General features: G+C 68.1%; 63 protein-coding genes and 1 tRNA gene (2 of these 64 only partly in view). 34 read left to right on the forward strand and 30 right to left on the reverse strand.

Features of this window, described 5'->3' with window-relative positions:
- Positions 1–351 carry the 3' portion of a UTRA domain-containing protein gene (locus AC1RSI_RS09385; protein ID WP_008264036.1) on the forward strand. It extends 369 nt beyond the left edge of the window, so only the last 351 of its 720 coding nucleotides appear in the window; its start codon lies beyond the left edge, outside the window; it ends in the stop codon at positions 349–351.
- Here the strand turns inward: AC1RSI_RS09385 and phnX are convergent.
- Together phnX and AC1RSI_RS09395 are read right to left on the reverse strand one after the other, a co-directional pair.
- Entirely contained in the window at positions 348–1,157 is an 810-nt protein-coding gene (gene phnX / locus AC1RSI_RS09390) for a phosphonoacetaldehyde hydrolase (RefSeq protein ID WP_081836240.1), read from the reverse strand. The genes AC1RSI_RS09385 and phnX overlap by 4 nt on opposite strands.
- Positions 1,154–2,287, reverse strand: coding sequence for a TIGR03364 family FAD-dependent oxidoreductase (locus AC1RSI_RS09395; RefSeq protein ID WP_154726113.1), 1,134 nt, complete (start codon positions 2,285–2,287; stop codon positions 1,154–1,156). The genes phnX and AC1RSI_RS09395 overlap by 4 nt, the downstream gene beginning before the upstream one ends.
- Before the next feature lie 73 nt (positions 2,288–2,360).
- On the opposite strand from AC1RSI_RS09395, the gene AC1RSI_RS09400 reads away from it, so the two are divergent.
- Positions 2,361–3,674 carry a DUF5690 family protein gene (locus tag AC1RSI_RS09400; protein WP_154726114.1) on the forward strand — a complete coding sequence of 438 codons (1,314 nt, stop codon included), beginning with the start codon at positions 2,361–2,363 and terminating at the stop codon, positions 3,672–3,674.
- 17 nt (positions 3,675–3,691) lie between these two features.
- Here the strand turns inward: AC1RSI_RS09400 and AC1RSI_RS09405 are convergent, their stop codons facing one another.
- The 3 genes from AC1RSI_RS09405 to AC1RSI_RS09415 are packed head-to-tail and all read right to left on the reverse strand — an operon-like array spanning position 3,692 to position 8,361.
- Positions 3,692–4,816 (reverse strand): osmoprotectant NAGGN system M42 family peptidase, encoded by a 1,125-nt coding sequence (locus AC1RSI_RS09405; protein WP_008262271.1) that lies wholly within the window; start codon positions 4,814–4,816, stop codon positions 3,692–3,694.
- Between the two features lie 10 nt (positions 4,817–4,826).
- The gene (gene ngg, locus AC1RSI_RS09410; protein WP_035309468.1) at positions 4,827–6,596 is read right to left on the reverse strand and encodes an N-acetylglutaminylglutamine synthetase; all 1,770 of its coding nucleotides are present in this window, start codon (positions 6,594–6,596) and stop codon (positions 4,827–4,829) included.
- Positions 6,586–8,361, reverse strand: coding sequence for an N-acetylglutaminylglutamine amidotransferase (locus tag AC1RSI_RS09415; protein ID WP_035309466.1), 1,776 nt, complete (start codon positions 8,359–8,361; stop codon positions 6,586–6,588). The genes ngg and AC1RSI_RS09415 overlap by 11 nt, the downstream gene beginning before the upstream one ends.
- Before the next feature lie 64 nt (positions 8,362–8,425).
- Between AC1RSI_RS09415 and AC1RSI_RS09420 the strand changes: the two genes are divergently transcribed.
- On the forward strand, positions 8,426–8,908 hold the full coding sequence (locus AC1RSI_RS09420) for a MarR family winged helix-turn-helix transcriptional regulator (RefSeq protein ID WP_035309464.1): 483 nt from the start codon (positions 8,426–8,428) through the stop codon (positions 8,906–8,908).
- Between the two features lie 30 nt (positions 8,909–8,938).
- On the opposite strand, the gene AC1RSI_RS09425 is transcribed toward AC1RSI_RS09420, so the two are convergent.
- Complete coding sequence (locus AC1RSI_RS09425; RefSeq protein WP_154726115.1) at positions 8,939–9,781, reverse strand: hypothetical protein; 843 nt, start codon at positions 9,779–9,781, stop codon at positions 8,939–8,941.
- An 88-nt stretch (positions 9,782–9,869) separates the two neighbouring features.
- On the opposite strand from AC1RSI_RS09425, the gene AC1RSI_RS09430 reads away from it, so the two are divergent.
- Complete coding sequence (locus tag AC1RSI_RS09430; RefSeq protein WP_008260165.1) at positions 9,870–11,279, forward strand: SLC13 family permease; 1,410 nt, start codon at positions 9,870–9,872, stop codon at positions 11,277–11,279.
- A gap of 59 nt (positions 11,280–11,338) precedes the next feature.
- Here AC1RSI_RS09430 and AC1RSI_RS09435 read toward each other — a convergent pair.
- The 7 genes from AC1RSI_RS09435 to AC1RSI_RS09465 all read right to left on the reverse strand — a co-directional run bounded on the left by AC1RSI_RS09435 (position 11,339) and on the right by AC1RSI_RS09465 (position 16,742).
- Positions 11,339–11,425, reverse strand: a tRNA-Leu gene (locus AC1RSI_RS09435).
- Between the two features lie 48 nt (positions 11,426–11,473).
- Positions 11,474–12,925, reverse strand: a complete 1,452-nt coding sequence (locus AC1RSI_RS09440; protein WP_154726116.1) for a M20/M25/M40 family metallo-hydrolase — start codon at positions 12,923–12,925, stop codon at positions 11,474–11,476.
- A 43-nt stretch (positions 12,926–12,968) separates the two neighbouring features.
- Positions 12,969–13,208, reverse strand: coding sequence for a DUF3297 family protein (locus AC1RSI_RS09445; protein WP_008263719.1), 240 nt, complete (start codon positions 13,206–13,208; stop codon positions 12,969–12,971).
- A 300-nt stretch (positions 13,209–13,508) separates the two neighbouring features.
- Positions 13,509–14,414: a MotE family protein gene (locus AC1RSI_RS09450; protein WP_154726117.1), complete on the reverse strand. Its 906-nt coding sequence runs from the start codon at positions 14,412–14,414 to the stop codon at positions 13,509–13,511.
- Positions 14,415–14,431: 17 nt separating this feature from the next.
- Positions 14,432–15,022, reverse strand: a complete 591-nt coding sequence (locus tag AC1RSI_RS09455; protein ID WP_154726118.1) for a DUF6468 domain-containing protein — start codon at positions 15,020–15,022, stop codon at positions 14,432–14,434.
- Positions 15,022–16,062, reverse strand: coding sequence for a flagellar motor switch protein FliM (fliM, locus tag AC1RSI_RS09460; RefSeq protein WP_008260695.1), 1,041 nt, complete (start codon positions 16,060–16,062; stop codon positions 15,022–15,024). The genes AC1RSI_RS09455 and fliM overlap by 1 nt, the downstream gene beginning before the upstream one ends.
- Before the next feature lie 2 nt (positions 16,063–16,064).
- A complete protein-coding gene (locus tag AC1RSI_RS09465) occupies positions 16,065–16,742 on the reverse strand; it encodes a flagellar basal body-associated FliL family protein (protein WP_035309203.1) in 678 nt (225 codons plus the stop codon).
- A gap of 178 nt (positions 16,743–16,920) precedes the next feature.
- Here AC1RSI_RS09465 and flgF point away from each other — a divergent pair, with 178 nt between their 5' ends.
- The 8 genes from flgF (at position 16,921) to AC1RSI_RS09505 (ending at position 23,275) form a co-directional block, all read left to right on the forward strand.
- Complete coding sequence (gene flgF, locus AC1RSI_RS09470; protein ID WP_008262304.1) at positions 16,921–17,661, forward strand: flagellar basal-body rod protein FlgF; 741 nt, start codon at positions 16,921–16,923, stop codon at positions 17,659–17,661.
- Positions 17,662–17,675: 14 nt separating this feature from the next.
- Complete coding sequence (gene flgG, locus AC1RSI_RS09475; protein WP_008264364.1) at positions 17,676–18,464, forward strand: flagellar basal-body rod protein FlgG; 789 nt, start codon at positions 17,676–17,678, stop codon at positions 18,462–18,464.
- A 3-nt stretch (positions 18,465–18,467) separates the two neighbouring features.
- On the forward strand, positions 18,468–19,079 hold the full coding sequence (locus AC1RSI_RS09480) for a flagella basal body P-ring formation protein FlgA (protein WP_154726119.1): 612 nt from the start codon (positions 18,468–18,470) through the stop codon (positions 19,077–19,079).
- A gap of 11 nt (positions 19,080–19,090) precedes the next feature.
- The gene (gene flgH, locus AC1RSI_RS09485; RefSeq protein WP_154726120.1) at positions 19,091–19,831 is read left to right on the forward strand and encodes a flagellar basal body L-ring protein FlgH; all 741 of its coding nucleotides are present in this window, start codon (positions 19,091–19,093) and stop codon (positions 19,829–19,831) included.
- Positions 19,832–19,929: 98 nt separating this feature from the next.
- Positions 19,930–20,400 carry a hypothetical protein gene (locus tag AC1RSI_RS09490; protein ID WP_035309195.1) on the forward strand — a complete coding sequence of 157 codons (471 nt, stop codon included), beginning with the start codon at positions 19,930–19,932 and terminating at the stop codon, positions 20,398–20,400.
- Between the two features lie 50 nt (positions 20,401–20,450).
- Complete coding sequence (locus AC1RSI_RS09495) at positions 20,451–20,912, forward strand: hypothetical protein (protein ID WP_008261582.1); 462 nt, start codon at positions 20,451–20,453, stop codon at positions 20,910–20,912.
- 11 nt (positions 20,913–20,923) lie between these two features.
- Entirely contained in the window at positions 20,924–21,421 is a 498-nt protein-coding gene (locus AC1RSI_RS09500; protein ID WP_154726121.1) for a hypothetical protein, read from the forward strand.
- 63 nt (positions 21,422–21,484) lie between these two features.
- Positions 21,485–23,275, forward strand: coding sequence for a DUF885 domain-containing protein (locus AC1RSI_RS09505; RefSeq protein ID WP_154726122.1), 1,791 nt, complete (start codon positions 21,485–21,487; stop codon positions 23,273–23,275).
- A 180-nt stretch (positions 23,276–23,455) separates the two neighbouring features.
- Here AC1RSI_RS09505 and AC1RSI_RS09510 read toward each other — a convergent pair whose 3' ends face one another.
- From AC1RSI_RS09510 to cysG, 5 genes are read right to left on the reverse strand one after another with little or no spacing between them, the layout of a single operon-like run.
- Positions 23,456–24,454, reverse strand: coding sequence for a cysteine synthase A (locus AC1RSI_RS09510; protein ID WP_154726123.1), 999 nt, complete (start codon positions 24,452–24,454; stop codon positions 23,456–23,458).
- Between the two features lie 36 nt (positions 24,455–24,490).
- A complete protein-coding gene (locus AC1RSI_RS09515) occupies positions 24,491–25,570 on the reverse strand; it encodes a phosphoadenylyl-sulfate reductase (protein ID WP_154726124.1) in 1,080 nt (359 codons plus the stop codon).
- Positions 25,554–27,224, reverse strand: a complete 1,671-nt coding sequence (locus AC1RSI_RS09520; protein WP_154726125.1) for a nitrite/sulfite reductase — start codon at positions 27,222–27,224, stop codon at positions 25,554–25,556. The genes AC1RSI_RS09515 and AC1RSI_RS09520 overlap by 17 nt, the downstream gene beginning before the upstream one ends.
- Positions 27,224–27,499 (reverse strand): DUF2849 domain-containing protein, encoded by a 276-nt coding sequence (locus AC1RSI_RS09525; protein WP_035309183.1) that lies wholly within the window; start codon positions 27,497–27,499, stop codon positions 27,224–27,226. Before AC1RSI_RS09525 ends, AC1RSI_RS09520 begins: the two co-directional genes overlap by 1 nt.
- Positions 27,496–28,881: a siroheme synthase CysG gene (gene cysG, locus AC1RSI_RS09530; protein ID WP_154726126.1), complete on the reverse strand. Its 1,386-nt coding sequence runs from the start codon at positions 28,879–28,881 to the stop codon at positions 27,496–27,498. The genes AC1RSI_RS09525 and cysG overlap by 4 nt, the downstream gene beginning before the upstream one ends.
- 125 nt (positions 28,882–29,006) lie before the next feature.
- Between cysG and gcvA the strand changes: the two genes are divergently transcribed.
- The 8 genes from gcvA to AC1RSI_RS09570 all read left to right on the forward strand — a co-directional run bounded on the left by gcvA (position 29,007) and on the right by AC1RSI_RS09570 (position 33,941).
- The gene (gcvA, locus tag AC1RSI_RS09535; protein ID WP_291753881.1) at positions 29,007–29,936 is read left to right on the forward strand and encodes a transcriptional regulator GcvA; all 930 of its coding nucleotides are present in this window, start codon (positions 29,007–29,009) and stop codon (positions 29,934–29,936) included.
- A 50-nt stretch (positions 29,937–29,986) separates the two neighbouring features.
- Positions 29,987–31,288 (forward strand): adenylosuccinate lyase, encoded by a 1,302-nt coding sequence (purB, locus tag AC1RSI_RS09540; RefSeq protein WP_035308395.1) that lies wholly within the window; start codon positions 29,987–29,989, stop codon positions 31,286–31,288.
- A gap of 43 nt (positions 31,289–31,331) precedes the next feature.
- On the forward strand, positions 31,332–31,577 hold the full coding sequence (locus tag AC1RSI_RS09545; protein WP_035308397.1) for a type II toxin-antitoxin system Phd/YefM family antitoxin: 246 nt from the start codon (positions 31,332–31,334) through the stop codon (positions 31,575–31,577).
- The gene (locus AC1RSI_RS09550) at positions 31,567–31,851 is read left to right on the forward strand and encodes a type II toxin-antitoxin system RelE family toxin (RefSeq protein ID WP_035308400.1); all 285 of its coding nucleotides are present in this window, start codon (positions 31,567–31,569) and stop codon (positions 31,849–31,851) included. Before AC1RSI_RS09545 ends, AC1RSI_RS09550 begins: the two co-directional genes overlap by 11 nt.
- Before the next feature lie 8 nt (positions 31,852–31,859).
- Positions 31,860–32,363: a DNA-deoxyinosine glycosylase gene (locus AC1RSI_RS09555; RefSeq protein WP_035308402.1), complete on the forward strand. Its 504-nt coding sequence runs from the start codon at positions 31,860–31,862 to the stop codon at positions 32,361–32,363.
- A complete protein-coding gene (gene purU / locus AC1RSI_RS09560) occupies positions 32,363–33,205 on the forward strand; it encodes a formyltetrahydrofolate deformylase (RefSeq protein ID WP_035308404.1) in 843 nt (280 codons plus the stop codon). The genes AC1RSI_RS09555 and purU overlap by 1 nt, the downstream gene beginning before the upstream one ends.
- A gap of 106 nt (positions 33,206–33,311) precedes the next feature.
- Complete coding sequence (locus tag AC1RSI_RS09565; RefSeq protein WP_230307645.1) at positions 33,312–33,500, forward strand: hypothetical protein; 189 nt, start codon at positions 33,312–33,314, stop codon at positions 33,498–33,500.
- A 42-nt stretch (positions 33,501–33,542) separates the two neighbouring features.
- Entirely contained in the window at positions 33,543–33,941 is a 399-nt protein-coding gene (locus AC1RSI_RS09570) for a fasciclin domain-containing protein (RefSeq protein ID WP_367118248.1), read from the forward strand.
- Positions 33,942–34,124: 183 nt separating this feature from the next.
- Here the strand turns inward: AC1RSI_RS09570 and AC1RSI_RS09575 are convergent, their stop codons facing one another.
- A complete protein-coding gene (locus tag AC1RSI_RS09575) occupies positions 34,125–34,448 on the reverse strand; it encodes a DUF1476 domain-containing protein (RefSeq protein ID WP_196066380.1) in 324 nt (107 codons plus the stop codon).
- A 285-nt stretch (positions 34,449–34,733) separates the two neighbouring features.
- Here AC1RSI_RS09575 and purC point away from each other — a divergent pair, with 285 nt between their 5' ends.
- On the forward strand, positions 34,734–35,492 hold the full coding sequence (purC, locus tag AC1RSI_RS09580; RefSeq protein WP_008263270.1) for a phosphoribosylaminoimidazolesuccinocarboxamide synthase: 759 nt from the start codon (positions 34,734–34,736) through the stop codon (positions 35,490–35,492).
- Complete coding sequence (purS, locus tag AC1RSI_RS09585) at positions 35,492–35,728, forward strand: phosphoribosylformylglycinamidine synthase subunit PurS (RefSeq protein WP_008260221.1); 237 nt, start codon at positions 35,492–35,494, stop codon at positions 35,726–35,728. The genes purC and purS overlap by 1 nt, the downstream gene beginning before the upstream one ends.
- Positions 35,729–35,738: 10 nt before the next feature.
- On the opposite strand, the gene AC1RSI_RS09590 is transcribed toward purS, so the two are convergent.
- Positions 35,739–36,902 (reverse strand): SAM-dependent methyltransferase, encoded by a 1,164-nt coding sequence (locus AC1RSI_RS09590; RefSeq protein ID WP_154726309.1) that lies wholly within the window; start codon positions 36,900–36,902, stop codon positions 35,739–35,741.
- Between the two features lie 114 nt (positions 36,903–37,016).
- Between AC1RSI_RS09590 and AC1RSI_RS09595 the strand changes: the two genes are divergently transcribed.
- The 5 genes from AC1RSI_RS09595 to AC1RSI_RS09615 all read left to right on the forward strand — a co-directional run bounded on the left by AC1RSI_RS09595 (position 37,017) and on the right by AC1RSI_RS09615 (position 40,630).
- Complete coding sequence (locus AC1RSI_RS09595) at positions 37,017–37,496, forward strand: YbhB/YbcL family Raf kinase inhibitor-like protein (RefSeq protein WP_035308411.1); 480 nt, start codon at positions 37,017–37,019, stop codon at positions 37,494–37,496.
- A gap of 72 nt (positions 37,497–37,568) precedes the next feature.
- The gene (locus AC1RSI_RS09600; RefSeq protein WP_154726308.1) at positions 37,569–38,795 is read left to right on the forward strand and encodes an MFS transporter; all 1,227 of its coding nucleotides are present in this window, start codon (positions 37,569–37,571) and stop codon (positions 38,793–38,795) included.
- Positions 38,796–38,820: 25 nt separating this feature from the next.
- Positions 38,821–39,051 carry a hypothetical protein gene (locus AC1RSI_RS09605; protein WP_008262274.1) on the forward strand — a complete coding sequence of 77 codons (231 nt, stop codon included), beginning with the start codon at positions 38,821–38,823 and terminating at the stop codon, positions 39,049–39,051.
- A gap of 33 nt (positions 39,052–39,084) precedes the next feature.
- Entirely contained in the window at positions 39,085–39,747 is a 663-nt protein-coding gene (purQ, locus tag AC1RSI_RS09610; RefSeq protein WP_035308412.1) for a phosphoribosylformylglycinamidine synthase subunit PurQ, read from the forward strand.
- Positions 39,748–39,778: 31 nt separating this feature from the next.
- Positions 39,779–40,630, forward strand: a complete 852-nt coding sequence (locus AC1RSI_RS09615) for a hypothetical protein (RefSeq protein ID WP_230307644.1) — start codon at positions 39,779–39,781, stop codon at positions 40,628–40,630.
- Between the two features lie 16 nt (positions 40,631–40,646).
- Here AC1RSI_RS09615 and AC1RSI_RS09620 read toward each other — a convergent pair whose 3' ends face one another.
- The 3 genes from AC1RSI_RS09620 to AC1RSI_RS09630 form a co-directional block, all read right to left on the reverse strand.
- The gene (locus AC1RSI_RS09620) at positions 40,647–41,624 is read right to left on the reverse strand and encodes an aspartyl/asparaginyl beta-hydroxylase domain-containing protein (protein WP_052005008.1); all 978 of its coding nucleotides are present in this window, start codon (positions 41,622–41,624) and stop codon (positions 40,647–40,649) included.
- Positions 41,625–41,749: 125 nt separating this feature from the next.
- Positions 41,750–41,932: a hypothetical protein gene (locus AC1RSI_RS09625; RefSeq protein WP_154726307.1), complete on the reverse strand. Its 183-nt coding sequence runs from the start codon at positions 41,930–41,932 to the stop codon at positions 41,750–41,752.
- A gap of 55 nt (positions 41,933–41,987) precedes the next feature.
- Positions 41,988–42,380, reverse strand: coding sequence for a hypothetical protein (locus tag AC1RSI_RS09630; RefSeq protein WP_035308417.1), 393 nt, complete (start codon positions 42,378–42,380; stop codon positions 41,988–41,990).
- Between the two features lie 123 nt (positions 42,381–42,503).
- On the opposite strand from AC1RSI_RS09630, the gene AC1RSI_RS09635 reads away from it, so the two are divergent.
- The gene (locus AC1RSI_RS09635; protein WP_154726306.1) at positions 42,504–43,295 is read left to right on the forward strand and encodes a TspO-related membrane protein; all 792 of its coding nucleotides are present in this window, start codon (positions 42,504–42,506) and stop codon (positions 43,293–43,295) included.
- On the opposite strand, the gene AC1RSI_RS09640 is transcribed toward AC1RSI_RS09635, so the two are convergent.
- From AC1RSI_RS09640 to AC1RSI_RS09655, 4 genes are read right to left on the reverse strand one after another with little or no spacing between them, the layout of a single operon-like run.
- The gene (locus AC1RSI_RS09640; protein ID WP_154726305.1) at positions 43,292–43,543 is read right to left on the reverse strand and encodes a Tat pathway signal protein; all 252 of its coding nucleotides are present in this window, start codon (positions 43,541–43,543) and stop codon (positions 43,292–43,294) included. The genes AC1RSI_RS09635 and AC1RSI_RS09640 overlap by 4 nt on opposite strands.
- Positions 43,543–43,686: a hypothetical protein gene (locus AC1RSI_RS09645; RefSeq protein WP_154726304.1), complete on the reverse strand. Its 144-nt coding sequence runs from the start codon at positions 43,684–43,686 to the stop codon at positions 43,543–43,545. Before AC1RSI_RS09645 ends, AC1RSI_RS09640 begins: the two co-directional genes overlap by 1 nt.
- Before the next feature lie 60 nt (positions 43,687–43,746).
- Entirely contained in the window at positions 43,747–44,136 is a 390-nt protein-coding gene (locus tag AC1RSI_RS09650; protein ID WP_154726303.1) for a type II toxin-antitoxin system VapC family toxin, read from the reverse strand.
- A complete protein-coding gene (locus tag AC1RSI_RS09655; protein WP_196066379.1) occupies positions 44,136–44,396 on the reverse strand; it encodes a type II toxin-antitoxin system VapB family antitoxin in 261 nt (86 codons plus the stop codon). Before AC1RSI_RS09655 ends, AC1RSI_RS09650 begins: the two co-directional genes overlap by 1 nt.
- A gap of 67 nt (positions 44,397–44,463) precedes the next feature.
- On the opposite strand from AC1RSI_RS09655, the gene purL reads away from it, so the two are divergent.
- From purL to AC1RSI_RS09685, 6 genes are all read left to right on the forward strand, one after another.
- A complete protein-coding gene (purL, locus tag AC1RSI_RS09660; RefSeq protein ID WP_154726301.1) occupies positions 44,464–46,680 on the forward strand; it encodes a phosphoribosylformylglycinamidine synthase subunit PurL in 2,217 nt (738 codons plus the stop codon).
- The gene (locus tag AC1RSI_RS09665) at positions 46,677–47,021 is read left to right on the forward strand and encodes a DUF305 domain-containing protein (protein WP_154726300.1); all 345 of its coding nucleotides are present in this window, start codon (positions 46,677–46,679) and stop codon (positions 47,019–47,021) included. Before purL ends, AC1RSI_RS09665 begins: the two co-directional genes overlap by 4 nt.
- A 2-nt stretch (positions 47,022–47,023) precedes the next feature.
- The gene (locus tag AC1RSI_RS09670) at positions 47,024–47,527 is read left to right on the forward strand and encodes a hypothetical protein (protein WP_154726299.1); all 504 of its coding nucleotides are present in this window, start codon (positions 47,024–47,026) and stop codon (positions 47,525–47,527) included.
- A 98-nt stretch (positions 47,528–47,625) separates the two neighbouring features.
- Entirely contained in the window at positions 47,626–49,011 is a 1,386-nt protein-coding gene (locus tag AC1RSI_RS09675; protein ID WP_447941583.1) for a cytochrome P450, read from the forward strand.
- A gap of 170 nt (positions 49,012–49,181) precedes the next feature.
- Positions 49,182–50,189: a glycosyltransferase family 4 protein gene (locus tag AC1RSI_RS09680; protein ID WP_230307643.1), complete on the forward strand. Its 1,008-nt coding sequence runs from the start codon at positions 49,182–49,184 to the stop codon at positions 50,187–50,189.
- Positions 50,190–50,287: 98 nt separating this feature from the next.
- On the forward strand, positions 50,288–51,853 hold the full coding sequence (locus AC1RSI_RS09685; protein ID WP_154726296.1) for an alkaline phosphatase D family protein: 1,566 nt from the start codon (positions 50,288–50,290) through the stop codon (positions 51,851–51,853).
- 2 nt (positions 51,854–51,855) lie between these two features.
- Here the strand turns inward: AC1RSI_RS09685 and AC1RSI_RS09690 are convergent, their stop codons facing one another.
- The 3 genes in view from AC1RSI_RS09690 to vapB are tightly spaced (each overlapping or abutting the next) and all read right to left on the reverse strand, a layout consistent with a single transcriptional unit that may run on beyond the window.
- A complete protein-coding gene (locus AC1RSI_RS09690; protein ID WP_008261349.1) occupies positions 51,856–52,677 on the reverse strand; it encodes a TIGR00282 family metallophosphoesterase in 822 nt (273 codons plus the stop codon).
- Complete coding sequence (locus tag AC1RSI_RS09695; protein ID WP_154726295.1) at positions 52,674–53,093, reverse strand: type II toxin-antitoxin system VapC family toxin; 420 nt, start codon at positions 53,091–53,093, stop codon at positions 52,674–52,676. The genes AC1RSI_RS09690 and AC1RSI_RS09695 overlap by 4 nt, the downstream gene beginning before the upstream one ends.
- On the reverse strand, positions 53,090–53,140 hold the end of the coding sequence (vapB, locus tag AC1RSI_RS09700) for a type II toxin-antitoxin system VapB family antitoxin (protein WP_008264254.1). The gene runs 183 nt beyond the window's last position; 51 of the gene's 234 nt are visible here — the last part of the coding sequence; its start codon lies off the right edge, out of view; the stop codon is at positions 53,090–53,092. The genes AC1RSI_RS09695 and vapB overlap by 4 nt, the downstream gene beginning before the upstream one ends.

Here is a 53,140-nt window from a genome sequence, read left to right on the forward strand (position 1 = left end):
CCGATGTATCGCATTCGCCGACGGCGTTCAGTCGATGGCCGCGCCGTCCTGGTGGAGACCATCGTCGTCGACGCGGCCCTGGCTCCGGACCTGCTCAGCCACCCGCTGGACGGTTCGCTGACCAGCGTCCTGAAGTCCGCCTATAATATCGCCGTGGCCCGCAACCGGGTGGACATGCAGCCGTGCGCCCTGACCCGCGGCGAGGCCGAGGCGCTTCAGGTCAAGTCGGGACTGCCGGGGCTGAATGTGGTCCGCACCAGTTATGACGCCCAGGGTCGCGTGGTCGAGTTCGACCGCGAATACTGGCGCCACGACGCCCTGAAGATCAGCGTCGATATCCGGGTGCGTTAGGAAAGGCCGGCGCGCCGGGCCGCTTCGACCTCCAGGGCGGGGATCAGATCGGCCACCGTGTCGATGACCAGATCGGCGCCCGCGTCACGCAGCCGGTCGGCGGCGGCCTTCAACAGAACGGCGCGTTCATCGCCGTCCAGATCGGCCAGGGCCTGGGCGGTCAGACCGACCATATTGCCTGAGGCGGCCACGCCGATGGTGAAACAGCCGGCATTGCGCCCCTCGGCGACACCCACCTCCGCATCGTCCACCTTGACCACGCGCGACAGGGGCCAGACGCCCAGGTCGGCGCAGGCCTTGTAGATCATCAGCGGCGAGGGCCGCCCCTGCGGGGTCTCGTGCGCGCAGACCACCAGGTCGGGTGCATAGGCCTGGGCGGCGGCGCGCGGCAGGATCGCCTGCATCATCTCGCGCGTATAACCGGTGCAGGAGGCGATCTTCAGACCCTGGCCGCGCAGATGCGCCACGGCGTCCGCGGCGCCGGGGATCAGATCCGCCGTCTCCTCGGCCAGACGGATCATCGGGGCCTGGAGTTCGGCCATGACCTGATCGACAGCCTGCTGGTCCGGCGCCGCGGCGTGGGCCGCCATCCAGGCCTGGTTGATCCGGGGCTGTTCGAACAGGGCGCGGACGTGGTCGGCCTTGGCCCGGCCCATGTCGCGGCGGGCCTCCTCTTCACTGACGGGCGCGCCGAGGAAGGCGAAGGCCTCCATCAGGGCCAGCACCGGGGCGCGGCTGCCGAAATCGACCATGGTGCCGGCCCAGTCGAAAACGACCATGTCGAAGCTGTCGCGGATGGAGGTCATGGTTCGAACGTCTCCTGAAACAGGTCTGCGATCACCTCTTCGCCAAAGGCGAAGGCGGTGGAGGCGCCGTTGCCGGCGGTGATGAGGGCGAGGCGAACGCAGGGGTGCGGCGCGGCGACCAGGTCGGCGTGCGGACCGCGGGCATAGGTCCCCGTCCAGCGTTGCAGGACGGGCGGCGCGGGCCGGCCGGTGGCGGCGCGCCATTCATCCAGGATCAGTTGATCGACCGTCTCGTCGGCGAACGGATCGGGCGTAGCGGCGTCGTGATGGCTGTCGCCCACGACCAGGGCGCCGTCGGCGTCCTGCACCGCGATCAGGTGGACCCCCTCGGCCAGGGCCCGGCCCTGCTCCGCCTCCAGCCGCGTGCGCAGGGCGGCGGCCTCCGGCAAGTCGGCGTAGCCGCCGTAGCGAACCAGACCCAGGTCGGACATGACCGGCGCCGGCAAGTCGAAGCCGGGCGACGCCAGCCGCATCATCTGCAACTTGCAGCGCGCCAGGCCGGCGTCAGCCAGGCAATCCGGGAACAGGCTGACCAGATCGTCTCCGGGACAGACCACCACCCGCGCGGCCTCCACGACGCCCCGGCCCGTGACGACGCGCGGCGGCTCGACCGCCTGGACGACGGTCTGACGCAGAAACTCGACCCCGAAACGCCCCTCCAGCCACGCGGCCAGTCGCGGGATGGCCGTGCGGGAGTCCACACGCAATTCATGAGGGCTCCAGAGGGCGGCGACCGTGTCGGGTCCGGTCGTCTCCGGCGACCGGACCCGCGCCTCGTCCGGCGTCATCAGCCGACAGCCCTCGCCCATCTCGGTGGCCATGAAGGCTTCCAGCACGGCGGCGGCCTCGGGCCTGCGTACGGGCAGCCAGAGGCCGTGTTGCAGGATCGGCACACCCGCCTCGCCCGCGACCTCGTCCCAGACGGCGCGGCTGCGATGCGCGCGGCGCCACACCCGGCCGCGCGGCTGGCCGGTGACGGTGACGAACCCGAAGTTCCGGATCGAGGCGCCGTTCGCCTGGGCGTCACGGTCGATCACCACCACCGAAAGGCCGCGCCGTGCAGCGGCCAGGGCGCAGGCCAGGCCGACGATTCCCGCCCCCACCACGGCGACGTCGTACCGTCCCATCATCCCATCATCCTCGTCATTCAAGCGTCGCAGCAGTGGTCTAGACCACGCGGGTGCAACAGGATGATGTCAAACGATGAATCGGATGCGGCTCTGGCTGGCGAAGGCCAACCCCGTTGTCTTTGTGGCGTTCGCGGGCCTGGCGGGATTTTGCGCCTATTTCTCCATGTACGCCTTCCGCAAACCCTTCACGGCCGCGACCTTCGATGTCGTGGCCGGTTGGGATTTCGCCCTGGACTACAAGATCGCCCTCGTGATCGCGCAGGTGGCCGGCTACGCCCTGTCCAAGCTGATCGGGATCAAGGTGATCGCGGAGATGCGGCCCGAACGCCGAGCGGCCGCGATCATCCTGCTGATCGGCGTCTCCTGGATCGCTTTGGTTCTGTTCGCGGTCGTGCCTGCGCCATGGAATGTCGCGGCCCTGTTCCTCAACGGCCTGCCGCTCGGTCTGATCTGGGGCCTCGTGTTCGGTTTCATGGAGGGGCGACGCACCAGCGAGGTGCTGGGGGCGATCCTGTGCGCCAGCTTCATTCTGTCTTCCGGCGTCGTGAAATCGGTCGGCAAGGCCTTGATGGAGAACTGGCAGGTCAGCGAGTTCTGGATGCCGGCGGCCGTCGGGGTGGTCTTCATGCCTCTGCTGGCCGTTTCGGTGCTGGCCCTCGCCACCCTGCCCGCGCCCAGTCCCGCTGACGAAGCCGAGCGCGTGGCGCGTCGGCCGATGATGGCCAGGGAGCGCGCCGCCTTCCTGGCCGCGCACTGGCCGGTGCTGCTTCTGCTGGTCGCCGCCTATGTGATGCTGACGGCCTTCCGCGACCTGCGCGACAACTTCGCCGCCGAAATCTGGCAGGCGCTGGGCTACGGCGACGCCGCCTCGGTCTTCACCGCTAGCGAAGGGCCGGTGGCGGCCCTGTCGCTGGTGGCGATGGGCGTGTTGATCGCGGTGAAGAACAACGGCCGGGCCCTGCTGTTCATGCACGGCGTCATTCTGGCCGGGTTCGCCATCCTGGGCGCCTCGACCCTCGCCTTTCAGCAGGGCCTGCTGTCGCCGATCGTCTGGATGATCGCCGGCGGCGCGGGCCTGTACCTCGCCTATACCCCCTTCAACGCCATGCTGTTCGACCGGATGATCGCCTATTCGGGCACGGTCGCGACTGCCGGTTTCCTGATCTATGTGGCCGACTCCACCGGTTATCTGGGCAGCGTGGCGCTGCTGCTGTTCAAGAATTTCGGCGCTGTCGATCTGCCTTGGCTGCCCTTTTTCGTGGGCGCCGCCTACGCCACCAGCCTGGCCGGCCTCATATTGGTCGGAGGCGCCGCAATCCTGTTCCTGCGAGGACGTGGAGATGGATCTCCCTCTCCCAAGGGCTCGGAGAGCCAAGAGCGCCCCTGAGGGCGACGGCGGTTAAACTAGTCGTGATCTTCATCCACCGGCTGGTGGGTGAAGCCTTTGACGCCGCTCAGCGGTTTGGCGTCGCGGCCGATCTCGACGTCGCTTTCGGCATAGGCGACCAGAAGGCGCGCCAGGTCCGTCAACGCGCTTTCGTGGATGCGTTCATAGCCGTGGCTGGCGTCGATGCCGAAGGTGACCAAGGCCGTCCGGATGTCGGCGCCGGACTCCAGCGCCGAGGCCGAGTCCGAGCGGTAATAGCGAAAGACGTCCTTCTGGTGCGGGATGTCATGCTCGCGCGCCAGCTGAACCAGTTTGCGCGACAGGTGCCAGTCGAACGGGCCCGTCTGGTCGGCCATAGCGATGGTGACGCCGAACTCGGACGAGTTCTGGCCCGGCGCGGTCGTGCCGTTGTCGACGGTGACCATGGCCGCCACGTCCGGGATCAGCACGGACGAAGCACCCAGCCCCACCTCCTCCGCGATGGTGAACAGCCACCAGGTGTCGACCGTCGGGATGCGCTCTTCCCGGATCATGCATTCCAGCGCGGCCAGCAGGGTGGCGACCCCCGCCTTGTCGTCCAGATGGCGCGAGACGATGAAGCCGGTGTCCATGAACTCGGGCTGAGGGTCGATGGCGACGATGTCGCCGACGTCCACGCCAAGCGCCAGGGTGTCGTCACGCCCGTGGGTCACGGCGTCGATGCGCAGCTCGATCTGGCGCCAGCTCACGGGCTGGGTGTCCACCTCCTCGTTGAAGGTGTGGCCCGAGGCCTTCAGCGGAAGGATGGTCCCGCGCCAGGCGCCGCCCTCTGAGAAGATCGTGGCCCGCGCGCCCTCGGCGAAGCGGGACGACCAGTGACCGATGGCCACCAGCTCCAGCCGGCCATTGTCCTTCACCTGTTTGACCTGGGCGCCCAGGGTGTCGACGTGGGCGACGATGGCGCGGGCGGGCTTGGCGGTCCGGCCCGGCAGCCGGGCCCGGATGGCGCCGCGCCGGGTCAGCTCATAGTCGAGCCCGAGCCGCTCCAGCTCGCGGCACAACTGCCACACCGCCTCGTCCGTATAGCCGGTGGGGCTGGGCGTGTTCAGCAGGTCGGCGAGGCGGGACTTGAGGTAGTCTAGGTCTATCGCAGGACGGGCCAAGGGGCCTCCTTCAGACGTCGGCCCGGACCACGGCGCGCGCCGAGGTCGGGGCGGACAGGGGAAACAGCAGGTCGATGAACCGCTCGGCCGTCGGCTGGGGTTCGTGATTGGCCAGGCCGGGGCGTTCGTTGGCCTCGATGAAGGCGTAGTCGGCCTCGCGCGGCGACTTCACCATCAGGTCGACGCCGGTGACGGGGATGTCGATGGCGCGGGCGGCGGCGACGGCGGCGCGGATCAGGGTCGGGTGCACCTCCTCCGTCACATCATGGATGGTGCCGCCCAGATGCAGATTGGCCGCCTTACGCACCAGCACCTCCGCCCCCTCCGGCGCAACGTCGTCCAGCCGATAGCCGGCCTCGGCCAGCGTCCGCTCGGTCTCGCCGTCGATGGGAATGGTCGATTCCCCGCCTGTGGCGGCGGCGCGGCGACGGCTCTGATGCTCGATCAGGGCGCGCAGGGTTGAGCGACCGTCGCCGACGACGCGCGGCGGGCGACGCAGGGCGCAGGCCACGACCTTGTAGTCGATCACCACCAGGCGCAGGTCCTCGCCCTGGACCTGTTCCTCGATCAGCACCTGCGAACAGATGCGACGCGCGCGGACCAGGGCCGTCTGGACCTCGTTCATCGTCGTCAGGCCGACGGCGACGCCCTGGCCCTGCTCGCCCCGCGCGGGCTTGACCACCAGGGCGCCGAACCTGGCCAGGGCGGTGTCGATGGCGGACGGGTCGCCGGGGTCGATCCGCTCGGGCACGCGCACCCCGGCCGCCTCGACGATGCGCCGCGTCATCCGCTTGTCGTCGCAGATGCTGAGCGCCACGGCCGACGTCAGCTCCGACAGGCTCTCGCGGCACCGCACCGACCGGCCGCCCCAGTTCAGGCGGAACAGCCCGCCCTCGGCGTCGATGATCTCGGTATGGATGCCGCGCCGGCGCGCCTCGTTGACGATGATCCGGGCATAGGGGTTCAGGTCATGGTCGTCGGTCGGACCGACGAAGAGGGCCTCGTTGATCGGATTCTTGCGCTTGACCCCGAAGAAGGACACGCGGCGAAACCCCAGCTTCTCGTACAGGGCGATGGCCTGATCGTTGTCGTGCATGACCGACAGGTCCATGTGGGCCAGGCCCTGGGTCTTGAAATGCTCGGCCAGACGCCGGACCAGGGCCTCGCCGACGCCCGGCTGGGTCGCCTGGGGATCGACGGCGAGACACCACAGGGACGAACCGCATTCGGGATCGTCGAAGGCGCGGACATGATTGACCCCCGTCACGGTGCCGATCACCGCTCCGGTGGTCGTGTCCTCGGCGACGAAATAGGTCAGGGTCCGGTCATCGCGATGCGACCAGAAGAAGTCCGGCGGGACCGGCACCATCTTGCGCTTGGCGTAGATGTCGTTGACCGCCTGGGCGTCCATCTCGGACGTCAGGCGCCGGACGGTGAACCCCCTCGGCTGGCGGCGGCTGGCGCGATAGGTGGCCAGTTCCAGCCGATAGGTGTGCGACGGATCCAGAAACAGCTCCTGCGGCGCCTGGGCCAGCAAGACATGCGGATTACGGACATAGAAGGCGATGTCGCGGCGGTCCGGCCCCTCGGCGCGCAGGGCGTCGACCAGCGGCTCGGCCGTGTCGAAGGTCTGGGCGAACAGCAGCCGCCCCCAGCCGCAGTCCAGCACGGCGTTGGGGCTGGGCCCCTCCCCCGTCCGCACCGGCGGCTTCAGCCCCTCATGACGCAGCCGCTTGAGCCGGTGCGCCTTGGATCGTTCGGGGCGGATGTCAGACGCCATGCTGTTGCATCCACATCTCGAGCACGGCGACCTGCCACAGTTCGGACCCGCGCAGCGGCGTGATGTGCTCGGTCGGATTGGCGAAGAGGATGTCCAGATAGGCCTTGTCGAACAGGCCCCGGTCGCGCGCCGCCGAATTGGTCAGGGCCTCGCGCACCATCTCCAGATAGGGGCCCTGGATGTATTTCAGCGCGGGGACGGGGAAATAGCCCTTCTTGCGGTCGATCACCTCGGACGGGATCACCAGACGCGCCGCCTCCTTCAGCACCCCCTTGCCGCCCTGGGCCAGCTTGTGTTCGGGCGGAATCCGGCCGGCCAGCTCGACCAGCTCGTGGTCGAGGAAGGGCACCCGCGCCTCCAGACCCCAGGCCATGGTCATGTTGTCGACCCGCTTCACCGGGTCGTCGACCAGCATCACCTGGCTGTCCAGACGCAGGGCCTGATCGACCGGCGTGGCGGCGCGGCCTTGCGCGAAATGGGCCTCGACCAGCGCCCGGCTGACGTCGGTGTCGGCCATGTATGCGCCGTTCAGCTGGGTCTTCAGCGTCGCATGGCTGCGGTCGAAGAAGGCCTTGGCGTAGGTCTCGACCGGGTCGGCCGTCTCCAGCATCGGCGGGTACCAGTGATAGCCGGCAAAGACCTCGTCCGCCCCCTGGCCCGACTGCACCACCTTGATATGTTTCGAGACTTCCTGGCTCAGCAGATAGAAGCCGACATTGTCATAGCTGACCATCGGCTCCGACATGGCCCCGATCGTCCCCGGCAGGGCCTCCATCAGCCGCTGGTGCGGCACGAAGATCTGGTGGTGTTTGGTCCCATAGTGTTTGGCGATCAGGTCGGAATAGACGAACTCGTCGCCCTTCTCGCCATTGGCCGCCTCGAAGCCGACCGAGAAGGTCATCAGATCCTTCTGGCCCAATTCCGCCAGCAGGCCGACGATCAGGCTGGAGTCGACCCCGCCCGACAGCAGCACGCCGACCGGCACATCCGCGACCATGCGGCGCTTCACCGCCTCGCGCAGACTGTCCAGCACACGGTCGCGCCAGTCCTCGGCGGTCAGGGCCGCGTCCTCGGCATGGCGGGTCATGTCGGGCTGCCAGTACAGCCGGTCCTTCGCCGTCCCGTCCGCCTCGATCACCCGGATCGTCGCCGGGGGAAACTTCTTCACCCCCTTCAGGATGGTGTGCGGCGGCGGAACGACCGCATGGAAGGTCATGTAGTGGTGCAGGCCGACCGGATCGATGGTCTTGTCCACGTCTCCCGCGGCCAGCAGGGCCGGCAGGGTCGAGGCGAACCGCAGCCGCTGGCCGCTCTCGGCCAGATACAGCGGCTTGATGCCGAACCGGTCGCGGGCGATCACGGTGCGGCCCGTGTCACGCTCATGCAGGACGAAGGCGAACATGCCCTTGAATCGCTCGACGCAGGCCTCGCCCCAGGCCTTCCAAGCCTTGATGATGACCTCGGTGTCGCCGTGCGAGAAGAAGCGGAAGCCTAGCCCCTGCAGCTCTTCGCGGAGTTCAGGATAGTTGTAGATGCAACCATTGAAGGCCAGGGTCACGCCCAGGTCGGCGTCGACCATCGGCTGCTGCGCCGCCTCCGACAGGTCGATGATCTTCAGCCGGCGATGCCCCAGCCCCACCGGGCCGCGCATCACTATGCCGGACCCGTCCGGTCCACGGGGCGAGAGCGCATCGGTCATGCGTTGGACAGCCCCGGCGTCGGCCGGCCGTCCATCGAAATTGATCTCGCCGCTAAGACCGCACATGGGTCCTCCTTGAATTGTGGAAGCAGCGTGTACAAATGGTTCGTGCACGAAAGAGTTCAACCGGATGAGCGATATTTCTCCCGACGCGGCCGAAGACCTGTCCACGTCCCTGCTCCGCTCGGTGCGCCGGATCGCCCAGGCGATCGACGTCCGGTCGCGCGAGATCGCCCGGCTGACAGGCCTGACCCTGCCGCAACTTCTTGTGCTGCAATCGATCCGCGCGATGGGCGAGGTGAGCACCAGCGCCATTTCGCGCGACGTCTCCATGTCGGCGCCCACCGTGGTGGCCGTTCTCGACAAGCTGGAGGCCAAGGGGATGGTCGTCCGCTATCGGTCCAGCATCGACCGACGTGTGGTTCACGCGCGCCTGACCGAGCCTGGCCGCCAGGCGCTGGCGGCGTCGCCGGGCCTGCTGGGCCAGAATTTCACGACCCGGTTCGACGGCCTTTCGCGCATGGATCGAGAGACGATGACCGCCGCAGCGGATCGCCTCGCCACGATGATGTCCGTCCGTAGCGCCGCCCCCGAGGATCCATCCTCGTCCTGACCCGGCCCCGCCGAATGGCGAGACCCGGCCTTACCCCGGCCGCCACTCGCTGAGCCCTTGGCCTTGGGCGTCCTCGAAGGCGACCCGGTCCAGTTGGACCGCGCCGATACAGACCGGGCGCTGATCCGGTCCAGCGGCGCGACAACGAATGGCGCGGCCGTCCGCAAAGGCCGTCATCCGCCCCTCCAGCACCAGTCGATACCCGTTCGTCGGCGCGACCGGGGCCTGGTCGCCCTCGGCGCGGACGGTGAATTCATAGGCCCGGCCGTTGCGGCGGCCGAGGCGCGAACCGTCTTCCTCGAACACGGCCGCCAGACCAAAGGTCTGGGGCGAGACCGCCCTCGCGCCGTCCGCCGCCGGATCGCTCGGAACGCCCGGACAGCCATCCGTGCGCAACCACGGGCGCGGCAGCCAGAACCCCTCGGCCGCTTCCCAGCTGTCGGCCCCGCCCGCGACCATCGGCGAACCCGTCCAATCGGCCGGCGCCAGGGTCAGTTTCAGGCTCTTGCCCTTGTCGCCCCAGGACCAGGCGGCCAGCCCGTCGCCCCCCGTCGCCCCAGCCGTCGACCGACCCGCGGGCGCGGGCCCGGCGCAGCCGAAGGCCTGACGGATGACGAAGCGGCGACCGGCCAGGGTGGCCCCGCCCGGGTCCTTGCCGGCGGCATAGGCCGAGGCCGCGACATCCATGGCCTGCAAGAGCCCGGTCCGGTCCAGCACCGGCGCGGGACCGATGGCGACGACCGGCGGCGCGCTGACGGCCGGGGCCGGCGGCGGAGCAGGGGCGGCCTCCTCGCGCTGGCAGGCGGCGAGGAAAACAAGGGACGCCGCAAGCGCGACGACCGACGGGCGAGGCGACACGGTCGGTTCCAGCATGAATCCACCCTAGCATGGGTTCGCGCTTTCGGGGGCCATCGTGCGAAAAAGGTTGACGAAAGCTACGGAGACCGGTCTGCACAGGGTCATGACCTTCGATCAGATCGCCGCCCTGGCGGTGCTCATCGGCGTGGTCGGCGTGCTGATCCACGGCAAGCTTCGCGCCGATGTCGTCGCCCTGACTGGAGCCGCCGTCCTGCTGCTGCTGGGGGTGGTGCGGCCGGTCGAGGTGCAGAGCGCCTTCGCCAGCCCCGCTGTCATCGCCCTGGCCGGCCTGTTCGTCATCGCCTACGCCATCGAACTGTCGGGCCTGTTGGGCCTGCTGATCCGCCAGGCCACCCGACTGGCGGCCCGGATCGGGGCCATGGGCATCTGGATCGTCATCGGCCTGTGCGGCGCCGTCGGCGGTTTCCTGAACAATACGCCGGTGGTGGTGCTGGCGGCGCCGGTGATCCGCGACGTCGCCCAGTCCCTGCAGCTGTCGCCCAAGCGGTTCCTGATGCCGCTCAGCCATGTGACGGTGATGGGCGGCCTGCTGACCCTGATCGGCACCTCGACCAATCTGCTGGTCAACGACATGGCTCGCAATGCGGGCCAGCCGGTCTTCGGCCTGTTCGAGATCACGCCCGTGGGCCTGTTCATCGCCGTGATCGGCGGCCTGTGGCTCTATTTCGTCGGCGCCCGGCAACTGGGCCGGTCGGTGGCCAAGGACGAGGCCCAGGCCGCGCGCCTGGCCGAGTTGGAAGGCGCGCGTCGCCGCGCCGAGGCGGAGGCGGCCGGACGCCGCCGTCGCGCCCTGCCCTTCGGCCTGCCGCGCCTGGGGGAATCGCGCAACCAGTCGGACGGCTCGGGCGACGCCCATCTGGGCGACGTCGCCCTGTTCGGCGCGGCGGATCGCCCCTTCCGGCTTCGGCCCGCGCTGATCTCCCTGGCGATCTTCGCTCTGGTGATCGCCTCTGCCGCGCTCGGCTGGGCCCCGATCGCGGCCTCGGCCTTCGCCGGGGCGGTGGCGCTGATCCTGCTCAGGGTCATCACCCCCGAAGAGGCCTATGCCGGGCTGCGGCCCGAAATTCTGCTGCTGATCGCGGGCATGGTGGTGGTCGGCACCGCCATCGAGGTGACGGGCCTGGCGTCCGCCGGGGCGGACCGGCTGATCGACGTGATCCGGCCGATGGGACCCCTGGGCGCGCTGATCGTGCTTTACGGCGTGACCCTGTTCGCGACGGAGCTCCTGTCCAACGCCACCGTCGCCGTGTTGATCACCCCCATCGCCGTGGCCCTGGCCGAAAGCCTGGGCGTCGATCCCCGCCCGTTCCTGGTGGGCGTGATGATGGCCGCCTCAGCCGCTTTCGCGACCCCGTTCGGCTATCAGACCAATGTGCTGGTCTTCAACATGGGCGGCTACAGCTACATGGACTTCGTCCGTGTCGGCCTGCCGTTGAACCTGGTCACCTGGGTCGCCGCGATGATCGCCATCCCGGTCTTCTTTCCGTTCTGACCCGACCAACGCGCTTCGGCGCCGGTCTGGCGGGCACGACGCATGGATCCTTCAAGATCTGGTGCGGGCGGCCGGGGTCGAACCGGCAAGGGCTTGCGCCCGGCAGATTTTAAGTCTGCTGCGTCTACCAGTTTCGCCACGCCCGCGAGCCGGTCCGGCTCTATAGCCAGAACCGGACCGTGTGGCCAAGCGACCTAGTGTGCGGCCGGCGTCGCTGTCGTCGTCGCCGGTCGCATGGCGCGGAAATCGACGTCGGAATCGGCGATCAGCCAGAGCAAGCCCGCCCAGGCGGCGACGTTCTGGCTCAACTGCGCCGGGTCGATCTTGTCCAGGGTGTCGTTGGCGGTGTGGTGCAGGTCGAAATAGCGGGTCCCGTCCTGCGCCAGACCGAAGAAGGGCACGCCCAGCGGCCCCATGGGCCCGACATCGACCCCGCCGTCGGTCTCGACCTGGTCCGACGCCAGGACGCCGAGCGGATAGAGGACGCGGGTCGCCGCCTTCTGGAAGTCCGAGCCCTGGGCGCCGGCGGGCAGGCGCAGCGCATAGACCCGGTCCGCGCCGAAGTCGCTTTCGCCGGCGATCACGTGTTTCTCCAGGGCGGCGCCCTGGTTGCGGGCGTAGACGCCGCCGCCGTTGCCGGTCTGGGGCGTGGGCTGGGCCACTTCCTCGGAGCCGTAGAAGATCACCCGCAGGGTCCGCGCGGGGCGTCTGCCGCTGTCGGCGATGGCCTTGGCCGCCGCGACCGTGATGGCGCCGCCCGCCCCGTCGTCGATGGCGCCGGTGCCCAGATCCCAGCTGTCCATGTGCGAGCCCAGCACGATGACCTCCTCCGGCCGGGTCGCGCCAGGCAGATCGCCGATGACGTTCTGGCTGTGGGTCTCATAGGTGCGGGCGGTCGAGGTCAAGCGCATCCGCACCGGCTCGCCCAGGGCGATCAACCGGCTGACCTGGTCGGCGTCCGGCGCGGACAGGGCGAAGGATGGGATGGTGGGCTTGCCGTCCACATAGCGGGTGGTGCCGGTGTGGGGCATGCGGTCCTCGTCCGATCCGACCGAACGCATGATGAAGGCCGCCGCGCCCTTGGCCGCCGCCACGCCGGGACCGGCGCCGCGCACCCGGGTATGGGGACCATAGCCCGAGCCGTCCTGCATCGGGTGCATCTGACCCAGATCGACATAGACGATCTTGCCGCGAACGGTCGCCGAATCGGCCGCCTGCAGGTCTTCAAAACTGGAGAATCGCACCACGTCCGCCTCGACCCCGCCGCGCGGCGTGGCGGGCGAATGGCCCAGGGCGGCGGCGACCAGCGACTGGGCGTTCCTGCCGACGATGGCGGCCGAGCCTTCGCCCCGCTCCCAGCCGACCAGCGGGAATTCTTCGATGCGGACGTTCTGGAAGCCGTGGGCGCGCAGATAGTCGGCGGCCCAGGCGGCGGCGTCCTGCTCGGACTTCGACCCGGCCGGCCGCGCGCCGAAGCGGGTGGTCAGCTGGGTGACATAGTCCAGGGCGATGTTCGACGTCAGCGCCGCGTCACGAACCGCGATGGCGCGCTCCACCGTGGCTGCGTCCTGGGCCCTGGCCAGCGGAGCAGCGGCGGCGACAAACCCGAGCGCGAGCGCGCTGACGGTCAGCAGACGGAAGGACATCGGCAGGCTCCAGACTCGGGGAAGAGCCGCAGCCTAGAAAGACTCAGCCGTTCTGGAAATAGGGTTCGACCAAGCCCTGCAGTTTGACCGTCAGGGCCTTGCCCTTGCGGTCCACCCGATTGCCCAGCGCCAGCCGCACCCAGCCCTCCGAGACGCAATATTCCTCGACATTGGTCTTTTCCTCGCCCTTGAAGCGAATGCCGACGCCGCGTTGCAGCACGTCCGCATCATGGAACGGGCTGGAGGGATCGACGGAGAGGCGGTCGGGGGGCGTGTCGGACATGATCGTTCGGCGGCTCGGATATCGGGAAGGCGCGGTGATAGCCGCGCCCGGCCCTCATGCCAACCGAAACCGGCGATCAGCCCATGTAGTGATGAACAGCGGCGCCGACCCAGATCAGCCCCGCAGCGGGCACGACCAGGATCAACACCCGTCGCAGGCGGTGCGCGATATACAGAACCTCGCCCATCATGGCGGACACCCTCGATATGATCGTCGCCCTGTATCTGGGCGTGAGGGATATGATCCGCCAGTAGGGTTATCGTCGGGAAATCGTCAGGCTACGCATCAATGCGGATGCGCCTACTGCACCGTCTGGCGCGGCGGGGCGTCTGTAGCGGCGGGCTTGTAAGGCTGCGGGCCGGCGGCGGCGGGCGCGGCCGCCGGGCTCGCCGCAGGTCGGCTGGCAGGGCGGCTGGCGGGCCGACGGGCCGGCTGGCGGGCGGCGGGACGAGGCGTGGGCCGCGCCTGGGGCGCTGTCGCGACGGCGGGCGTGGGCGAAGGCGTTGCGGCGGCCGGCTGGGCCGCAGGCTGTGCGGCCGGGGTCGCGGCGGGCGGCGGCGTCGCGGCTTCGGCGGCGGCGGCGCGGGCGGCCATCTGCTGGGCCTGGAACCGGGCGGCCAGTTTCTCGGTCAGTTCCTTAGCCTGGGGCGCCGTCATCTGGGCCATGATGGCGGCCAGGGTGCGCGGACGCATGGCGGCGGCGACCGGCAGGCGGACCCGATCCTCCAGGCTGGCCATGACCGGCGCGGCCTCCTTGGGGCGCATGGCGGAATAGACCTGGACCAGCCGATCGATCTCGGCCTTCTCGCGCTCGTCGACCTGGCCCAGCATCTGTTTCATCTCGGCCTTCAGCGCCGCCAGGGCCTGAACCTTGGCGTCCAGTTTCTGCTCGGCGGCGACCATCAGCGGCAGGGTGGTCGCGAAATCCTGGTCGCGCGCGTCCAGTTCGGTGCGGCGCTGCGACAGCGACTGGATGATCTTCAATTCGGCCGGCGAAATGCCCGCCTGCTGGGCCAGTTGTTCGGGCGACAGGGCGCAGGTGCCGGGCAGGGCCGGCTTGGCCGGGGCGCCGGCGGCGGCCGGCGCCTCTTCCGCCCAGGCCTTGGCGCCCTCGAACAGGCCGGGCGCGACGCCGACGGCGCGCACCGCGACAACCCCGCCAATGGCGACGGCGATCAGGGGCAGAAGGCGGGGTATGCGAGCCATGAAATGGGGTTCCGAACTCAGGCGGCGAACAGATCGTCGTCGAGATTACGACGCGCGGCGTTGAGGCTTTGTTTGGCGGAATGGTTAGCGGAGCCGACGGAGGTCAGGGCCTGGACGATGGCGGCGACGTTGTCGCGACCCGCCGGCGCCCCGGCTCGCGACGTCGCGGCGGGGCTGGACATGCCCTGAATGCGCTGGGCCAGGGCGGCCATGCGCCGGGCGCGTTCGTCATCATCATTGACCACGGCGGTGGGCGAAGGCGCGGACGCGACCGGCCGAACGATTTCGGGGCGCGGGGCCGTCTCTTCCTGTTGCAGCCGCATCGGCGCCGCGACGGGGGCGCGGGCGATCAGGGCTTCCAGCTGTTGCTTCACCTCGCGCGCCTTGATGATGCGGTCGTGCAGCAGGTCCGTCTCCTGGCCCGAGGCGCGCAGGGTCGCCAGGGCGGCCTCGGCGCGGCCGGCGGCGGCGTTCAGCTCGGTCACCGCCTGGGCGAAGGCGACCTGGCCGGTGCGCAGGGCCGAAAGCTTGCGTTCCAGCTTGATCCCGTAGCCCACCGCCGCGACGAGCAGCAGCATCAGCACCGCATCCATGATCATGCCGGTCATCAGCGGGGTCCTCTTATGCGGGCGGCGATTTCCGGGTTCACCGGGCCTTCGATGCGGACGGCGATATGCTGCCCCTTGCGGCCCATTCGGCCCGTCGTCAGGGGGATGGCGCCGGCGCGGATCGAGACTTCCGAATCCGGCGTGGCGTTCAGCATCATCGTATCGCCGACCTTGAGATTCAGCACGGTGGACAGGGGCATCATCTGCTCGTCCAGCACGGCGCGCACCTCGGTCTCGGTCGTCCAGAGTTCGGTGGCCAAGTGGCCTTCCCAGATGTTGTCGCGGCCGAACTTCTCGCCCATGAACTGCTGCAGCAGCATTTTCCGGATCGGTTCCAGCGTCGCATAGGGCAGAAGAAGCTCGATTCGCCCGCCGCGGTCTTCCATGTCGATGCGAAGCTTGATCAGGATGGCGGCGTTGGCCGGCCGGGCGATGGCGGCGAAGCGCGGATTGGTCTCCAGCCGGTCCAGGTTGAAGGTGACGGGCGTCAGGGGTTCGAAGGCCAGGCGGGCGTCGTTCAGCACCACCTCCACCATCCGCTGCACCAGCACCCGTTCGATCGTGGTGTAGGGGCGCCCCTCGATCCGCAGGGCCGCCGTGCCGCGACGCCCGCCCAGCAGCACGTCGACGATCGAATAGATCAGATTGGAATCGACCGTCAGCAGACCATAGTTGTCCAGTTCCTCGGCCCGGAAGACCGCCAGGATCGCCGGCAGCGGGATCGAGTTCAGATAGTCGCCGAAGCGGATCGACGAAATATTGTCCAGCGACACCTCGACGTTGTCCGAGGTGAAGTTCCGCAGCGAGGTCGTCATCAACCGCACCAGGCGGTCGAACACGATCTCCAGCATCGGCAGGCGTTCGTAGGAGACGAGCGCCGAATTGATGATGGCGCGTATGCCGGACTTTTCCGAACCGTCGTCGTCGCCCAGGTCGAAGCCCAGCAGGCTGTCGATCTCGTCCTGGTTCAGGACGCGTTCGGACAGGGCGTCCGCCGGATCGCCCATGCCGCCGAAGGAATCGAGCGCCGTATCGGTCATGCCTACTGCACCAGCATTTCTTCGATCAGGACCGCGTCCACCTTGCCGGGCGCCGCGACCAGATTGACGCGGCGCAGGATCTCCGCCCGAAGCTGGTAGGTGCCGGCCGAGCCGCTCAGATCCTCGGGACGCAGTTCGCGCACGAAGCCGGTGAACATGTCCTGCAGGCGCGGCATCTCGGACTGAAGATGCGTCGCCACCTCGGCGTCGTGCATCTCCAGCGTCAGCTTCAGCTTCAGGAAGGTCGGCCGGCCGTCGGCCGACTGGATGTTCATGACCATGTCCGGCAGGGTGTAGAAGGTGACGCCGTCAGGCCCTTCGCTGATCTTGCCCAGAGCCGGATCGGCTTCGCCGCCTTCGGCGGGCGCGCCGTGTCCGCCGCCTTCGGCCTTCTTCTCTTCCTTGCCGTGACCGCCCTTTTCCTCAGCCTTCTCCTCGCCGTGACCTGCGGCGGCGGCTTCCTCGCCATGGGCCTCGGCCGGCTTGGGCTTCATCAGGAAGAAGGCCGCCGCGCCGCCGCCGCCCAGGACCAGCAGGGCCACGGGCGCGATGATGAACAGGATCGGCAGCTTCTTTTTCTTGGGCGCGCCCTCTTCGCCCTCGGCCGCGTCCGCATCGACCGACTTGTCGGCGGGCGCATCGGCGTTCGGGTCGCCCTTCTTCTTGCCAAACTTGAACATGCGCTCGCCCCGGAGAATCTCATGGGGAGGATCGGCCCGGCTTGGTTAACGCGACGTTTACAAACGGCAGTTTTTGCCGGGCGTCACCGGCCTCCCGCCCCCTCAAACCGCCATTCCTGCTGGATTAACCCTGTTGGCACGGTCGTTGCGAGGGAGAAATCGAAGGAGCACGCCACTCGTGGAAAACGCCGCCTATATCGGATTGTCCCGTCAGATGACGCTGCGTCGCGAACTCGACATCGTGGCCAACAACGTCGCCAACGCCGACACCACCGGATTCAAGGTCGAACAGCTGATGGTCGGGACGGAAGTGGGCCAGCGCGCCCGCAACGACTCCATCCGCCCCTCGGCCAGCTTCGTGCTGGACAACGGCGTGGGCCGCGACTTCGGCCAGGGCTCGATGTCCGAGACCGGCCGCCCCCTCGACTTCGCCATCGCCGGCGAGGGCGCCTTCTTCACCGTTCGAGACGGCGCGGCCGGCGAGGCCTACACCCGCGACGGCGCCTTCACCATGGATCCGGAAGGCCGGCTGACCACCAAACAGGGTCAGGCCGTGCTGGGCGGCGGGGCGGAGATCGTGCTGGACCCGGCCCTCGGCGCCCCCTCCGTCGGCGCAGACGGCACCATCACCCAGAGCGGCCAGATCACCGGGCGCCTGTCGGTCGTCCGCTTCGACACGCTCGGCGTGCTCGAAAAGGGCGGTGACGGCCTCTATCGCAACGGCTCGAACGTCCAGCCGGTCGAGGCCAACGACGTCCAGATCCATCAGGGGTCTCTGGAGGCGTCGAACGTCAATTCGCTGACCGAAATCACCAATCTCATCGAGATCAGCCGGGCCTACGAAAGCATCACCCGAATGATCGAGAACACCAATGACCTGAGCCGTCGCGCCGTCGAGCGCCTCGGCAAGGCCGCTTAAGGGAGAGCCGGACAATGCAAGCGCTCAGAACCGCAGCCTCGGGCATGGCCGCCCAACAGCTGAACGTGGAGGTCATCTCCAACAACATCGCCAACATGAACACGGTGGGCTTCAAGAAGCAGCGCGCCGAGTTCCAGGACCTGCTGTACCAGAACGTCGAACGGATGGGCGCGCAGTCGTCCAGCCAGGGCACCGTCGTTCCGACCGGCATCCAGATCGGCGCGGGCGTCAAGGCCGGCGCCGTCTATCGCGTCACCGAACAGGGCACGCCGGCCCAGACCGGCAACGATTATGACATGGCCATCGACGGAAAGGGCTATTTCCAGATCACCCTGCCCTCGGGCGAGATCGGCTACACCCGCGCCGGCAACCTGCAGGTCAACCAGGAAGGCCAGATCGTCACCGACGACGGCTATGCGCTGCAACCGGCCGTCACCATCCCGCAGGACGCGACCGACGTCACCATCTCCAAATCGGGTCTGGTCCAGGTGACCCAGGCCGGCCAGACCGCGCCGACGACGGTCGGCCAGATCGAACTCGCGACCTTCTTCAACGAAGCCGGTCTCGAGGCCATCGGCGACAACCTGCTGCTGGAAACGGCCGCTTCGGGCGCCGCCAACATCGGCACGCCGGGCAGCCCGGGCTTCGGAAAGATCCTGCAAGGCTACACTGAAGCGTCCAACGTCGATTCCGTGGCCGAGATCAGCGCCCTGATCATCGCTCAACGGGCCTACGAGATGAACTCCAAGGTCATCTCGACCGCCGACAACATGCTGTCGGTGACCGCTCAGGTGAAGAGCTAAGCCATGACCCGTATCCGTCGCACCCTGGTTCTCGCCGCCGCCCTCGCCGCCGTTTCCAGCGCCGCATGGGCCGGACCGGTTTCGCTGAAGTCCAATCCTGTCGATGACGACGGCCGCGTCACCCTGGGCGATATCTTCGACGGCGCCGGCGCCGCCGCCGAAGTGGTCGTGGCCCAGCGGGTCGGCCCGTCGGTCGTGATCGAGGCCGGCCAGCTTCAGGCCCAGGCCCGTCAGGCCGGTCTGGACTGGACCAATCCCAATGGTCTGCGGCGCGTCGCCGTCCGCCGATCGACCGGTCCGGTTTCAGCCGCCGCCGCCCAAACAGACCTGCAGGCCTCTGCGCCCCAGAACCGTCCCGTCTATCGTCCGGCCGGCGGCGGACAGCAGGTCATCGCCCGCAACGACATGGTGCGCGTCACCTATCAGGTCGGCGGCGTGAACCTGAGCATCATGGGCAAGGCCATGCGCAACGCCGCGCTGGGCGAGCCCGTCGCCGTCCTCAACACCGCCTCCAACCGTGTCATCGACGCCGTCGCGTCCGGTCCGGGCCAGGCTGTCGCCGGCCCCGCCGCCGACAGGGTCCGCGCCAATCCTCAACAGTTCGCCGCCCGCTAGGGGAATCCGTCATGCGCAAGATTCTGATCGTCGTCGCCGTCTCCGCCGCCGCCTCGCTCGGCGCCTGCTCCACCGCCATCGAGGCCGTGCGTGGCCCGGAACTGGCCCCCATCGGCTATCCGGCCGCGCTTGTGCCGGCGCAACAGGCCTATATGGCCGGCCCCGGCCTGCGTCAGGAAGCGACTCCCGCCAGCGCCAACAGCCTGTGGCGCGTCGGCGCCCGCACCTTCTTCGGCGATCAGCGCGCGCGTCACATCGGCGACATCCTGACGGTCAGGATCGATATCGACGACCGGGCCCAGACCCAGAACTCGACCCAGAGGGCGCGGTCGAACGACTCCTCGACCGGAGTCTCCAACTTCTTCGGCCTGGAGAGCAGCCTGGGCCGCGTCTTCCCCGGCGGCTTCGACCCGGCCAACATGGTCGGGCTGGAAGGAAAGACCAACGCCGCCGGTTCTGGTTCGGTCAACCGCTCGGAAAAGGTCTCCCTGACCGTCGCCGCCGTGGTCACCGACGTCCTGGCCAATGGCAACATGGTGATCCAGGGTCGGCAGGAGGTGCGCACCAACCGCGAAGTCCGCGAACTGACCGTCGCCGGCATCGTGCGACCCGAGGACATCTCGTCGGCCAATTCGATCAATCACACCCAGATCGCCGAGGCCCGCATCTCCTACGGCGGTCGTGGCGACATCAGCCGGATGCAGGCGACGCCGGCCGCCCAGAGCCTGGTGGAGCGGTTCAGCCCGTTCTGATCCACTGATGCCGCTCGGCCACAGGACGACGGCGGCTCAAGCGGAGCCGTGAACCCTTGATGCGTAACCGCGTTTGTTCGTCAGACGCGAGTATTCACATGTTCAAGGTTCTGATCCCCGCCGCCGCCGCTGTCGCCCTGGTCGCCTTCGCCGCCAGGACGCAACCGCTCGACGCCTTTCCACCCGTCGAGACGCCGACGATGAGCTGGCATCTGAGCCATGAAGGCGCGATGGCCAAGCTGGCCTACGGGGTCGAGAACTCGGACCAGCTGGCCCTGATGGTCACCTGTTCCCCCGGCGACGCCGCCGCCGTGGTCTATGGCGACGTCCAGCCGGATACGCCGCGTCTGATCGCGGCCTCTCACGGCCCTGCGCCCCTGGATCCCATGAGCGGCGGAGACGCGACGGAAGCCCGCCTCTCCCTGCAGGACGCCAGCCTGACGGGGCTGGCTTCGCGCGGCGCGATGCGCGTGCAGGGCGATTCCGGCCGGTTCGTCCTGAAGGCCGGCCCGGATGAGCGCCGGATGATCGCGGGCTTCCTTTCCTATTGCGGATCGTCGCGCGCTTGACGAAATGGGTGGAGACGCCATTTCGCGTCGCCATCAGCGGGGGCTGATCCATGAACCTTGTTCTCGCGGTCGCTCTGGCGGCGGGCCTGCAGGCGGCCGCCCAGCCGCCTTCACCCCCCTTGGCCTGGACCTGGACCCTTTACGAGAGCGAAGGCCCTGTCGTCCTGGCCAATGAGGTGACCGACACCCCGGCGCTCAGGGCCACGCTGCAGTGTGCGCCCCGATCCAACGTCGCGACCGTCACCCTCTACGACACCGACGCCAGGTCCGCGCCGGAGACCCAGCCCGGCTTCGCCCGACTGACGTCCGGCGCGGCTTCGACCACCAGCGCGGCGCGAATCGGGCGCGGCGGAAGGCTGGAGGTCACGCTACGCACCGATCATCCCCTGTTCGCGGCCTTTGTCGGCTCCGGCGACATGGCGATCATGACGGGCGACCGGACCGGGGCGGTAAAGGTCGAACGCCCCCATCTTGCCAAGCTTCGCCGCTTCGCGGATCGTTGCGCCGGATAGGAACACCGATCATGCGTCTGCTGAAGCCCTTGTCGTCCCTGCTCGCCCTGTCGGCCCTGGCCGCCTGCGCCACGCCGGCGCCGGTCTCGACCTCCATGGCGGACGCCGGCGCCCCGGCGCCGACGCCGAACTATGATTGGTTCCTCAACCAGGAGGCCCGGGAAAACACCCTGGCCTACGGCGTCGCCAACAGCGACGAGGTGAAGCTGAAACTGTTCTGCGGCTCCGGCTCGGGCGCGCTGGAGCTGGCCGCCGTCCTGGAGAAGCCGTCGCGGCAGCTTCATCTGGAATCCGGCGGCGACACCGAAAACTATCCGGCCACCTCCGAAGACGCCGGCGTCACCGACGGCCACTACGCCGAGGCCAAGGCCCGCACGCGCGATCCGGTCTTCCAGCGCTTTCGCCGTCTGGGCTGGATCGCGGTCTGGGACGGCGACCGGCGGCGGACCTACGCCGCCCACCCCCAGACGCGCGCCGACATCGAACGCTTCTTCGTCGCCTGCGACTGATCCCGACGGCTTGACGCGCCCCGCCGGCTCGGCTTGCCTGTACGGGCTGTTCTGGAGGGCGTCATGAAGATCTCTTACCTGGCCGTCGCGGCCCTGCTCGCCGCAGGGTCGCCGGCGGCCATGGCGCAAGCCTCGGCGACGCCGGCCCCAGCCGCCCTCGCCCCCAGTCCGGCTGACGCCGCCCTCGACGCCCTGATCGTCGATTACGAGGCCTATCTGAAGTCGATCGACCCCTTCGCCGCCAGCAGCGAGGGCGACGTCGAGGCCATGGGCCGGGTTCCCGACCTGTCGCGCAGCTTCGAACTGGCCCAGCGCGCGCCGCTGGAGGCCTTCGTCGCCCGGCTCCGGGCCATCGACCCGGCAAGTCTTTCCCACGCCGGCGGCGTCAACCACGCCTTCCTGCTCTACACGCTGAACCGCAGCCTCGAGGGGCTTGATTACGACACCTCGCGCCTGGCCTTCGACAGCGAGGGCGGCCCTGGAACCTGGGCCCTCTATATCGGCGGAAGCACCCGCCTGAACTCCGTCGCCGAGGCCGAGGCCTACATCCGCCGCATCCGGGGCTTCGGACACATCTACGCCCAGACCACCGACAACGCCCGGCGCGGCCTGGCCACAGGCCTGGTCCAGGCCCGTTCCGTGACCGAGAGCGCCCTGGCCGGGGCGCGCAACGACGTGGCGATCACGCCCGACGCCGAGCCCCTGCTGAAACCCTTGTCCACCCTGCCCCCGACCGTGTCCCAGGCGGACAGGGATCGTCTGACGGCCCAGGCGGCGGCGGCCGTGGGACAGGCCATCGTCCCGGCTCGCCAGGCCTGGCTGAGCTTCCTCGAGACCGAATACCTGCCCAAGGCCCCGGTCGAACCCGGTCTGGGAAACCGCCCCGGCGGCAAGGCAATGTACGCCTATCTGGTGCGGGGGCACACCACCACGGACCTGACGCCGGACCAGATCCACCAGATCGGCCTGTCCGAGGTCGCCCGCATCCGCGCCCGCATGGATGTGGAAATGAAGGCCGCCGGCTGGACCGGCGACTTCGCCGGCTTCCTGAACTTCCTGCGCACCGATCCCCGGTTCTACGCCCAGACGCGCGAGGCCCTGATCGAGAAGGCGTCGGAGATGGCCAAGCGCGCGGACGGCGGCCTGCCTGCCCTGTTCGCCACCCTGCCCCGCCTGCCCTACGACGTGCAGCCGGTGCCGCCGCAGATCGAGGACAACTACACCACCGGCCGCTACAACGGCGGCTCGATGCAGAACGGCGTCGCCGGCCATTATGTGGTCAATACGTCGAAGCTGAACCAGCGCCCCCTGTACGAACTGCCGGCCCTGACCCTGCACGAGGCGGTCCCCGGCCACCATATCCAGATCGCCCTGCAGCAGGAGGCCGAGGGCCAGCCCTACTTCCGTCGTCAGGCCAATGTCAGCGCCTTCACTGAGGGTTGGGGCCTGTACGCCGAATATCTGGGCGAGGAGATGGGCTTCTATCGCACACCGTACGAGCGGTTCGGCCGTCTGTCCTACGAGATGTGGCGCGCCTGCCGCCTGGTCGCGGACACCGGCCTGCACTGGATGGGCTGGAGCGAAGAACAGGCCCGCGCCTGTTTCCGCGACAACTCGGCCCTCGCGCCCCACAATATCGAGACCGAGCTTCAGCGCTACATCGGCTGGCCCGGCCAGGCCACGGCCTACAAGATCGGCGAAATCCGCCTGCGCGAAATCCGGGCGCGGGCCGAGCGCGAACTGGGCCCGAAGTTCAACATCCGCACCTTCCACGACGCGCTGCTGACGGAGGGCCCGCTGCCGCTGGCCCTGCTGGACCGGCGGATGGATGCCTGGATCGCGGAGGAGAAATAGCCATCACCTCCCCGTCGGCGAAGGCCGGCGGGGAGGACAGGCGATCGCGTCAGCGAGCGCCAGGAGGGGGCGACCCGGTGTCAGACGCTGCCATGGTCATCACCACTGTCGGAGTCGCCCCCTCCTGGTCGCTCCGCGACTGTCCTCCCCATCCGCCTTCGCGAACGGGGAGGTGAGCTTTTAAGCCCACCCCGGAACCGGCAGTCCCTTCGACGTCAAGAATTCCGGGTTGAACAGCTTCGACGCATAGCGCGAGCCCGGATCGCACAGGCAGGTCACGATGGTCTTGCCCGGCCCGATCTCGCGCGCCAGCCGCACGGCGCCGGCGATATTGACCCCGGCCGATCCGCCCAGCGACAGGCCCTCGTGCTTCACCAGGTCGAACAGGATCGGCAGGAACTCGGCGTCCTCGATCCGATAGGCGTAGTCGGGCTTGAACCCCTCCAGATTGCCGGTGATCCGCGCCACCCCGATCCCCTCGGTGATGGACGAGCCCTCGCCCTTCATCTCGCCCTTGGTGAACCAGTTGAACAGGGCCGCCCCGGCGGGGTCGGCCAACGCGACCTTCACCTCCGGCTTCTTCTCGCGCAGATAGGCGGCGACGCCGGAGATGGTGCCGCCTGACCCCACAGCCGAGACGAAGGCGTCGATCTTGCCGCCCGTCTGTTCCCAGATCTCCGGGGCCGTGGTCGTGTAGTGGGCATCGCGGTTGGCGGTGTTGTCGAACTGGTTGGCCCAGATGGCGCCCGCCTCTTCGCTCTCGTTCAGTTCAGCGGCCAGACGCCCGGAATAATGGACGAAATGATTGGGGCTGGAAAAGGGGGCCGCGTCCACCTCGACCAGGCGCGCGCCCAGCGACCGGATGGCCGACTTCTTCTCTTCCGACTGGGTGCGGGGCATGACGATGACCACCGGATGACCCAGGGCCGCCCCGACCAGGGCCAGGCCGATGCCGGTATTGCCCGCCGTGCCCTCGACGATGGTCCCGCCGGGCTTCAACGCGCCGGACGCGCGTGCGCCCTGGACGATCGACAGGGCCGCGCGGTCCTTGATCGAGCCGCCGGGGTTCATGAACTCGGCCTTGCCCAGGATTTCGCAGCCCGTCTCGTCGGACAGGCGGTTCAGGCGGACCAGCGGCGTATGGCCGATCAGGTCGATGACAGACGGTGTGACGGACACGTTTCAGCTTTCAGGGGAAGTCGAACGGGAGGGGGATCAGGCGGCGACCTGACGCTTGCCTAGGTGGATGCCGCACTCGACCTTGTCCATCCCCGACCAGCGTCCGGCCCGCGCCTCTTCGTCGTCTTCGACGGCCCGGGTGCAGGGCCAGCAGCCGATCGAGCGATAGCCCTGCTCGACCAGAGGATGACGCGGCAGGTCGTGCGCCTCCAGCCAGGCCTCGACATCGTCGGCGTCCCAGTCGGCCAGCGGATTGATCCGCAGCACCCCGTCCAGCACCTCGAACGGCTTCAGCTCGGCGCGCGTCGCGGCCTGATAGCGTTTGCGCCCGGTGATGACGGCGTTGAACCCAACGGTGGCGCGGGCCAGCGGCCGCACCTTCCTCAGGTCGCAGCAGGCGTCGGCGTCGGTCCGCCACAGGTCGTCGCGGGCGTCCAGGCTCGCCTTCTCATTCGCATCGGGCGTGACCAGCCGCACGTCGGTCAGACCCAGGGCCTTGGTCAGTTGGATGCGATAGGACAGGGTCTGGAGGAAATGCTGGCCCGTCTCCAGAAAGACCACCGGCACGTCCCGATCCGTCTCGGCGACGATGTGCAGCAGGGCCGCAGATTCCGCCCCGAACGAGGATATGGCGCCGACCCTCAAACCCAGGGCCGGATCCAGCGCCGCCTTCAGGATCTCCGAAGCGTCCTTGCCCTCAGTCTCGCGGTTCAGCCGGTCGGCCAGACCTTGTAGGTCCGGATCGTTCGACGCCGCCCGCCGCCTCTGCCAGATGGTCGGCGCCGGATCGAAGGTCGGCTGATACGACCCGCTGAACGCCTGATCCATTCGCGTCCAGGCCGCCGTATCGGCACCCGGCGCCAGCTCGACCGCGTCAAAGCCCGATCGCCTCAGATGCCGCGCCTGGTCCGGCAAGACCTTGCCCGCCGCGATCAGCCGCCCGGCATAGCCCCGCTCGCGCAGCACCGCCGCCAGCGAGAAGCCGCGCCCGTCGCGAAAGGCGTCGAACTCCAGCACCAGGACGTCGGTCGCGGCGGCGGCGGCCTCGACCTCTTCCAGCGGCGTGGCGACCGACAGCCGCGGGCCGTTCTGAACCCCTTCAAGCGTTTGCAGCATCGAGCGTCTCATAGATGGCGTCGCGGAAGGGATCGGGACCGACGCGGCGCACCGTGTCGATGAACCGCTCGCCGTCGGCGCGGATTTGCAGATAGCGGTCCAGGGTCCGCTGGATGGCGGGCGCCACTTCGTCGGCCGGCAGGCTCTTGCCGACGATGTCGCCCAGGGCCGCCTGTTCGTCAGGCGAACCACCGACAGTGATCTGGTAGTATTCCTCGCCCTTGCGATCCACGCCCAGCACGCCGATGTGGCCGACGTGGTGGTGGCCGCAGGCGTTGATGCACCCGCTCATGTTGATGCGGACCGGCCCCAGCCGCTCCTGATAATCCATGTCGGCCAGCCGCTTCGACAGGGCCTGGGCGACCGGGATCGACCGGGCGTTGGCCAGGCTGCAATAGTCCAGCCCCGGACAGGCGATGACATCCGTCGCCAGATCAGCGTTGGCCGTCGCCAGCCCCACCTCCAGCAGCGCCCGCCACAGTGTCGGCACATCGTCCAGCTTCACATGGGGCAGGACCAGATTCTGCTCATAGGCGGCGCGCAGTTCGTCGAAACCGTATCGCTCGGCCAGATCCGCCACCGCGTCCATCTGGTCCGCCGTGATGTCCCCCGGCACGCCCCCGACAGGCTTCAGCGACACCACCACCGAGGCATAGCCCGCCTGCCGGTGCCGCCGCACATTGTTCCTCGCAAACCGGGCGAAGTCCGGATCGGCCAGCAGGGCGCGGTCGAACGGGGCACTGACCTTGGGCAGGTCCTCGAACGGCGGCGGGGCGAAATAGGCCTTGATCCGCTCGGCCTCGTCCTCGGGGATCCGCAGGTCTTCCAGGCGCAGGGTAGCGTAATGCTTGTCCACCTCCTCGCGGAAGGCCTCCAGTCCGACCGAGGCGACCAGGATCTTGATCCGCGCCTTATGGATATTGTCGCGCCGCCCCAGCAGGTTCCAGGCCCGCAGGATGGCGGTCAGATAGGCCAGCAGGTCCGCCGCCGGCACGGCCGAAGCAATCTCCTGGCCGATATGGGGCAGACGCCCCTGCCCCCCGCCGACGAAGACGCGGAAGGCGGTCCCGCCGTCCTCGCCACGCACGATCTGAAGCCCCACGTCATGGGTCCGGATCGCCGCCCGATCCTTCTCGGCGCCGATCACCGCGATCTTGAACTTGCGCGGCAGGAAGCTGAACTCCGGATGGATGGTCGACCACTGGCGGATGATCTCGCACCAGGGGCGCGGATCCTCGATCTCGTCGTCGGCCGCCCCGGCGAAGACGTCGGTCGTGGTGTTGCGGATGCAGTTGCCCGAGGTCTGGATGGCGTGCATCTCGACATCGGCCAGGTCGCTCAGGATCGCCGGCAGGTCGGTCAGGGCCGGCCAGTTGTACTGGATGTTCGTCCGCGTGGTGAAATGGCCGTAGCCCTTGTCATAGGTGCGGGCGATATGGGCCAGCTGGCGCATCTGCCGGCTGTTGAACGTCCCATAAGGAATGGCGACCCGCAGCATATAGGCGTGCAGTTGCAGATAGACCCCGTTCATCAGCCGCAGCGGCTTGAACTCGTCCTCGGTCAGGGCGCCGGACGCGCGGCGCGCCACCTGGTCCGAGAATTCCTCGACCCGTTCACGCACCAGGGCGTGGTCGAACTCGTCATAGCGATACATCAGCCCACGCCTCCCGCGACGCTGTGGCCGACGGTCGGTCCGGCGGAACGAATCCGCTCCTTCAGCCGGTCGCGGCCCGAGGGCGTGCGGTCCTGCACCTCGACTAGATAGGGATTGACGAAGATGTCCGGTCGCCCGGCGACCTCGGCCAACACGATCTCGGCCGTGGCGTCGTCCAGGGTCGAGGCCTGGTCGAGGCCCTCCACCGGCTGATTGTCCACGCCCGCATAGATGACCCGGCCGTCCGACAGGCGGTTTGCAGTGACGATCTTCACGCCGCCACCTCCGCCCGCACATCCAGCTGGGCCGCCGAAAACGCCGCCGTCTCGCCGACGAACAACAGGGCCGGCCCGCTCAGGTCGGCGCCGCGCACCAGGGCGCCCAGCCCGTCCAGACGGCCGGTCAGGACCCGCTCATCCGGCCGGCTGCCGTTCTCGACGATTGCGACCGGCGTTGAACCCAGACGCCCCGCCGCCATCAGCTTGGCCGCCGTCTCCTCGGCCCGGTCCACCCCCATATAGATGGCCAGGGTATGATTGGGCCCAGCCAGTCGGGTCCAGTCGGCGTCGACGCCGCCAGGCTTGGCCTGGGCCGTCACGAAGGTCACCGCCTGGGCGTAGTCGCGGTGGGTCAGCGGAATCCCCGCCGAGGCCGCGCAGGCCAGGGCCGCCGTCACCCCCGGCACCACAAAGACCGCCACGCCCGCCGCCCGCATGGCCTCCAGCTCCTCGCCGCCGCGCCCGAAAACGAAGGGATCGCCGCCCTTCAGCCGCACCACTCGGTGGCCCGCCTTGGCCTCCGCGATCATCAGGGCCTCGATCTGGTCCTGGGGCACCGAATGTTCGCCGCGCGCCTTGCCGACATACAGGCGTTTGGCGTCGCGCCGCGCCCGCTCCAGCACGGCGTCCGGCACCAGACGGTCGTGAATGATGACGTCGGCGTCCTGAAGAACCCGCAGCGCCTTCAGGGTCAGCAGCTCCGGATCGCCCGGCCCCGCTCCGACGATATGGACCACGCCCTGTTCCGGCGCGGCCGAATTCAGCAGACGCAGCATCTCGCGCCGCGCCTCGGCCGTGCGGCCCGCTGCGGCCAGGTCGGCCGCAGGCCCCCGGAACGCCTTCTCCCAGAACCGCCGCCGGGCCATGAAGTCGGGTACATTGGTCTTGACCGTGTCCCGCAGCTCGCGCGCCAGCCGGGCCACATTGGCCAGACCGGCCGGCAGCACGCCCTCGATCCGCGAGCGCACGTCGCGCGCCAGTATGGGCGCCGATCCGCCGGTGGCGACCCCGATCACCACTTCGTCCCGGTCGATCAGGGCCGGGGTCTGGAAGTCGCTCAGATGGGGCTTGTCCACCACATTGACCTGGGCCCCCGCCGCCCGCGCCAGGGCGCCCAGCCGCGTCAGCTCATCCGCATCGTCCAAGGCCATGAAGACCAGCCGCGCACCCGCCAGATCGTCGGCCTCCGGCGTCCGCAGCACCGGCTCCGGCGCCGTCAACGGCGTCTCCACCTTCGGCGGCGCGCCGTCGGGCGCGAACCACAGCAGCTCGGCCGGCGTGTTCAGAAACAGTCGCAGCTTGGCCAGGGCGGGCTCGCCGCCGCCGATGATCACGATCTTTGCGGCCTCCAGCGGGATGGCGGCGAGAAATACACGCATGGGTCTTGCTTTCAGGGTCGCCGGGAGAGGAAGAAGGGACAACGGCAGGACGCGAACCATCGGCTTCCCCGCCCAGACCCGCAAACCAGATTGCCTTTGTCGCGCTGATAGGATTTCTAACGGCGATGGCCCGTTCCCTGCTCCCGCTCAACGCCCTGCGCGCCTTCGAGGCCGCCGCGCGCCACCTGAACTTCTCGCGCGCCGCCGACGAACTGTCGGTCACGCCGGGCGCCGTCAGCCAGCAGATCCGCTTGCTGGAAGACATCGTCGGCGGGCCCTTGTTCGTGCGTGAGGCGCGCGGCCTCCAGTTGACCGATCTCGGCCGCTCCTCCGTCCCCCTGCTGCGCGAGGGGTTCGAGCGGCTGATGGACGCCTCGGCCCTGCTGCGCGAACCGCCGCGCCGCAAACAGGTGTCGATCAGCATCGCCCCCGGCTTCGCCTCCAAATGGCTGATGCCGCGGATGGACGACTTCCACGCCGCCCATCCCGAGATCGAGCTGTGGATCTCCGCCGACATGGAGCCGGCCGACCTGACCGAGGGCAAGGTCGATCTCGCCGTCCGCTATGGTCCCGGCGACTATCCCGGCCTGACCGTGGACCGGCTGATGACCGAGACGGTCCTGCCCGTCTGCGCCCCGTCGCTGATGGACGGCGAACATGCGATCCGCAAACCCGCCGACCTGATGCGCCACATCCTGCTGCACGACATGTCCAACGACGGCGACCCCAGCCGCCCCGACTGGGCCATGTGGCTGAAGGCGCGCGGCGTGCGCCACCCCGACCCGCGCCGCGGTTCGCGCTTCAACCAGTCCAGCCTGCTGATCGAGGCCGCCGTCTCCGGCCGCGGCGTCGCCCTGGCCAAACGCACCCTGGCCCAGGCGGACCTGGCCTCGGGCCGTCTGGTCGCCCCCTTCCCCGACGGCTCGGAAGCGGTCGGCTTCGCCTATTCCGTCGTCCAGCCCCGCGACCGCCCCCCCTCGCCCAGCGCCACCGCCTTCGTCGCCTGGCTGAAGCGGCAGGCGGTCGATCACGACAATACGATGGGTCAGCTTTAGGTCGCCGTAAACCTTGACTCCGGCGGCGGCCGGACCGACAGGACCGCCCCATGATCACCCGCTATTCCCGCCCCGCCGCCGCCGCCATCTGGTCGCAAGAGACCAAGTACAAGATCTGGTTCGAGATCGAGGCCCACGCGGCGACCAAGATGGCCGAACTGGGCGTCATCCCCCAGGACGCGGCGGACGCCATCTGGGCCAAGGGCAAGGACGCGACCTTCGACGCCGACCGCATCGACGAGATCGAGCGCACCACCAAACACGACGTCATCGCCTTCCTGACCCATGTGGCCGAGATCGTCGGCGACGAAGCCCGCTTCCTGCACCAGGGCATGACCTCGTCGGACGTGCTGGACACCTGTTTCGCGGTCCAGCTGGCCCGCTCGTCGGACCTGCTGATCGACGGCGTGGACCGGGTTCTGGCGGCGCTGGAGACCCGCGCCAAGGAGCATAAATACACCCCGACCGTCGGCCGCAGCCACGGCATCCACGCCGAGCCCGTGACCTTCGGCCTGAAGCTGGCCGGCTATCACGCCGAGTTCCAGCGCGCCAAACGCCGCCTGATCACCGCCAAGGAAGAGATCGCCACCTGCGCCATCTCCGGCGCCGTCGGCACCTTCGCCAATGTCGATCCGGCGGTGGAGCAATATGTCGCCGACAAGATGGGGCTTCAGGTCGAGCCGGTCTCGACCCAGGTCATCCCGCGCGACCGCCACGCCGCCTTCTTCGCCGCCCTGGGCGTCGTCGCCAGCTCGGTCGAACGCCTCGCCATCGAGATCCGCCACCTGCAGCGCACCGAGGTGCTGGAAGCGGAAGAATTCTTCGACAAGGGCCAGAAGGGCTCGTCGGCCATGCCGCACAAGCGCAACCCGATCCTGACCGAGAACCTGACCGGCCTGGCCCGTCTGGTCCGTTCGGCCGTGACCCCGGCGATGGAGAACGTCGCCCTGTGGCACGAGCGGGACATCAGCCACTCGTCGGTCGAGCGCGGCATCGGTCCCGACGCCACCATCCACCTGGACTTCGCCCTCCAGCGCCTGGCCAATGTGGTCGAGCGTCTGAACGTCTATCCCGAGAACATGCAGGCCAATATCGACCGCCTGGGCGGTCTGGTGCATTCGCAACGCGTCATGCTGGCCCTGACCCAGGCCGGCATCTCGCGCGAGGCCGCCTATGCCGCCGTGCAGGAGAACGCCATGAAGGTCTGGCGCGGCGAAGGCGCCTTCCTGGACTTCCTCAAGGCCGACGAACGCGTCACCCTGCCCGCCGAACAGCTCGAGGCCCTGTTCGACCTGGGCTATCACACCAAGAATGTGGACGTGGTGTTCAAGCGGGTGTTCGGCGACGACTGATCTTCAGTATTGAAAATCGCACCGATTTTCGTACTCTATCACTATGCAACGGGTCGAAGCCTCTGTCGCGGTCAGCGTCTCTGACCTGAAGAAGAGCCCCAGCGCCGTCATGGACGACGCAGCGGGCCAGACCGTGGCCGTGCTGAACCACAATCGGGTCATGGCCTATATGGTCCCCGCCGCCGCCTATGAGGCGATGGTCGAACGACTGGACGACCTGACGCTGATCGAGACCATCCGCCAGCGGCAGGACGAGGCGCCGGTGCGCGTCTCGCTCGATGCCCTTTGATCTTCAGTTCCTCCCCTCCGCGCTGAAGGAGTGGGAGAAACTGGGCGCGCCGGTTCGGGCCCAGTTCAAGAAGAAGCTGGCCGAGAGGCTGGAACATCCGCGCGTTCCGAAGGATGCGCTTCACGGGATGCGCGATCACTACAAGATCAAGCTGCGCGACGCCGGATACCGGCTGGTCTATCGGGTCGAGGATGCGATCGTCACGGTGACTGTCGTCGCCGTAGGCAGGCGCGACCGCAGCCAGGTCTATCGGGACGCGGCGCGTCGGGAATGACGTCGGGAATGACCAAGAGCCAGTTCCCCCCCGTCGTCAACACCGCCACCCGCCTGCTGATCCTCGGCAGCCTGCCCGGCGACGCCTCGCTGAAGGCGGCGCAATACTACGCCCACCCGCGCAACGTCTTCTGGCCGTTGATCGGCGGCGTGCTGGACGAGCCCCTGACCGCCCTGCCCTACCCCGACCGCCTGGACCGGTTGAAGGCGTGCGGCGTCGGCCTGTGGGATGTGATCGCCTCGGCCCAACGATCCGGCAGTCTGGACGCGGCGATCAAGTCGCCCGAGGCCGCCGACCTGCGCGGGCTGATCGAAAGCCTGCCCGAACTCCGCGCCGTGGCCTTCAACGGCGGCCTGGCGGCCAAGCTGGGAAGACGGATCCTCGCCGACCTCGACGGCGTGACCCTGATCGATCTGCCGTCCTCCAGCCCCGCCCATGCAATATCCTTGTCGGCAAAGGCGGCGAACTGGGCCATACTGGGTGACTTTCTCCCGGATAAGCCTGCCGCCTGATGATCCTGACCCTTTCCTGCCCCGACCGCCACGGCATCGTCGCGGCCGTGTCCGCCTTCCTGCTGGAGCGGGACGCCAATATCTCGGACGCCCAACAGTTCGGCGACGCCTCCAGCGCCACCTTCTTCATGCGGGTGGTGTTCGAACCGGCCGACGGCGACGCCCTGGCCGCCATCCACGCCGCCTTCACGCCGCTTGCCGACCGTTTCGCCATGGACTGGACCCTGCGAGGACCGGAGCCGCGCAAGGTGATGATCCTGACGTCCAAATTCGATCACTGTCTGGCGGACCTGCTGTACCGCTGGCGGATCGACGAACTGCCGATGGAGGTGACGGCCGTCGTCTCCAACCATCCGCGAGAAATGATCGGCCATGTCGATCTGGGCGACCTGCCCTTCCACCATCTGCCGGTCAGCGCCGCCGACAAGCCGGCGCAGGAGGCGGAACTGCTGCGCCTGATCGAATCCACCGGCACGGAACTGGTCGTCCTGGCGCGCTACATGCAGGTCCTGTCCGACGATCTCAGCCGCCGGCTGGAGGGACGCTGCATCAATATCCACCACTCCTTCCTGCCCGGCTTCAAGGGCGCCCGCCCCTATCACCAGGCCCATGCACGCGGGGTGAAGGTGATCGGCGCCACCGCCCACTATGTCACGCCCGACCTGGACGAAGGCCCGATCATCGAACAGGATGTAGAGCGGATCAGCCACCGCGACACCCCGGAAGATTTGATCCGCAAGGGTCGTGATATCGAGCGTCGCGTTCTAGCTCGGGCAGTTCGTCGGCACCTCGAGGATCGCGTTTTGCTGCACGGCACAAAGACCGTCGTGTTCGAAGACTGAATGGCCAAGCTGCATCCTCCTGTCACGCCGCACGCATCCTTTAGGTGAACTCGAACGTAACCTTGTCGTGACCGCCACAGCGCGGGCCAACAGGGAACGAAACACCATGACAAATCTTCGCACGCTCATGCTCGTCGCCGTATCCGGCGGGGCGCTGATGGCGCTCGGCGCCTGCAACAACAACGAAACCCCCACGCCCGCAGACTCCACCGCCATGGCCCCGGCCGAAGGCGCGGCCATGGCCCCCATGGCGGCCGATCCCATGGTGGGCGGCGCGGCCATGAGCCCGAACTAGACCATCGTCGCCAATGCGTCCAAGGCCTCGAACCTGTCCACCCTGGTCGCCGCCGTTCAGGCCGCCGGCCTGGTCGAGACGCTTCAGGGTCCAGGCCCCTTCACCGTCTTCGCCCCCGACAACGCCGCCTTTGACAAGATTCCCGAGGCCACCCGCACCGCCCTGATGCAACCGGACATGAAGGACGATCTGACCAAGATCCTGACCTATCACGTGGTCGCCGGCCGTCTGACCGCCGCCGACATCGCCAGCCAGGCCCAGGCCAACGGCGGGACCGCGACCCTGGAGACGGTTCAGGGCGAGGAACTGAAGGTCGCGGCCGGTCCGAACGACACCTGGGTCATCACCGACGCCAAGGGCGGCAAGTCCACCATCACCCAGGCCGACGTGGCCCAGTCGAATGGCGTGGTCCACGTCGTCGATGCGGTTCTGATGCCGTAAAAATAATTACAGTCCGGTCGGAACGGACTGAAACCAAATCTCGTGCGCCGTGTTCTTCAGGGGCGCGAGACGCACAGTACGCCGGGTGAGACATCCCCCAACGTCCCCGGCAAAAAGAAAGGGCCGCACTTTCCCCCGGGTGCGGCCCTTTCGAATTCTCAAACCCGCCCTTAGGCCGGGTGTCTACTCCCCGGCGCGAATCTGCTCGCGCGCGATGGAGGCCAGTTCGTCGATCTTGGAGCGAATCTCGCCTTCCGACACCGACAGGCCCGAGGCCTTGAAGTCGCCGGCGACCTTGCGGAACACGTCCTCGTCGCCGGGCTGCTCCATGTCGGCGCGCACGATGGCCGCCGCGTACTGGTCGCTGCTTTCAGCCGACAGGCCCATCTTCTCGGCCGCCCACAGACCCAACATCTTGTTGCGCCGGGCGATGGCCTTGAATTCCTGCTCCTGATCGAGGGCGAACTTGGCCTCGTAGCCTTTTTCCCGATCGTCGAAGGTCGTCATGTCGCTCAGCATAGCTCCGAACGCCCCGCTAACCTCGGGGCAAGCGCCGTCTATAGCCCGACCGCGCCTGAACGCAACATGACTTCCGTCGCATCCCCTCCTCCTCCCTCCCGCATTTCGGTTTCGCCTCATTTGTATCGGAGGCCGCGTTCGGCTAAGGAGTCGCCGAACGAGATTGACTGCCCGAACGATTCCGAAACGCGCCGCCAGGACCGGGTCTTCCCCTTTCCATCATGGCCGCGCGATTTTTGTTTTTGGAGGGCGCCCGTAGGCCGGGACCGGAATATGAACAGCAAGCGCAAGAAGATTTACGAAGGCAAGGCCAAGATCCTGTACGAAGGACCCGAGCCCGGCACCCTGATCCAGTACTTCAAGGACGACGCCACCGCGTTCAACGCGCAGAAGAAGGCGGTCCTCGAAGGCAAGGGCGTGGTCAACAACCAGATCAGCGAATTCATCATGTCGCGCCTGAACGGCATCGGCGTGACCAACCACTTCATCAAGCGCCTGAACCTGCGCGAGCAGCTGATCCGCGAAGTCGAGATCATTCCGCTGGAAGTGGTGTGCCGCAACATCGTCGCCGGCTCGATGAGCCAGCGTCTGGGCATCGAGGAAGGCACCCCCCTGCCCCGCTCGATCATCGAATTCTACTACAAGAAGGACGAGCTCAACGACCCGATGGTCACCGAAGAGCATATCACCGCCTTCAACTGGGCCTCGACCCAGGAACTGGATGACATCCTGGCCATGACGGTGCGGGTGAACGACTATCTGTCGGGCATGTTCGGCGCCGTCGGCATCACCCTGGTCGACTTCAAGATCGAGTTCGGCCGCATCTGGGAAAACGACTTCAGCCGCGTCATCCTGGCCGACGAGATCAGCCCGGACAGCTGCCGCCTGTGGGACGCCACGACCGGCGAGAAGATGGACAAGGACCGCTTCCGCCGCGATCTGGGCAATGTCATCGAAAGCTACACCGAAGTCGCGCGTCGACTGGGCATCATGAAGGGCATGCCGACGGTGATTCAGGGAGGGCTGCACTAGTGGCTAAGGTCAAGGTTCACGTCTTCCTCAAGCCCGGCGTCCTGGACGTCCAGGGCAAGGCCGTCGAAGGCGCCCTGCAGGGTCTGGGCTGGACCGGCGTGTCGAACGCCCGCGTCGGCAAGCTGATCGAGTTCGACCTCGACGGCGTTGCAGACCCCCAGGCCGAGGCCAAGAAGATGTGCGAGCAACTGCTCGCCAACACGGTGATCGAAGGCTACCGCATCGAGGCGGCGTAAAGCCGCCGCCTCATCGGCACAGATAGTCCCGCGTCAGCGGCACGGCCTCCGGCCGCTTCGTCAGCTGAAGCTGGAACACCATCTGGCCCAGTTCGCGAAAGGCGACCTCGCTGACCGCGAGATAGAATTCCCACATCCGGCAGAACCGCTCGTCGTACATGGCCCGGGCCTCGTCGCGGCGGGCCACGAAACGCGTGCGCCACGCCCTCAGCGTCTCGGCGTAGTGCAGGCGCAACACCTCCATGTCCGTGACCCACAGGCCGGCGCGCTCGATGGCGGGCAGCACCTCGGACAGGGCGGGGATATAGCCGCCGGGGAAGACGTATTTGCGGATCCACGGCTGGGTGCGGCTGGGCGGCCCCTTGCGGCCGATGGAATGGATCACCGCCACCCCGTCGTCAGTCAGCAGCCGCGCGACCGTATCGAAATACGCCTGATAGTTCGGCGCGCCCACGTGTTCGAACATGCCGACGGAAACGATCCGGTCGAACGGCTCGTTCAGGTCGCGATAGTCCTGCAGCCGGAAATCGGCTTTGTCGGCCAGCCCCCGCTCGGCCGCCCTCGCATTGGCGGTGCGGTGCTGCTCCGTCGACAGGGTGACGCCGGTGACATGCGCGCCCGCCTCGGCCAGCGACAGGCCCAGACCGCCCCAGCCGCAACCGATGTCCAGCGCCCTCTGGCCCGGCGACAGCACCAGCTTGTCGATCAGCCGCCGCTTCTTGGCGACCTGCGCCTGCTCCAGCGTCGCCTCGGGCGTCTCGAAATAGGCGCAGGAATACTGCAGGTCGGCGTCCAGAAAGAGGCGGTAGAAGTCCACCGTCAGGTCATAGTGATGATGTACGTTCGCCCGGGCGTGGGCGCGGTCGTTGGCCTGTTCGATCGCCCGGCGCAGACGCCAGCCCGGGCCCAAACGTCGCGACGTCTTGGCCAGTTGGGAGGCGGCGAGCGCGAGGAAGTCATAGATGGACCCGCCCTCGATCCGAAGCGCGCCGGCCATATAGGCCTCGCCCAGTTTCAGCTCGGGGTTCGAACCGATCGCCAACGCCGTCCGCGCGTCGTCGATGACGACGGTCAGTTCCGGCGTTCCGGGACCAGCCGTCAGCGTGCGGCCGCCAGGAAGCCGGACGGCGATCGACCGTGTTCGGAACGTCCTGTCGATCAGGGACTGAAGCATCCGACCCGCCTTGGCTTGACCGCATCTGCATTACAGCTAGTGACAGAATGTCGCAGTGCAACGCCCCGGCGCCCGACGCCGTTTAACTGGCGATCACGAAACGGAGAGACGTCGATGACCTTCACCCTCACATCTCGGGATATTCAGGACGGCGGCGTCCTGCCCGAGGCCCAGGTCCACGCCAAGGGAAACACCTCGCCCCACCTCGCCTGGTCCGGCGCGCCTGAAGGCACGAAGAGCTACGCCGTCACCTGCTATGATCCCGACGCCCCGACGGGTTCAGGCTTCTGGCACTGGACCGTCGCCAACATCCCCGCCGACGTGACCGAGCTGGCGACCGGCGCCGGTTCGCCCGGCGGCGACCTGCCCTCCGGCGCGGTCCAGGGGCGCACCGATTTCGGCCAGGCCGGCTTCGGCGGCGCCGCCCCGCCCCCCGGCCACGGCCCGCACCGCTACATCTTCACCGTCTTCGCCGTGGACGTGGACCGGCTGGACGTCACCGCCGACGATTCCGGCGCCGTCTTCGGTTTCAACCTCCACTTCCACACCCTGGCCAGGGCCTCGATCACGGCGACCTACGAAAACCGCGGCTGAGGCGTTGATCCAAGGAGGAGGCTCCTTATGTTGCATCGCAACATCCCCCCTCCCCCTTTACGGATAGCTTTCATGGCCGCTGGCGGCGCCGTCGTCGATTCCGACGTCACCAACGAACCCATGACCGCCGGACGGGTGGCCCTGGTGCTGATCGCCCTGGCCATGGGCGGTTTCGCCATCGGCGTGACCGAGTTCGCGGCCATGAGCATCCTGCCCGACTTCGCCGCCGGCCTGAGCGTCGACGCCCCGGCCGCCGGCCATGTCATCAGCGCCTACGCCGCCGGCGTCGTGGTCGGCGCGCCGATCCTGGCGGTGCTGGGCGCTCGCAGCCCGCGCTGGCTGCTGCTGATCGGCTTCATGGCCCTGTTCGCCATCGGCAACGGCCTGTCGGCCCTGGCGCCGACCTATGAATGGATGCTGGTCTTCCGCTTCCTCAGCGGCGTGCCGCACGGCGCCTATTTCGGCGTGGCGGCCCTGGTCGCAGCGTCGGTCGTGCCGCTGCATCTCCGCACCCGGGCCGTCTCGACCGTCCTGATGGGTCTGACGGTCGCCACGGTCATCGGCGTGCCCTTCGCCAATATGATCAGCCACGCTTTCGGCTGGCGCTGGACCTTCGCCATCGTCAGCGTCCTGGCGGTGACCACCATGGGTCTGGTCGCCCTGTTCGCCCCGCGCGACCCGGCCCATCCGGACGCCAGTCCCGTGCGCGAACTGGGCGCCCTGAAGCGGAGCCAGGTCTGGCTGACCCTGGGCGTCGGCGCCGTCGGCTTCGGGGGCATGTTCGCCGTCTACGCCTATCTGGCCTCGACCCTTCAGGCCGTGACCGGCGTGGGGCCGGAAATCATGCCCTGGGTCTTCGCCGTCTTCGGCGTCGGCATGTTCCTGGGCAATATCCTGGGGGCCTGGGCCGCCGACCGGGTCGGCTTCCCGGCGGCGGGCGGCCTTCTGCTGTGGAGCGCCGCGGCCCTGGCCCTCTATCCCTTCGCCGCCCCGCACCTGTGGGCCGTTATGATCGTCGTCTTCCTGATCGGCGGCGGCGGCGGCCTGGGCTCGGTGCTGCAGACCCGGCTGATGGACGTCGCCGGCGACGCCCAGACCCTGGCCGCCGCCCTGAACCACTCGGCCTTCAACACCGCCAACGCCATCGGCCCCCTGCTGGGCGGCATGGCCATCGCGGCCGGCTACGGCTGGACCTCGACCGGCTGGGTCGGCGTCGGGCTGTCGCTGGGCGGCTTCGCGATCTTCGTGGCGGCCTGGGCGGAGGGACGGAGACGCGCCGCGTCCAAGCGTTTGGCGTAACCACAGTTTATGGTAGTATGAACTCATGGCCGACGTCACCAACGACCTCATCTACGAAGTGCTGAAGTCCATGCAGACACGCCTGGACCGGATCGACGGCAATGTCGCCGGCGTGAGAGGCGAACTTCAGGCCATGCGCCTCCACCTCAACGGCCTGAACCAGGACGTCTCCAACCTGTATCAGATTGTCGATCGTCAGGACGCCCGCCTCGGCCGGATCGAGACCCGCCTCGGACTTCTTGAACCCGCGCACTGACATTTCCCGAAAACGGTGCTAGAGGCCCGCGCCATGAGCGCAGCCGTCATCGTCTTCCCCGGTTCCAACTGTGATCGCGACTGCAAGGTCGCCGTCGAACGCTCCACTGGCGAGCCCGTCTCCATGGTCTGGCACGCCGAGACCGAACTGCCTTCGGGCCTGGACCTGATCGTCATTCCCGGCGGCTTCTCTTACGGCGACTATCTGCGCTGCGGCGCCATGGCGGCCCAGTCCCCGGTGATGCAGGCGGTCAAGAAGGCCGCAGACGACGGCGTCGCCGTGGTCGGCATCTGCAACGGCTTCCAGATCCTGTGCGAGTCTGGAATGCTGCCCGGCGCCCTGCTGCGCAACAAGGGGCTGAAATACGTCTGCAAGCCCATCGCCCTGACCGTCGCCAACGGCCAGACCCGCTTCACCGCCGGCTACCAGGGCCAGCGCGAGGTGGTCATGACCCAGGGCAACGGCGACGGAAACTTCTTCGCAGACGCCGAGACCCTGGCCCGGATCGAGGGCGAGGGCCAGGTGGTCTTCCGCTACGTCGACAACCCCAACGGCTCGGTCAACGACATCGCCGGCATCCAGAATGCGCGCGGCAATGTGCTCGGCATGATGCCCCACCCCGACCGCGCCTTCGAGGCCGAACTGGGCTCCGCCGACGGCGCCGTGCTGTTCCAGAGCATCTACGCCGCAGCTTGACGGCAATCTGTCGTTGAGGCGAAGTAGCGCAATGCTTCGCTCCATCTCCGCCGTCCTGTTCCTTTGCCTGTCATCCTCTGCAGCCTGGGCTCAAGAGGCCTCGCAGCCCCCCGCGCCGGTTGATTCCGCACGGGAGGATTGGACCCTGGCGCGTCTTCCCGAGCACGACGCCGTAGTGGCTACCATTGGTTTTACGTCCGGCCTCAACCTCATCGCGAGGTGTCAGGGCGGCGTGTACGATCTGATGATCAGCGGCCTGCCGGAAGCGCCCAAGAATCAGCCGACACGAGAGCTGGGGATTCAGGTCGGCGATGAAGGCGAATCAAAAACGACAGTCTGGACGGTAGGATCGCAGCGAACGATGGCGTTCAGTCGCATCCCCGCCCTGGTTGCGCGGGACCTGGCTGAAGGCGGAAAGCTGCAGGTCGTGATTCCGTCTGACCGCCCGGGTGGTCCGCGCACCCGCTACGTCATGGATGTTGAGCCCTCCAGCCAGGCCATCGCCGAAACCCTGACGGCCTGCGGCCGCCCTGTCATCGACCCGCGCGAGGAGCGCGCAGATCAGATCGAAGGCAACGGCCAGGACGGGCTGCCCGCCGCCGTGATGTGGCGGACCATGCCTCGCCCCACCTTTCCGGAATCGGTCAGGGGCCGAAGCCCCCGCATGGGCTATGTCGTGCTTTCGTGCGTCGCCGAGGACGACGGCGGCCTGACCAAGTGCGTGACGGAGAGCGAGCAACCGCCCGGCTACCATCTGGGCTTGGCGGTTCAAAGATCTCTTCCGCGCGCGCGCCTGAAGCTGACGGACGAAGCCGCGGCCAGCGGGCGGCCTTTGGCAGGCCGCCTGATCGTGTTCAGCGTGAACTTCATAATGGACAACTGACGGATCTTCGGCCCGGTCAGGTCCCCAGCTTCGGCGTCGCCCCGCCCCCGGCGTCGATGGCGTCGAACAGGGCGCGGATCAGCCATCGCTCTTCCTCGGTGATCTCGGGCTTCCAGACGTCGAAGATCAATATCGTCCGGTCTTGGTCGCTGTCGTTCCAGGCCTCATGCTCGATCGTGTCGTCGAACGCCCAGGCCTTGCCTTCCTCCCACTGACGCAGGTCCGACCCCACCCGGAACCAGGACCCCGGCGGCGCCACCAGCGGCAGGTGGCAGATCAGGCGGGTGTTGATCAGGCCGTGATGCGGCGGAATCCGCGCGCCCGCCGCCAGTTTCGAGAACAGGATCGACGGCGACCGCCCGGGAATGATGCTCAGCGGCGCGGCCTCCAGCGCCTTCAGGGTCTGCGGGCACCGCGCGGCGATCTCGGGCGCGACCACGCCGTCCTTCCACAGGAAGACCGCGCTCCAGGCCGGATTTTCCAGCATCCCCGCCTGTCCGCTGCGCGGTCGGTTCGAACGGTCCTCGACATAGGGAGCGAACAGGGCGGGTTCCGCCAGAACCGCCTCCAGTTCGGCGCGGATGGCGGGCGCCGCCGCCTCGATCTCCGCCAGCCAGGGCGTGTCGGCGCAGGGCTGGAACTGGACCTGCGGCAGGCCCGGAAACAGATAGAATTTCGGCTGCTGGTGATACAGTTGCTTGCGCCCGGTCAGCAGGTCGAGCGACAGGGCGAACCGCGCGCTGGACTGGGCTTCGTCAAATCCGCGCGCCTTGATCCCGGCCAGAAGCTCCTCCTCGAACCGGCGCCTCATGTCCGCCAGCGCCTGTTGCACCCGCCGCAACTCGCCCTTCAGTTCGGGATCTGCGCCGCGCTGTTGCGCACTCGCCAAGGCCGCGCCGTAAAAGCTCGAGGCGGACCGCGCATCGCCCCGGGCGGCCAGGGCGTCGCCCTTGAGAATGGCCCCCAGGACATTGCGTCCATCGACACCCAGCACCCGCTCCGCCCGCTCTAGCGGACAGGGCGTGCTGAAGAAGCGTCTCCAGAGCGACGGCGGCGTCTGCGTTCATGCGCGGCATGAACGACGATCATCGAACCGCCGTCAAGCAGACAGGGACGCGCTCACTCCGGGCGCGCCGCCTGTCCGTTCTCCAGGTCTTCGTCCTCGTCGGCCGTGACCACGCCGCCCGGATCGCGTTGGGCGGCCAATTCGCGGGCGCCGACGCCCTGACCGTGTTCGATGGCGAGATTGGCTTCGACCTCGTTGGTTTCGAAGATGGGTGTTTCGTCGTCGCGGTCAGCCATGGTCATCTCCAGTTCGTGTGGGCTTGAACAACCGACCACACGACAGGCGGTTCCTCTAGCGCCCCAGGAAGGGGTCCAGACTGGCGCGTGACAAGGGACGAAAGACCAGGAACCGCCCATCGACCGTCAGGGTCACCTCGTGCGCCTGCGGCCGCTGCAACAGCGCCGGATCGTCCAGCGACACGGCGCGACCCGAAGCAATATGTCGCGCGTCCAGGGCGGGCGTGATCGGCCTGCCGTTCGCCGCGGCCAGGGCCGACAGAAAGCGGCGCACCTCCAACGCCTGCTGCTCGGGCGTCAGGGCCTGGCGAACGCACGCCCAGGCGTCCTGCGACGGCTGGGTGAGAACGACGGTCGCTCCACTTGTCTGGGCGTGACCCACGCCTGCGACGGCCGATGCGGCCATGGCGGTCAGGCAGAAAATCCAGCGTCCGGCGGCGTTCGTCATGCCCGATGACAAGCAGCACAGAGAACGTGGCGCAGGCAAGCTTCACTTTTCACACTGCAACGGTGAACCTTACCGCCGTCCGGCGCGTACATTCCACCTGAACACCGTCGTATCGGAATCCGCATGTCCTCGATCCTTCGTCCCACGCCCGCCCAGCGCACCCGCCGACTGGTGGTGCTGGCCGCCGCCGTCTTCGCCATCGTGGTCCCGCTGGTCCAGAACCTGGCGGGCCTGGGCCTGACCCAGGCCGAGTTCGCTGCGGATGGAAACAGCACCCTGCGCGTCGCCGGCTACGCCTTCTCGATCTGGGGCCTGATCTATCTGGGCCTGCTGGCCTACGCCGTCCGTCAGGTGCTGCCCCAGACGGGCGAGAGCACCCTGATCAACCGGATGGGCTGGCCGTCGGCCGTGGCCTTTTTCGGCATCGGCATGTGGATCGTCGTCGCCGCCCTGAACCTGAAGGCGGCCAGCGTCATCGTCATCTTCGCGTCGCTGATCGCCCTGCTCGCGCCGCTGGTGGCCTATTCCGGCTCCATCCGGGCGCTCAGCCGAACGGATCGCGACCGACTGCTGCTGGTCTGGCCCCTGGCGGCGCTCGCGGGCTGGCTGACTGTGGCTGCGCCGCTGAACCTGATCACCACCCTGACCGCCTTCGAGGCCCTGCCGACGGCGTTGTCGCCAAGCGCCTGGGCCATCCTGGCCATCATCGTGACCACCGGCGTCGCCCTGGCGGTGACCGCCAGCCTGCGGACCCTCGCCTATCCCCTGCCCACCGCCTGGGGCCTGCTGGGCGCCTTCGTCGCCGAACAGACCGACAAGCCCGCCGTCGCCTTCACCGCCCTGGCCGGCGCCATCGTCCTGCTGGTCGGCGGGGTGCTGCTGGCCTTCCGGCTGAAGCCGGGGGTCGAGCGTTAGGGCTTCTTGCCGGGCGTCACGGGCGTATCGATCGCCGCATCTTCCCCGGCGCCGACGTCAAAGGCGCCGGCCTCCTGAAAGCCGACGCTGCCGATCCCGGTCGCCTGTCCGGTCAGCCGCTGCCGACGGCTGATCATCGACCGCTCGGGCGCGGCCTTGTCCATTTCGCGTGTAGTCTCAGGATCATTGGACCGATCCATCTGCTGGCCGGTGGCCGGCGTGACCTTTGTCGAGGGGGTGGAGCGCATCAGATGCCCTCCCCCTCGTCTTTGACTTCGGCTTCGTTCTGGGCCTGCTCGGCCATGGCCGAGGCGCCGGCGTCGTCGGCCGCAATCTCGGGCAGATCGTCGTCTTCGGGGGTCGCGGCGGGGTCGATGGGGGTGTCGGTCATGGTGAACTCCGTGTTGGCTACACACGAAATGAAACCCGAGCCCCAGACGTTCCCCCGCGTTCAGATCGTGATCGCCACGTCCGTCTTCAAGAAATCCTCGCCCTTGAACAGCACAGGTTCGCCGCTGCTCAGGCTCAGCGCATAGGCGAAACAGTCGCCGTAGTTCAGCCGCGCCGGACGCCGCCCCTTGCCGAACCGCACCATGGCCTCGCAGGCGATCCGCATCTGCGCCTGATCGACCGGGACCAGATCCAGCCGGTACTCCTGTTCAAGACGATCCAGCACGGGCCGGGCGTCCACGCCGAGCCGGGACGTCAGCACAGCCGCCAGTTCCACCCAGGTCGCGACACTGACCCGGCGCATCGTCGCCGAACGGATCCGTTCGTCGAACGCGGCCGCTTCCGGCTCTCTCAGAACAATGGCGACGAAGGCGGAGGTGTCGATGACCATCAGCGCGGAAGACCGTGCTCGTCGTACATCTCGTCGTCGATTTCCTGAAGAGAGCGGCCATCGCCGGGCGGCAGGGTCCGCAGATAGGCGAACAGGGCCTCGCGCTTCCTCGCCCGCTCCGCCGCCGCCTCTTCGGCGGTCAGTTCCTTCCAGGTCTTGTCCAGGGCGATGTCGATGGCCTCGGTCAGGCTGACCCCCAGCCGTTCGGCGACGGCGCGCGCCTTGCGCTCCGTCTCGGCGCGCTTGATGCTGAGGCCCATTCTAGAACTCCCAAAATGCTGTCTAGAATATAGCCTATCGGCCCATCTGCGGCTAGAAGCCCCGCCCATGACCGCTCCTCAAAAGACCATGGCTGAATTGGCCGCCGAATACGGCTTGGCCCCGAACGAATATCAGGTCGTCCTCGACCGGCTGGGCCGCGAGCCCAACCATGTCGAACTGGGCGTCTTCTCGGTCATGTGGTCCGAGCACTGCTCGTACAAATCCTCCAAGATCCACCTGGGCAAGTTCCCGACCACCGGCGACCGCGTCATCTGCGGCCCCGGTGAGAACGCCGGCGTGATCGACATCGACGACGGCGACGCCTGCATCTTCAAGATGGAGAGCCACAACCACCCCTCCTATATCGAGCCCTATCAGGGCGCGGCGACGGGCGTGGGCGGCATCATGCGCGACGTCTTCACCATGGGCGCCCGCCCCGTGGCCCTGCTGAACGCCCTGCGCTTCGGCGATCCGTCGCACGAAAAGACCAAACGCCTGGTCAAGGGCGTCGTCTCCGGCATCGGCGGCTACGGCAACTGCGTCGGCGTGCCGACCGTGGCGGGCGAGACCAATTTCCACGCCGGCTACAACGGCAACATCCTGGTCAACGCCATGTGCGTCGGCCTGGCCAAGGCTGACAGCATCTTCTATTCGGCCGCGCCCTCGGCGGGCCTGTCGGTGGTCTATTTCGGTTCCAAGACCGGCCGCGACGGCATCCATGGCGCGACCATGTCCTCGGCCGAGTTCGACGACGAGTCGGAATCGAAACGCCCCACCGTTCAGGTCGGCGACCCCTTCGCCGAAAAGCTGCTGATTGAAGCCACCCTCGAACTGATGGCCTCGGGCGCCGTCGCCGCCATCCAGGACATGGGCGCGGCCGGCCTGACCTCCTCCTCGGTCGAAATGGCCGGCAAGGGCGGCGTCGGCATCGAGCTGAACATGGACGCCGTGCCCCAGCGCGAAGAGGGCATGACCGCCTATGAGATGATGCTGTCGGAAAGCCAGGAGCGGATGCTGGCGGTCCTGAAGCCGGGCCGCGAGGCCGACGGCGAACGTATCTTCAAGAAATGGGGCCTGGACGCCGCCACCATCGGCGTCACCACCGACACCGGCCGTCTGGTGCTGAAGCATCACGGCGAGATCGTCTGCGACGTGCCCCTGGCGCCCCTGTTCGACGACGCCCCCCTGTACGACCGCCCCTGGGTCCAGCCCGCGCTTCAGCCGAAGCTGAACCCTTCCGACGTCCCCGCCCCCGAAAACTGGGCCGATGCGGTGATGAAGGTCGTCGCCTGCCCCGACATGGCCTCCAAGCGCTGGATCTGGGAACAGTACGACCGCCACGTCATGGCCGACACGCTTCAGGACTCGGCCACCGGCGCCGACGCCGGCGTGGTCCGCGTCCACGGCACGGACAAGGGGCTGGCCGTGACCAGCGACTGCACCCCCCGCTACGTCCAGAACGACCCCTATGAGGGCGGGAAACAGGCCGTGGCCGAGGCCTGGCGCAACCTGACCGCCGTCGGCTCGCGCCCCATCGCCATCACCGACAACCTCAACTTCGGCAATCCGCAGCGCCCCGAGATCATGGGCCAGATCGTCCGCGCCATCGACGGCATGGCCGAGGCCTGCCGCGAGCTGTCCTTCCCCGTCGTCTCGGGCAATGTGTCGCTCTATAACGAGACCAACGGCGTCGCCATTCCGCCCACCCCGACCGTCGGCGCCGTGGGCCTGCTGCCCAACTATGACGTGGTCACCAACTTCTCGACCATGGCCGCGGGCGACACCCTGGTCCTGATCGGCCAGACCGTCGGCGAACTGGGCGCCTCCATCTATCTGCGCGAGGTCCTGGGCCGCGAGGACGGCGCCCCGCCCCCCGTCGATCTGAAGCTGGAAAGGAAGACCGGCGACTTCGTCCGCGACCTGATCGAGGCCGGCGACCTGACCGTGGTCCACGACCTTAGCGACGGCGGCCTGATCGGCGCCGCCGCCGACCTGGTCCTGGCCTCCGACGTCGGCGTGACCCTGGACGCCTCCAGCGCGGCCCACGCCCACATCTTCCTGTTCGGCGAGGATCAGGCCCGCTACCTGGTCGCCGTCCCCGACGCCGACGCCCTGATCGCTAAGGCCCAGGCCGCCGGCCTGCACGCCTCGGTCGTCGGTCAGGCCGGCGGCGACGCCTTCGCCTCCAAGGGCGACAAGGGCGAGCTGTTCAGCATCCCCGTCGCCCACCTGCGCGAATGGCACGAAGGCTGGATGCCGGGCTGGCTCGGCGACGCCGCATGATCCGCGCCGCCCCGCCGATCGCGCTGCTCCTCGTGCTAGGGGCCTGCGACGGCGGCGGCGATCCAGTGCAGCAGGCGCTGCGTGAAGCGTCGGCCGCCAACCAGGCGGCGGCGACCCACACGACGGCCGAGATCCAGGCCGCGGCTCAGACTGCGGATCAGGCCTATGTCGCCAAGATGATCGCCCATCACGAAGGCGCCGTCGCCACGGCCCGGGTCGCTCTGCGCGACAGCCGCGATCCGGAAATCCGGCGCATGGCCCAGAGCGTCGTGGATGCCCAGACGCGCGAGATCGCCGAGCTGAAGGCCTGGGCGCCGACCCCCGCTCCGGCGGCGAACTGAGCATGGCTAAGGGATCCTATCTCGGCAGTGGAAAACGGGCGGGTTCCCCCAAGGCCAAAGCGACGCCGCCCGGACGCTCTCGGGAGCAGAAGCCGGAGCGGCCTGTCGGACGCACGCCGTCCAAGTCCTCCCAGATCACGAGGGACGAACTGAAGCATTTCGCCTTTCGTGATCGATCCAAGGAGGCGTTCCTGGATGAGCTCGACCCTCTGCTCCGTGCCTGTTTCAAGAGCGGCTTCACCAGGCCCAACGAGGTCGCCGGCCTGCTGAACAAGGCGGGAAAGAAAACCGCCTGCGGCCAACCGTGGACGCCTCACCTTGTCTGGGGGCTTCAACGCTTTCTATTCGAGCGGCGCGAAAAGAAGAGGGCGTCTCAAACGGCTCCAGCGGCGCCGTCGGCCCCTGTTTCGAAGCCCGCGACCTCAAGCCAACGCGCGAAGGATCTGGCCGCTGAAGATATGGCGCGACTGCTGGGCGCCATCGACAGGACGTCGCCTTCTCGTTGACGTCGTGCTGGTCCACTATGCTTCGTGAACGCACGCACCAGATCGAGCGTTTACGGACCACGCGCCTGGCTGACGGGCGATTTGCATAGGAGCGTCTAATGGACGCCACCGCGACCGACATCTTCCGCCCCGCCATACCGCCTCGACGGACGGGCAAGCCCCTGTCGCTGCTGCCGTTCCTCTGGATCAGTTGGCGCGACCCCCTCCGTATGTGGTCCGAGCGGCACTTCACCGAGCCGCAACTGCACAGCAACAGCGCCTTCGGCGAGATCCTGGTGGTCAGCCACCCCGAGGGCGTCCGCCACGTCCTGACCGAAAACGCCGCCAACTATGAAAAGGGCGACCTGCAACGCCGCGTCCTGGGGCCCATGCTGGCCGAGGGCCTGTTGCTGACCGAGGGCGAAGTCTGGCGCCGCGCCCGCCGCATCCTGGCCCCCCTGTTCACCCCGGCCAAGATGGCCACCCTGAACGCCCGCATGGCCGAGGTCTGCCAGGCCCGCGTCGCCGGCTGGTCCCTGTCCGCGCGCGGCCGGGTGCTGGATATCGACAGCGAGATGTCCGGCCTGACCTTCGACATCCTGTCCGCCACCATGTTCTCGGACGAGTTGGGCGGCGAGGCGCGCGGCTTCGAGCGCGCCCTGAACCAGTTCCTGGCCAATGGCGCCCGCATCGATCCGCTGGACGTCCTGGGCGCCCCGGACTGGGCCCCGCGCCTGGGCCGTCTGGCCAGCTTCCGCTCGGCCCGCTTCTTCGAACAGCGCGTCACCAAACTGGTCGAGGCCCGCCGCGCCCGCATCGAATCCGGCGACGCAGCCCCCGACGACCTGCTCAGCGCCCTGCTGCTGGCCCGCGACGAGAACGGCGGCCCCGGCTTGAGCGACGAAGAGGTCGCCGCCAACATCCTGACCTTCATCCTGGCGGGGCACGAGACCACGGCCCGCGCCCTGGGCTGGACCCTGCACCTGCTGTCGCGCCAGCCCGAATACCTGGCCCGCCTGCAAACCGAGGCCGACGCCTTCGACGTCTCCGATCCCAAATGGGCCGAGGCCCTGCCCTGGACCCGCGCCGTTCTGGACGAGACCATGCGCCTGTTCCCGCCCGCCCCCACCATGGCGCGCAAGGCCCTGGCCGACGACGAGATCGGCGGCCAGCCGATCAAGGCCGGCGCCACCGTCATCATCTCCCCCTGGATCCTGCAACGCCACAGCCTGCTGTGGGACGACCCCGACGCCTTCAAGCCGGAACGTTTCCTGCCGCAGAACCGCAAGTCGATCGACCGCTACGCCTACATCCCCTTCAGCGCCGGCCCCCGTGTCTGCATCGGCGCCGCCTTCGCCATCCAGGAGGCGGTGATCGCCCTGGCCTCCATCCTGCGCGCCGCCGAGATCGAGCCCGTCACGACGATCGAACCCCGGCCGGTGCATCAGATCACCCTTCGCAGCCGCGAGGCGATGCGGTTGCGGCTGCGGGCGCGCAGACGCTGACGATTTCGGCGACGGATTTCCCGACCTGGAGCGTTTGACAGTCGGTCTCGCCGATCAGGCGAGCCCTCGCTGGCTAATTATCTCCGGGGATCATCGCGCTGCGCACCGCCATTCTGCTGCCTCCGGGCTCGCTCTTCTCCGAGGCCCGCCCCAACTCCATGGAGACGGTCGTGCGCACTCTCGCCCTCTTCAACGGAGACGCAGACACGCGAATTTTCTGCCTGGAGGGCGCCCTGGATCATAATGCGCCGGGCATGGTGACCACCCTGCCGCGCCGCAATACACAGCAAGGTCTCATCGACGCCTTGCGCGATTTCGGGCCGGATCTGATCGAACACCACCAGCAGGTGAAACAGGCCCTGTCCGTATCGTCACGCTTCCCCCAGGCCGTCCATGTTCTTTATCGGCATAATGCGCTGAAGCCTGCGCGCCATCGGATCGACCGTTGGCGCTACGCGGCCCGATATGGCCGAATGGACGGCTTCATCTTCGTCAGCGCCGCCGAGCGGAACGCCTTCGCCCGCACCTATCCCCGCCTGGCCGACCGCGCCTACGCCCTGCCCAACCCCATCGACGCGGCCGCCTGGTTCGCCTCGCCCGACGACCGGCAGCGGGTGATCGCCTTCGCCGGTCGGGCCATGCCGGAGAAGGGTCTGGACGTCCTGTGCGCCGCCCTGCCCGCCGTACTCGACGCCCACCCCGACTGGCGTGCGGTGCTGATGCTGAACGACTGGGACAGGCACGCCGCCTGGGCCGGGCCCCACCTCGCCCCGCTTGAGCGATACGGCGCCCGGGTCGCCGTCCTGCGTTCTGCCCCCCTGTCGCAGGTGCGCGACCAGATGAAGACCGCCGCCATCGCCCTGACCCCCTCGGTCTGGGACGAGCCCTTCGGCCTGACGGCGATCGAGGCTCATGCGGCGGGCGCGGCCCTGATCTCGTCCGGCCGGGGCGGCCTGCGCGAGGCCAGCGGCGACCATGCCCTCTATGTCGACGAGATCACGCCCGAAAGCCTGGCCGAGGCGATGGAGCGCCTGATCCGCAACCCGGATGAACGCACAGCCCTGGCCCGCGCCGGACAGCGTCATGTGATGGACGTCCACTCACCCCGACAACGGTCCGCCGAACTGAAGCAGATCCGCAAGGCGGTCGTCCTGTCGGGACGTCGCCTCGCCGCCTGACGCCCAAGGCGGCGTGCCGAGCCCCGGCGGATGCGGATACGGCTGGAAAATCTGTCACATCGCGGCGATAGAGCCGGGCTCCAGTTCGGGGATTTTCGATGACCACGCTCGCCCTCTCCCGCCGGTCCATGCTCGCCGCCTTCGGGGGCGGCCTGGCCCTGTCGAACACCGGCCCCGCCCTGGCCCAGGCCGTCTTCGACGTGAACCCCTTCCGGCTGGGCGTGACCGCAGGCGACCCCCTGCCTGACGGCTTCGTCATCTGGACGCGTCTGGCCCCCGACCCTGTCGCCTACGGCTCGGGCATGCCCAAGGCGCCCGTCGCAGTGAAATGGGAAGTCGCCGCCGACCGCGGCTTCAACACCGTTGTCCGGTCCGGCGAGGCGGTCGCCCGGCCCGAACTGGGTCACTCCGTCCATGTCGAGGTCGAGGGGCTGGAGCCCGCTCGCCTCTATTTCTACCGCTTCCAGTGCGGGACCGAGCGCAGCGGCGTCGGTCGCGCCAAGACCGCCCCCCTGGCCGGCGCCGCCGTCTCGGCCGTCCGCTTCGGCGTCGCCGGCTGCCAAGCCTATGAGAGCGGCTACTACACCGCCCACCGCAAGATGGCGGAAGAGGATCTGGATTTCATCTTCTGCTACGGCGACTACATCTACGAAGGCCGGGGCAACCCGATCTACCAGTCGGGTTCAGGCCCGCAGGACAACACCCGCGTCCACCTGGGCGGCGAGATCTACAGCCTCGACGACTATCGCCGCCGCTACTCCCAGTACACGATGGACACGGATCTTCAGGCCTCGCGCGCCTCGGCGGCCTGGTTCTGCACCTATGACGACCATGAGGTCGACAACAACTGGGTCGGCGACATCGATCAGGACGGCGTGCCGCCTGAAGTCTTCCTGCTGCGCCGCGCCGCGGCCATGCAGGCCTTCTACGAGTTCATGCCGATGCGGAAGTCGGCCTTCCCGCACGGCGCGGGCATGCAGGCCTATCGCCGGGCCCAGTACGGCGACCTGCTGGACATCGCCTTCCTCGACACCCGCCAGTACCGCACGGACCAGCCCTGCGGCGACCGCTACAACGCCACCTGCCCCGGCATAGAGGCGACGACGGCCCAGGTGCTGGGCGACGCCCAGGAGGCCTGGCTGCTGACCAATCTCGACCGCTCGAAGGCGCGCTGGAAGGCTTTGGCCCAGCAGGTCATGATGATGGACCTGAACCGCAACACCTCCGGCGGCCAGGGCGTCAACACCGACAGCTGGGCCGGCTATCGCGTGCCCCGCAACCGCCTGCTGCGCCACATCCGCGACCGCCGCATCGACAATGTCGTGGTCCTGACCGGCGACGAGCATCAGAACTACGCCGGCGGCCTGTGGCTGGACGGCAGCCAGCCCGAGGGCGCCCCCATCGCCGTCGAATTCGTCGGCACCTCGATCAGCTCCGGCGGCGACGGCTCGGACCGCGGCTCCGACTACGACCGCTTCCTCTCGGCCAATCCCCAGCTGAAGTTCCGCAACACCCAGCGCGGCTATCTGATCTGCGAGGCGACCCCGAACCTCTGGACCACCCAGTTCAAGGTCCTGGACAAGGTCTCGACCCGCTCCGGCGCGCTGACGACCCGTCAGACCTTCGCGGTCGAGGCGGGATCGAACACGCTCAACCTGGCCTGACGTCAGAGAACCGGCACCGCCTGGCTCAACCGTCCGCCGACCCGGATCGGCTCGACCCGCGTCGCCAGCCCGGTCTTGTCGTCGGTTTCGACAAACACGCCGCACACCGTCGCCGGACCGGACGCCGGCATGTAGCGCCCGCCCGAGATCCGGGTGGTGAAGCGGCGCAGCGGCTCTTCCTTCTCGTTGCCGATGACGCTGTCATAGTCGCAGCAGCCGCCGGCGTCGGTCTGATAGGCCGTGCCGCCGGGCAGGATCTGGCAGTCGGCGGTCGGGACGTGGGTATGGGTGCCGACCACCAGCGAGGCGCGGCCGTCGCAGAAATGGCCCATGGCCATCTTCTCGCTGGTCGCCTCGCAGTGCATGTCCACGATCACCGCATCGGCCACGGCCCCCAGGGGCGCGGCCGCCAGCTCGCGTTCGACGGCGCCGAACGGATCGTCCATCGGGTCCATATGCACCCGGCCAAGCACATTCATCACCAGGACGGTGCGGCCCGAATGGGTCTCGAACAGATTGGCCCCGGCGCCCGGCGCATCCATCAGGCGCGGATAGTTGGCCGGCCGGATCAGCCGCGGCTCGCGCACGATATAGGTCAGGGCCTCGCGCTGATCCCACGAGTGGTTGCCCAGGGTCAGGCAGTCGGCGCCCGCCATGAACAGCTCGCGCGCCGTATTCTCGGTGATGCCGAAACCGCCCGCAGCGTTCTCCGCATTCACCACCACGAAGTCCAGCTTCAGGTCGCGCTTCAGGCCCGGAAGATGATCGCTGATCCCGTCACGGCCGGACTTGCCGATGACGTCGCCGAAGAAGGCCAGTCTCATTCGTGTACGCCTTTACTAGGATCCGACCAGTGCTCGACCCTGAGGCCGGCTACACGCTCGAATTCGCCGATGTTGCGGGTGACCACGGTCAGTCCCTGGCTGCGGGCGTGGCCCGCGATCTGATAATCATAGGGTCCAATGGGCCGCCCTTGGCGCTCCAGCACGGCGCGGATTTCCGCCGTGTGGCGCGCGGCGTCCTCATCGAACGGAAGAATTTCCAGACGCGCCAGAAACGCCTCCAGCAAATCGCGTCGGCGCGGGTCGGCCAGCTTGTTCGGGCCGACCGCCAATTCCATGACGACCACCGTCGAAACATGCAACGGCGCCTGTTCGCTCTTCAGACGATCATTCAGCGCAGCGCTGCGGCCCCGCAGAATTTCGATACAGATGCTGGTGTCCAGCATGAAGCCGGTCACCACTCCTCCCGCTTCTGCATCTCAGGCTGATCCCGATCCGGCCAGTC

It is taken from the genome of Brevundimonas sp. GW821-FHT10E09, from assembly GCF_058809375.1.

Coding starts and splice junctions, on each gene's coding strand:
- AC1RSI_RS09490 (WP_035309195.1), top strand. CDS start 19,930: ATGTTCAAGGTTCTGATCCCCGCCGCCGCCGCTGTCGCCCTGGTCGCC.
- AC1RSI_RS09590 (WP_154726309.1), bottom strand. CDS start 36,902: ATGCTTCAGTCCCTGATCGACAGGACGTTCCGAACACGGTCGATCGCC.
- purC (WP_008263270.1), top strand. CDS start 34,734: ATGAACAGCAAGCGCAAGAAGATTTACGAAGGCAAGGCCAAGATCCTG.
- flgG (WP_008264364.1), top strand. CDS start 17,676: ATGCAAGCGCTCAGAACCGCAGCCTCGGGCATGGCCGCCCAACAGCTG.
- AC1RSI_RS09450 (WP_154726117.1), bottom strand. CDS start 14,414: ATGGCTCGCATACCCCGCCTTCTGCCCCTGATCGCCGTCGCCATTGGC.
- flgH (WP_154726120.1), top strand. CDS start 19,091: ATGCGCAAGATTCTGATCGTCGTCGCCGTCTCCGCCGCCGCCTCGCTC.
- AC1RSI_RS09425 (WP_154726115.1), bottom strand. CDS start 9,781: ATGCTGGAACCGACCGTGTCGCCTCGCCCGTCGGTCGTCGCGCTTGCG.
- cysG (WP_154726126.1), bottom strand. CDS start 28,881: ATGCGTGTATTTCTCGCCGCCATCCCGCTGGAGGCCGCAAAGATCGTG.
- AC1RSI_RS09545 (WP_035308397.1), top strand. CDS start 31,332: ATGCAACGGGTCGAAGCCTCTGTCGCGGTCAGCGTCTCTGACCTGAAG.
- AC1RSI_RS09645 (WP_154726304.1), bottom strand. CDS start 43,686: ATGACCGACACCCCCATCGACCCCGCCGCGACCCCCGAAGACGACGAT.
- purU (WP_035308404.1), top strand. CDS start 32,363: ATGATCCTGACCCTTTCCTGCCCCGACCGCCACGGCATCGTCGCGGCC.
- AC1RSI_RS09595 (WP_035308411.1), top strand. CDS start 37,017: ATGACCTTCACCCTCACATCTCGGGATATTCAGGACGGCGGCGTCCTG.
- AC1RSI_RS09515 (WP_154726124.1), bottom strand. CDS start 25,570: ATGCTGCAAACGCTTGAAGGGGTTCAGAACGGCCCGCGGCTGTCGGTC.
- AC1RSI_RS09555 (WP_035308402.1), top strand. CDS start 31,860: ATGACCAAGAGCCAGTTCCCCCCCGTCGTCAACACCGCCACCCGCCTG.
- AC1RSI_RS09690 (WP_008261349.1), bottom strand. CDS start 52,677: ATGAGACTGGCCTTCTTCGGCGACGTCATCGGCAAGTCCGGCCGTGAC.
- AC1RSI_RS09505 (WP_154726122.1), top strand. CDS start 21,485: ATGAAGATCTCTTACCTGGCCGTCGCGGCCCTGCTCGCCGCAGGGTCG.
- AC1RSI_RS09650 (WP_154726303.1), bottom strand. CDS start 44,136: ATGGTCATCGACACCTCCGCCTTCGTCGCCATTGTTCTGAGAGAGCCG.
- AC1RSI_RS09400 (WP_154726114.1), top strand. CDS start 2,361: ATGAATCGGATGCGGCTCTGGCTGGCGAAGGCCAACCCCGTTGTCTTT.
- AC1RSI_RS09675 (WP_447941583.1), top strand. CDS start 47,626: ATGGACGCCACCGCGACCGACATCTTCCGCCCCGCCATACCGCCTCGA.
- AC1RSI_RS09640 (WP_154726305.1), bottom strand. CDS start 43,543: ATGCGCTCCACCCCCTCGACAAAGGTCACGCCGGCCACCGGCCAGCAG.
- AC1RSI_RS09480 (WP_154726119.1), top strand. CDS start 18,468: ATGACCCGTATCCGTCGCACCCTGGTTCTCGCCGCCGCCCTCGCCGCC.
- AC1RSI_RS09635 (WP_154726306.1), top strand. CDS start 42,504: ATGTCCTCGATCCTTCGTCCCACGCCCGCCCAGCGCACCCGCCGACTG.
- AC1RSI_RS09670 (WP_154726299.1), top strand. CDS start 47,024: ATGGCTAAGGGATCCTATCTCGGCAGTGGAAAACGGGCGGGTTCCCCC.
- AC1RSI_RS09440 (WP_154726116.1), bottom strand. CDS start 12,925: ATGTCCTTCCGTCTGCTGACCGTCAGCGCGCTCGCGCTCGGGTTTGTC.
- AC1RSI_RS09415 (WP_035309466.1), bottom strand. CDS start 8,361: ATGTGCGGTCTTAGCGGCGAGATCAATTTCGATGGACGGCCGGCCGAC.
- AC1RSI_RS09520 (WP_154726125.1), bottom strand. CDS start 27,224: ATGTATCGCTATGACGAGTTCGACCACGCCCTGGTGCGTGAACGGGTC.
- AC1RSI_RS09665 (WP_154726300.1), top strand. CDS start 46,677: ATGATCCGCGCCGCCCCGCCGATCGCGCTGCTCCTCGTGCTAGGGGCC.
- AC1RSI_RS09500 (WP_154726121.1), top strand. CDS start 20,924: ATGCGTCTGCTGAAGCCCTTGTCGTCCCTGCTCGCCCTGTCGGCCCTG.
- AC1RSI_RS09565 (WP_230307645.1), top strand. CDS start 33,312: ATGACAAATCTTCGCACGCTCATGCTCGTCGCCGTATCCGGCGGGGCG.
- AC1RSI_RS09455 (WP_154726118.1), bottom strand. CDS start 15,022: ATGACCGGCATGATCATGGATGCGGTGCTGATGCTGCTGCTCGTCGCG.
- AC1RSI_RS09605 (WP_008262274.1), top strand. CDS start 38,821: ATGGCCGACGTCACCAACGACCTCATCTACGAAGTGCTGAAGTCCATG.
- AC1RSI_RS09685 (WP_154726296.1), top strand. CDS start 50,288: ATGACCACGCTCGCCCTCTCCCGCCGGTCCATGCTCGCCGCCTTCGGG.
- AC1RSI_RS09395 (WP_154726113.1), bottom strand. CDS start 2,287: ATGATGGGACGGTACGACGTCGCCGTGGTGGGGGCGGGAATCGTCGGC.
- AC1RSI_RS09625 (WP_154726307.1), bottom strand. CDS start 41,932: ATGGCTGACCGCGACGACGAAACACCCATCTTCGAAACCAACGAGGTC.
- AC1RSI_RS09600 (WP_154726308.1), top strand. CDS start 37,569: ATGGCCGCTGGCGGCGCCGTCGTCGATTCCGACGTCACCAACGAACCC.
- ngg (WP_035309468.1), bottom strand. CDS start 6,596: ATGGCGTCTGACATCCGCCCCGAACGATCCAAGGCGCACCGGCTCAAG.
- phnX (WP_081836240.1), bottom strand. CDS start 1,157: ATGACCTCCATCCGCGACAGCTTCGACATGGTCGTTTTCGACTGGGCC.
- fliM (WP_008260695.1), bottom strand. CDS start 16,062: ATGACCGATACGGCGCTCGATTCCTTCGGCGGCATGGGCGATCCGGCG.
- AC1RSI_RS09495 (WP_008261582.1), top strand. CDS start 20,451: ATGAACCTTGTTCTCGCGGTCGCTCTGGCGGCGGGCCTGCAGGCGGCC.
- AC1RSI_RS09465 (WP_035309203.1), bottom strand. CDS start 16,742: ATGTTCAAGTTTGGCAAGAAGAAGGGCGACCCGAACGCCGATGCGCCC.
- AC1RSI_RS09615 (WP_230307644.1), top strand. CDS start 39,779: ATGCTTCGCTCCATCTCCGCCGTCCTGTTCCTTTGCCTGTCATCCTCT.
- AC1RSI_RS09630 (WP_035308417.1), bottom strand. CDS start 42,380: ATGACGAACGCCGCCGGACGCTGGATTTTCTGCCTGACCGCCATGGCC.
- AC1RSI_RS09420 (WP_035309464.1), top strand. CDS start 8,426: ATGAGCGATATTTCTCCCGACGCGGCCGAAGACCTGTCCACGTCCCTG.
- AC1RSI_RS09655 (WP_196066379.1), bottom strand. CDS start 44,396: ATGGGCCTCAGCATCAAGCGCGCCGAGACGGAGCGCAAGGCGCGCGCC.
- purB (WP_035308395.1), top strand. CDS start 29,987: ATGATCACCCGCTATTCCCGCCCCGCCGCCGCCGCCATCTGGTCGCAA.
- AC1RSI_RS09430 (WP_008260165.1), top strand. CDS start 9,870: ATGACCTTCGATCAGATCGCCGCCCTGGCGGTGCTCATCGGCGTGGTC.
- gcvA (WP_291753881.1), top strand. CDS start 29,007: ATGGCCCGTTCCCTGCTCCCGCTCAACGCCCTGCGCGCCTTCGAGGCC.
- AC1RSI_RS09550 (WP_035308400.1), top strand. CDS start 31,567: ATGCCCTTTGATCTTCAGTTCCTCCCCTCCGCGCTGAAGGAGTGGGAG.
- AC1RSI_RS09445 (WP_008263719.1), bottom strand. CDS start 13,208: ATGTCCGACACGCCCCCCGACCGCCTCTCCGTCGATCCCTCCAGCCCG.
- purQ (WP_035308412.1), top strand. CDS start 39,085: ATGAGCGCAGCCGTCATCGTCTTCCCCGGTTCCAACTGTGATCGCGAC.
- AC1RSI_RS09575 (WP_196066380.1), bottom strand. CDS start 34,448: ATGACGACCTTCGACGATCGGGAAAAAGGCTACGAGGCCAAGTTCGCC.
- purL (WP_154726301.1), top strand. CDS start 44,464: ATGACCGCTCCTCAAAAGACCATGGCTGAATTGGCCGCCGAATACGGC.